Consider the following 56240-nt stretch of genomic DNA (forward strand, 5'->3'; position numbering starts at 1 on the left):
AATACTAACATATCTACTCATTTGTATATAATAATATAGAAATAGGTAGATTTCAACTAGCAGTTATTAACCCTCCTCATCGTGTCTAAATTATTATGTTTCGAGTATAGCGAATTTATTTAGGTAATGATTTGATGATTAAAAATATTCTAAAATTGAGGCGAAAAAAATGGAGCATCTTGTGCTCCATTTTTTATTGATCCTTAACTAAAGAACCAATATACAAATAATGAAATAATAAATACGCACATGACGTTCAACACCATGCCCACACTCATCATTTCACTTTGTTTAATTTGACCTGTACCAAATACAATCGCATTTGGTGGCGTTGCCACAGGTAACATAAAGGCACACGATGCACCAATACCAATAATCACCACTAAAATTTCTTTTGGAATACCCATTTGGTCTGCAATTGCAGCAAATACAGGAACCAATAACGCAGCAGACGCTGTATTACTGGTAAATTCAGTTAAGAAAATAATGAAGATGGTCACCGCAAAAATCACTACCAATGGCGAAGTATCACCAAAGGTATTGGCAAGGGTTTGACCCAATACCAAAGATGCGCCTGAATCTTTTAAGATCGCACTGAGGGTTAAACCACCACCGAACAGTAATAACACGCCCCAATCGGTATTTTCAGCTACTTGCTTCCAAGATGCAGTACCTAGCATGACTACCAAACATGCAGCAGCTAATGCAGTCCATGTATCGGGTTGGCTAATGCCGAAGGTTTCGCTAAGTTTTTTACCAAAAATCCACGCCACTGCAGTACATACGAATAAAATCATCGTTGCAACACGGGTTTTGGTCCAAGGAATTACTTCAGTTTCAAAATGAATTTTTTGATTTAAATTTGGACGCAATACCAAATATAAGCTGACCAACATTGCTGGTAGCAAAATCAGCATCATTGGTAAACCAATTTTCATCCAGTCAGCAAAGTCATAGTCTAACGCTTTGGCTGCAATAGCGTTTGGTGGCGAACCTACCAACGTACCCAAACCACCTAAACTGGCAGAGTAGGCAATCCCCAATAAAATGAAAACGAAGGTTTTACGCTCTTTAGTGGCATCGAGGTGTGATAACAAACCCAGCGCCAACGGTAACATCATCGCCGCCGTGGCTGTGTTGGAAATCCACATCGACAACGCAGCAGTGACAATAAAAATAGATAAAACCGAAATCCCCAAGTGACCGCCCGACATGGAAATAATCCACATCGCAATTTTACGATCCAGTTTCTGAATGTGCAGTGCAGTCGCTAAAGCAAAACCACCAAAGAACAGGAAAATAACAGGATCGGCAAAAGTCGCCAATGCCTTGCTGGTGCTAATTGGCTCAAGCACTTTGCTGGCATTTTCTACAGGCATGCCCAAAATTACGGCAAGCACCGGCACCAAAAGCGCGGTAATGGTAATGTGTACAGCTTCGGTGAGCCATAAAATACCAATAAAAAGCAACAGACTTAGACCCTTATTTGCATTTTCATCATAGGGCAAGACATTGTATAAACCGAAAGAGAGCAGGGCTGCAATTGCAACAATCACCCAGGTCTTGATCAGTTCTTTTCGCTTAATATTGGCTGGCACTTCTATATGGTTATTTTCCATAGAAGTTCACTCCGTCAAAAGGAATTAAAAGAAAAGAGGGAAGATTGGTCGATGCAAACGACCGAAGCAGTCTGAATAGACTGTTTTTTAAGCTGGTCTTAATTATAGGTGTAAATAATTATTTAAGCCAAAAAAAATCTAAATAATTTTCCATTTGTTATGTTTATTGGTCTGATTTATATCAATAAAGCAGGTGATGTTTGGATGATGAATAATCCTTGAGCAATCGCGTAAAGTGCCATAAAACCCAATAACGTAAATACAATCTGCTTAAATAATGTCTGGGAAATTTGTTTACGAATCAGACTGCCGATATACACCATCAGCATAGAGATGATGCAAATCAGGGCTAAAACTTTTAATTGTATGTGGCTAAACTGTTGAATTACTGGATATAAAACTGCCAATTGAATGAGTTTGGAAATAATAAAGTTTAAGTTGCTAATCACCACAATATCGGTTTTGCTGTGTTGAGTGCTGAGTAAATACATCATTAGAAATGGTGCCATGGCATTGGTCGCACCACCAATCACACCTGCCAGCAAACCAAAAATCAGCATATTTTTGAGTGAGGCAGAAATTTGCAAAGGACGTTGTCGAAATTGATCGGCCACGTACAATAAAATCAGTACGCCCATTGCCAATTTTAAATAACCTTCGTTCAGAATGAGCAGCAAACTGACGCCCAAATAGCTGCCAATCAGCGCACTGAAGATTAAACCCCAATATTTTTTGCAGTAGCCATATAAACTGCTGAATATAGATTGTGTGGCATCGCCCCGCAGCATGTAGATATTGAGAAGCAAACAGGGAATCAGAACCAAAGCAACCGCAGTACTGAGTGGATATAACATCGCCACCGCAGCCGTACTGAGCATAGGAAAACCAAAACCGCTCATGCCATGCAAAATTGCAGCAATCGCACAAAACATCAGAATAATGAAATCGGTTTTTTGCATGCGGGGGTTCACATTACTTTTTATTTGAAATTTAACTCAATGTAGCGGAGTTTTGCACTAAGTACAAATGGGTTGCATGGTTATGAGCAAAGCATATTTATTGGAAACTATTTTAACGACCAATAAAAAAGCAAGACCGAGGTCTTGCTTTTTGAACAGCGAAAAATACAGCTTAGAAGTGGTATTTGACCAATGCGCTGACATCGTTTTGATTGATGCCTGATTTATTACCGTATTTGTTGTTCCAAACAGAGTGTTCGATACCGACATATAAACGTGTATTTGGCGAAATGTGTTTGCCTGCATTCCATTTATATTGTGTAGTCCAGTTGAGTTCGCTAGCGTGGTCATCTTCTGCAGTAGACCAATCAAGGAAACCATCTACTAAAAAGTCTTCAGCACCGACTTTAAATGGAAGACCGTAAGCAAACGTCATTTGATAATCATCTTGAGAGATATCTTTATCATTATCTGCTTTGTAGAAGTTCAATTGCGCATATTTGAAATATGGAAGCTCAAGATCAAAACCAATACCGTATAGGTAATTGTTAAAGCCTTCGCCACCTTCCCAAGTGGTTGCAATTAAAACATCTTTAATTGGACCAAAGGCAAGTTTTTGACCAGAAACAGCGCCTAAGCTTAAGCGTGGTGATACTTCAAAGTAAGTGTCATTGCCATCTACATCATTGTTTGAACGGTCAGCAAAGGCAAAAAAATCACCATATTTAAAACCAGCAGCGTATTCAAAAGTTACAGTGCTTTGTTCAATCTCTTGATCGCCAGTTAAAAAAGGTGATTTGTAATTTTCACCGTATAAACCTGTCACGCTAAAATCTTGCCAAATCGGTGTAGCTTGCGTAAAAGTTGCAGCAGTGGAGATTGCGCACAGCGCAGCAATATGTGTAAGTTTCATAAAAATAGACCCCAATAAAAGCGTTTCAAGGATACAGATCGTTTAGCAAAAATAAAGCAAAATTCGATTATTGACGGGTCATTTTTGGGTGTTTTTTATCAGTTTTTGGGTTGAGTGTTTTTTAAACGATTTAAAACCAATGGTCAAAATGCAAAGGCGAATATTGCAGATGTAACTAAACCCTTTAAAAGCATCAAGTTTCTTATTGGCAATAGATTGAACAACATGGTGCTATCCAAATTGATCGCTTATTGAGCATCTAAGCTGAAATTGGTGATAAAAGGGTTATTCTTTTGCTGCTTTTCTATAAATATTGCTTGCATATTTTTCAGATAGGCCCGATATTCAAGGTATAGGGACACGGTTCTGCAGAATTAAAAGTGTTCATCATTCACGTAGGAGGAAGTGATTCCAAACTAAGTTGAAGATGTACTTTATGCTGTAAAAACAGCACATTATAAACACGCCAAAACATATATATAAAATTATGTGTAAGATTTTGGCACAACAAGATTCAGAAATAACGAACGCAAGAGGATGAAATCATGAACATTGAAATCCGTACCGATAAAAACATTCAAAACAGTGATCGATTAATTAGTTACGTTCGTGAAGAACTGAATAATGAATTCCAACGCCACAGTGAGCGTATTACCCATTTTTCAGTGCATTTTAGTGATGAAAATGGTGAAAAAGGCGGTGATGACGACATTCGTTGTATGATTGAAGCACGTCCAGCAGGTTTAAAACCAGTAGTTGTGAATCATCGTGGTCATAATATTGATACAGCCATTCACGGTGCGATTGACCGTTTAAAACGCAGCCTAGAACATGCGTTTGAGAAAAATGAAAATCCTCGTGGTGCTCGCCCAGAATTTGTAGATACAGATGTTGGTGGCGACGACGAATAAGGATCAGACAGATTCCAAGAGCCTCGCAAATTTTGCGGGGCTTTTTTGTGTTTGCATGCAGCCAATGCACTAAATTCACGATTTGCTGACATTTATCTCATACAAATGTCGCTTTATTGGGCATAATAGTTCTAAATTAAACATTGAATAAGAGAGCTCTCTGCATGTTAACTGCGCAACAACAAGTCTTGGTGCAAGCAATAGAAGAATTAGACCTTGCCCAAGTGCAACGCCTATTGGCAGACGGTTTAGACCCTAACTTTATGGATGCCGAAAAAGGCCCTGTAATTTCAATCTGGTCAGATGGTTTATTTCAATGGTGGGAAAAAGTCTGCGAAGCATATGAAGCAGGTCAGCCACTCACAGAGCAGCAAAAACAGCAAGATTTGCAAGTGCATTTAGATATTTTAGAGGCCTTGATTCAAGCCAAAGTGAATTTGCATTTATGGGATGCCGAAGAAATTTACGGCCCATTGTGGGATGCGGCTTCTGCAGCATGTGTTCCTGCGGTACAGCGTTTATTAGATGAAAAAGTCGATCCGAACAGCAAAGATGAAGATGGTTTAACGATTTTATCTTCAATTAGTGATTTATTGTTTGATTGTGATTTTGATGAAATTCAGTGGTCGGATGCTTTGCTAGAAGAACAGCAGACTTTAGAATTGTTGCGTCGTTATGGCGCAAAAATGAGCAAAGAATTGGCCTAAGAGCAGAGATAAAAATATGTCAGCATTAAAAACAGTTGGGTTAATCGTGGCGGCAGGCATCAGCATGCAGGTGAGCGCGGCAGATTTTGAGTTTGATCGTCCTGGTGCAGGAATGAGTACGGGTATTACACCTGTAGGGAAACTGGCTTGGGAACAGGCTTTGCCAAGTGCAACTTATCAAGAAAGTAACGATGCTTCGGGCGAAAAAGTTAAAACTACTCGCCTTAATGCTGACATGCTGTTACGTACAGGTTTGGCGCAAGATTTAGAGTTACAGCTGGGCTGGCAAGGGCCTGCATGGAGCAAAAGCAAAACTGCAGGTCAATCGGTTGAAGATGATGGTTTGGGTGATGTCAGCATTGGTTTAAAACAAGCCATTGACTTAAATGATGACAAACTTTCTATGGCCGTGTTGTTGCAAGCGCTAATTGCCACAGGCAATGATGGCTTTAGCGAAGAAGATGATATTTATAGCTTGGGTACGGCAGTCAGCTATCAATACAGTGAGCTGTTAAAAACAGGCATCAACATGCGTTACGATGTACAAAATAGCGATTGGGCGGTTACAGCAATTCCCAATATTCAGTATCGTTTAAGCGATCAATGGTCAGGTTTTTCAGAATTGGTCTATCGTAAAGCAGAAAGTCAGGACAATGAATATGGCTTAACTTCGGGGGTGATTTACGCACTGAATGAACGCACTCAGCTGGATGCCAGTGTCGGTGTAGATTTAGACGGTGCAGATAAAAGTTACCATGCAGGTTTAGGTATGGCGTTCTTGTTCTAAGCCATTTAAACCATTTAAAGCTTTAAAATACGTTGTATGTTGCAGCAGGCTAAACTCATCAAGCTTGCTGCAGATTCGTTTTCATCCTAATAAAGTTCATGCCGAGGCGAGCAGAACATGAAGCAGTCCTTATTTCAGACCTTTTGGCAAGCTGCTGTTGATCTAATGGCTGATATTTTTCGCTATATGAATAGGGGCTTATCTTGTCTGCTCGCAAGTCTACTTTTATTGTGTTCGCTAAGCCTACACGCAGAAGCACCTTTACTCCCACCCGAACAAGCCTTTCAGTTTAGCGTTGAATCGGTCAATCCCCAACAAGCCGAACTGCGTTGGAACATGCCTGAACAGTATTATTTGTATCAGCATCAATTTAAGGTTGAGCATGGACAGCAAATACTGGCTTTAGAGTTGCCTCCCGCAGAAGATGTTTATGATGAAAACTATGGACATACTCAGGTTTATTATCAACAAGTCAGTTTTAAAATTCCCACGCAGGCTGCACAGCGCTATCAAGTGAGTTGGCAAGGTTGTGCGCAAGATCGGCTTTGCTATCCACCACAGCGCATTGAATTTCAGACCGACAGCACTGGTTTGGTGATTTTAGACAATCAAAGCGCAGCACAAAAAAATCTGTGGGGTGGACACAGTAACCCAACCCAGAATGTGTTTTCGACAACACCTGCCAACTCCACGCTAGCATCCTCAACAAGTGTTGCGACAGCGCAACCCATCACTGCACAAGATCAAATGTGGTCAGAAAAACTGGCACAGAGTTCGTTTGCTTATGGCTTGCTACTGTTTTTTGGTTTAGGGGTTTTATTGGCCTTTACTCCATGTTCTTTGCCGATGTTGCCCATTTTGACCTCCTTGTTGGTGCGTGAACATAAAGGTGTCAAAGCGTGGACGATTACTCTGGTTTTTGTCTGTAGCATGGCAATGGTTTATGCCATATTGGGTTTAATTGCGTCATCCGCAGGTTTGAATTTTCAGCGTTGGTTACAACAACCTGCTACTTTAATTGCCTTTAGTTTACTGTTTGTGTTGTTTGCCTTAAATTTGTTTGGACTGTTTGAGATCAAGTTACCACGTGCTTGGGTCAATCGACTCGATCAGGCGCAATCTATGCAAAAAGGCGGCAATTTGGCAGGTGCTGCACTCATGGGCATGTTGTCGGCACTTTTGGTCGGCCCATGTATGACTGCGCCATTGGCAGGGGCGTTATTGTTTATTTCACAAACCCAAAGTCAGTTGCAGGGTGCGCTGCTGCTATTTACGCTCGGTTTTGGCATGGGTACGCCGTTATTATTGGCCAGTGTGCTTGGGGCAAAAGCTTTACCACGCGCAGGCTTGTGGATGCATCAAGTTAAAGTGCTGTTTGCCTTTATTATGTTGGCATTGGCGTTGTATTTTATTCGTCCGTTATTGGGTGAAGCATGGATACAATCGCTTAGTTTGGCACTTGGACTGGGTTTTGTCGGCTATGTGTTGCATCGTTTGAGTGGCTATCATGGTACGCTGCGGGCGATTTATCTGAGTGCGTTATTGGTGGTGGTGCCGTATCTGATTTATAACCAATATCAACACAGCCAGCGTTTTTGGCAGCAGGAAAACGATGCGGTTTTAGAATGGCACCGTGCAACGACTGCAACGGAATTACAACAGTTACTTGCCCAAGCTCCGAAAAATCAGCGCATGATTATAGATGTCTATGCCGATTGGTGTGTGGCGTGCCGTCCGATTGAGCAACAGGTATTGACATCTTCCACTGTAAAACAGGCACTTGCAGAATTTTATTTAATTAAACTCGATTTAAGCCATTACGATGCCAGTCATCAAGCTTTGCTGAATAAATGGGAAATTTTAGGGCCACCTACCTTTTTATTTTTGGATGCACAACAACAAGAAATTCGCAGTCTGCGTTTAACGGGTGCGTTTAACGAAAGCACCTTGTTAAATCAACTGCAGCAACTTCAAACCACACAGGAGTCATCGCCATGATGCAGCTGTATATTGCCAATAAAAATTATTCGAGCTGGTCGATGCGCCCGTGGTTGGTACTGAAGGCGTTTGATTTGGTTTTTGAAGAAATACAACTGAACTTTCCATGCGAGCGTGGTGAGGGCGATTTTAAACAACGTGTCCTAGAAATTAACCCCAATGGTAAAATGCCTGCCTTGTTAGATCAGGGCATGTTGATTTGGGATTCTCTCGCCATTTGTGAATACTTGGCAGAGCAATATCCTGAACAGGCACTTTGGCCGCGTGATGTACAGCAACGCGCTTGGGCGCGTAGCATCAGCGCAGAAATGCACAGTGGTTTTACCGATTTACGCAGTTTATGTGGCATGAATATTCGCGCCAATTTAGCAGAAGTGGGTACAAAATTATGGCAAGAACATTCGGGTTTAAGGCAGGATGTGGCACGCATTGAACACATTTGGTCGGCACGTCCTGCAGCAGATGGTTTCTTGTGTGGTGAATTTAGCATTGCCGATGCGTTTTATGCTCCTGTGGTGACGCGTTTTATGACTTATGCCTTGCCTGTAAGTGCCAACAGCCAACACTATATGCAGCGGGTGATGCAGCATCCTGCTATGCGCGCTTGGGTACACGCCGCATCACAAGAAGCAATGTGGGTCAATTATTTAGAGCCTTATCAAAAACCAGCAAAATGACTTGGAAAAAGCAGGATTAGGAAAAATACTGCGGAAGTTTTTGTGCGGTAAAGTGGTCTTTTTTGTTCCAAAAATAAAACATAGTGTCTTAGTTTTCCCAATTATTCTATTTACGCTGCACGATTAAAATAGCGTTATTAAATGAATACAAGATTGGAACATCCCCATGAAAATTTTACACATCGACTCGAGTATTTTAGGTGAAAACTCAGTTTCACGTCAGTTAAGCCAAGCGATTGTGCAACAATTGACTGCAAAAAATAGCAATGCACAGGTCGATTATTTAGATTTGGCACAACAGCCGATTCCGCACTTAACTGCCGAAATTTTAATGGGGCAGGATGCAGAACAAGCGGCTTTAGGTGAAAAAATCATCCAGCAATATATTGATGCCGATGTCGTGGTGGTGGGTGCAGCCATGTATAACTTTGGTTTGACTTCAACCTTAAAAGCATGGATTGACCGCATTAGCGTGGCGGGAAGAACCTTTAAATATACCGAGCAAGGGCCTGTAGGTTTGGCGGGTGAGAAAAAAGCCTATATCGCCAGCAGCCGTGGCGGTGTGTATGGTGATAATAGCCCTGCTGATTTTCAGGAAGATTTCTTGAAAACCATCTTCAACTTTACAGGGGTGAATGATGTAGAAATTATTCGCGCTGAAGGGGTGAGTATGTCGGAATTTAAAGACCAAGCTGTTGCCAATGCGATGCAAAAAATTCAGGCGATTTAACCCACTATTTCAATAAAAAAAGCTCAGTGCCTTGAGGGTGCTGAGCTTTTTTTATATAGATGGATCGGCTAAAAGGGTTGGTTAGCAAAGCCTTGTTATGGTTGAACTTAGCTCTGATCTTGCCGATGTGCAAACTCTGCTAAATCTGCCAATGCACGTTTGGCTTCTTCAAACCAGGGTGAAAACATTTGAAAATTGTGCCACATACCCGTGTAGAGTTTGTAATGCACTTCTACGCCTGCCTGTTCGGCTTTTTCTTTAAAACGTGTTGCATCATCCAGCAAAATTTCTTTAGAGCCAATTTGTACTAAAACTGGTGGTAATTCATGTAAATCATCAAACAATGGCGAAATTTGCGGGTCTGCCCGATCAAGTTCAGGCGGTACATAGTAATCAATGCCTGTTTCCAGCGTTTCAATTGACAGCAGGGCATCATGCTTGCTGTTATAACGCAAGGATTCACTGGTGAGGGTTAAATCTAAAAATGGTGACAGCAGCATTAAGCCACTCACTTGCGGCAATTGCTCATCACGTATTTTTAAAGCTAGCGCCAACGCTAAATTTGCACCGCAAGAATCTCCTGACAAAATAATATCTTTGGCGTGTATACCTTGCGCCAACAGACTTTGATAGACATCAAACACGGCTTCCAAAGCATGTGGAAAAGGATGCTCAGGTGCAAGCGGATAATCGACATGAATCACTTGCATTTGGGTGCGTGCCGCAACTTGACTCAAAAATGCTCGATGGGTATTTAACGAACCCAGAAAAAAAGCCCCGCCATGAATATGAAAAATGAGCTGTGTTGCAGCATTCTGTGGTTTTAATTCTTCGGCATGCAGACCTGCTAAACGCAGCGCGCGTACCTGCACCGACTTTTGCATGGGAAATAAACGGCACATTTGTTCTAGTGCAAAACGTACAGAATTGGGGGGTAAATTAAATTGGCTTGGTTTGCGAATGGTGGTTTTTAAAAACTGCTCTGTAATAATTTGTTTCCACATGGGGTTAATCTTCATGATTTTTCCATCTTGTTCTTTATTTGATCGGATATTTGTGTATTTACCAACATAATTTACAAGGGTACACTAAACGGTCACATTCAAAAATTGCAAATTTGTTGTGACTTTTTAATAATAAAGTTGTCTGATAGTAGACTAGGGAAACAAAACAATGAAAAAAATTGCACTTGCATTCGGGCTGTTAGGTTTAAGCGCTTTGGCCAATGCTGCAGATCCGCTTAACGGCACAGTTTGGAAAACAATTGACGACAAAACCAAACAACCCAAAGCCACGGTAAGATTTACTGAGCAAAAAAATGGAACTTTAACCGCAAGCATTCAGTCAATTTTAACGCCTGGTGAAGAAAATGCCTGTACAAAATGTGAAGGTCCGTATCACAACAAATCACTCAAAGGTTTGACCATTGTTCGCGGTCTGAAAAATACAGGCGGCACGAGCTACGATGGTGGTTCAATTCTTGACCCGCAAACAGGTAAAACCTACAAGCTAAAAGGTAAACTTGCCGATGGTGGTAAGAAACTGGAATTGCGTGGTTTCATTGGTGTAGCGGCATTGGGTCGTAACCAAACATGGATTCGTGCGAACTAAGCATGTATTCCACCTGTGCAGTTGAAATCATATTGCACAGGATATAAAAAAACCTGCTCCATGTGAGCAGGTTTTTTATTGGTATTTTTTAAATTTAACCTAAAGCACGATAAGCCGTTTCATCAAAACCTGCAATAAAGCCTGATTCAGTTTTTAAGACAGGACGTTTAATTAAACTGGTGTGGGTGCAAAGAGCCTCAATTAAGTTGGCTTCACTGGCCAAGGCAGCTTGCTGTTCTGCTTCACTGAGTTTGCGCCAAGTGGTGCCTTTTTTATTCAATACTACATCTTGCCCAAGCACATCTAACCAACTTTTGACAGTGTCGGCATCGATTCCTTGTTTTTTATAATCGTGAAACTCATAACTTAGCCCCAATTCATTGAGTAAATCGAAGGCTTTTTTCATTGAATTGCAGTTTTTAATACCATAAATTTTTAACATATTTTTTTCACGTTAATATCATCAGACTGATTATAGCCTAGCCCAAAACAGCGCTAAGTGCTAGAAACTTGCAGTGAACAATGATTGGCTGTTTAAATGGTATGTGTCATCAATACGTCATACCGATGTCACCAAATTGACACTTGATCGCTCTAAAATGGGACGCATAAACAGAAAAAAATGAAAAACTTGATAAGAACAGACTTTAGTGAAAATAAAAAATACAGTGAAGAACAACAGTAACAGCGCAAAACAGAAAATAAGATGATAAAAAGAGAAAACCCGCATTTAATCATCCTGATTATGCGGGTCTCATTTTAACGTCCATTGTTACATCCTTGAAACTAACCAAAACCAGTTAGTTTATTTTCCATCCTTCGGCTTCCAATCCTTTTGTGTCATCCTGACTGTCCCTTTGCCGTGATGCAATAATGCGCTGAATCGACTTGAAGATAAATACACAAAGTCGACAGATTATGTGCGAATTGAACCTCAGTTGAGTGAACAATTGTTCACTCATATAGGCTGTGAAATTTGTGTGAATAAGGGACTATTGACAATTCGTCTATGTTTGCGACGACGCATATTTTTAGCTGATATAAGGCATGGGACAGGAAATTTAGCCATTCTAAATGACTGGCACATAACGCAATAGCAGCAAAAAAATATGCTCGTCCTTCGCTGCGCCTTGCGCTGCAAACAAAGCAGTGCTTGTTTTTGCTCAGGCTGTGGCTAAAACTTTCTCAGATTGCGTTATGAAACTTGGCAATAGACCCACTATTCCCTGCGTTTCATGCCTGATCTGCTCAGTTTTAGCCTACAGCGCAAACCATTTATGAAATGTCAATAGACCCTAAATTTTATAATCAATAATCACGGGAGCATGGTCACTAAACCATTCTTCTTTATACACCCAAGCATTGACAGTGCGTGCTTTCCAGTCGGGTGAACAGGCATGATAATCAATCCGCCAACCAACGTTCTTGGCACGGGCTTGCCCGCGATTTGACCACCAAGAATACAACTCTGCTTCATGGCGTACTTCACGGAAGGTATCGACATAGCCCAAGTCATTATAAATATGATCTAACCATGCACGTTCATGCGGTAAGCAACCTGAAGACTTTTGGTTACCTGACCAGTTTTTAATATCAATGCGCTTATGCACAATGTTGTAATCGCCACAGACAATGATCGATTTATTGTCTTCACGCCACTGTTTTAGAATTTTTTGATACTCTTCTAAAAAGTGATCTTTCCGCATTTGGGCTTCTTCACCTGAAGAGCCAGAAGGCAAATACAGTGAACAGATGTAAATTGGGTGATCCAGTCCTACATCAAATTCAGCACTGATAAAGCGACCCTGAGAATCGGCCAATTCAAAGCCTAAACCATTTTGCACAGAAACAAAGGGCAAACGGCTATAAATAGCTGTCCCTGCGTAGCCTGCGCGTTCTGCAGGGAAAAGATGCGTGTGCCAGCCTTCTGGCTTAAATTTATCGGTCCATTGGGCGTGTGTGATGCGGCTTTCCTGCATGCAAATCACGTCTGCTTCAGACTTTTCCAACCATTCGAGTAAGCCTTTGCTTACCGATGAACGCAACCCATTGACGTTAATTGAAACCACTCGAAGAATTTTTTGATCACTCGGATAGCTACTCTTTGGTATCATGCTCAGGTCTTACCTCAATGTATTAATTTGGAGCACCTCATGACATCGCCAGCTCAATTTAACCCGCAAGCTTTTATCGAACTCGCCTTATCACGTGGTGTGCTTAAATTTGGTGAGTTTACTTTAAAATCGGGTCGTGTGAGTCCTTATTTTTTTAACGCAGGTTTGTTGAATGATGGCGAAGCTTTATCGCTATTGGCTTCGGGCTATGCAGATCAACTCATGCAATGCAAAAATGTAGATGTTATTTTCGGGCCTGCCTATAAAGGTATTCCATTTGTGGCAGCTACAGCAGTGGCTTTATCACAAAATCATGGCGTAAGTGTGCCGTGGGGGTTTAACCGTAAAGAAGCCAAAGATCATGGCGAAGGCGGTGTGTTGGTGGGTGCTGCGGTTGAGGGCAAAAAAGTTTGGATTATTGATGATGTGATTACTGCGGGTACGGCTATTCGTGAAGTGGTGACTATTTTGAAAAATGCAGGCGCACAAATTGCGGGCGTATTGGTGGCTTTAGACCGTCAAGAAAAAGGTCAGGGCGATTTGTCTGCTATTCAGGAAGTGCAAAAAGAGTTGGAAATTCCTGTGCATGCTTTAATTACCATGAAAGATTTAATGAATTATTTGGATGCTAAAGGTGAAAAAGATGCCTTGGCGAAAATGGAAGCGTACCGTGTGAAGTATGGGATTTAAGTCTTATCAATTCTCTTTAATGATAATATTGAGCGTTGATTAATAATTTAGCGCGGAACGTAACAAGTTTATAAAAAGCCCAGATCTGTAGGTTTGGGCTTTTTTTGTATGCAGTGGACTGAATTATGTGGAATAATTTTCGTGATGTGTTAAAGGTGTATGATGTCGATTTTAGAATAGCTTATTCTTAAAAATATTATGAGCGATGTCTTTCAATGAAAAATAAAGAATATATTAATCAGTATTTAGATAATACTTGTGATCTTGTCATTCAACACCTTAAAAATATAATGGTATTTCAAGCTAATATTCAAAAGTCTTGGGGATATCACTCCAGATTTATAGAGAGATTAGTTCATCCAGAAGATGAATTAATTTTTAAGGGATACTCTAATCCTGTTTTTCAAAATTTACCTGTGGGCTCTATTCCTGCAAGAAAAGAACACATCGTACCTATGTCTTATCTTTTCAATGGTTTATGGGGTTTAATAAAAACCGATCAATTATCAAATCAAGAATTATCAACGATTCTCAAACGAAATTTAGGCATAGCTTATATTACTCATGACGAGCAAAAAAAATTAGATTCCAAGACATGTGGCTTAAAAAACAAAATGCCTGATGGATGGTGTTTAAAAACAGGGGATCCATTAGATCGTTTAAAAGCTGCTGATATTGAACTTGTAGATGAGTTTGGGGCGCCCATACTATCTTTAATTTGACGGTGTCAGCACAATTATCATCTAAGAAAATATACTTAAATTTTCGATTTAACATAATCGTGGTCGTTATACGAAAGCCCCGCTTCATGGGTCGTTTGATTATCTTTTTAACCTAAAATCTCTTATCCAAAACCCACTCCAATTCCTCCTCACACTTCTTACACTCCAGCATCACCCCCAACTTTTCCTTGCGCCCTTGCTCTGTGATTACCCACGGGCGGTTTTGCCACGGTGGATTATGCCGCACATGCTGCCCATGACCGCAGGCCAAATCTGCGACCCAATCATTTTCTTCATCTAAATGAAAACCAATAATCGCTTGTTGCATCGCATACTCCTAAGTGCATGATGATCGTGGATAAAGCGTTACGAAAATTGCAGCAAAACCAAAGCCAAACTCCGCTATACTTTTGCTTATTCAATTCTTCAAAAGAGCACCGAAATATGCGCGTACTTGTTGTGATGGATCCCATCGAAAGTGTCAATTTGAAAAAAGACTCAACCATGGCGATGTTATGGGCGGCAAGCCGTCGTGGGCATACCTTGGGCTATGCATTACAGCAAGACTTATATATTGATCAGGGCAAGGCATTTGGTCTGATTGCATCGCTCAAAGTCTTTGAAGATTATAACCATTATTACGAATTGGGCGAAAAACGCAAAGAATCCTTAGCTGATTATGATGTCATTCTCATGCGTAAAGACCCGCCTTTTGACATGAATTTCGTTTATACCACATATATTTTAGAGCAAGCTGAACGCGAAGGCGCATGGATCATCAACAAGCCGCAAAGCCTGCGTGACTGTAATGAAAAGCTGTTTGCGACTCAATTCCCAGAACTACAAGTTCCGACATTGGTCACGTCACAACAAAGCCTGATTCGTGAATTTATTCAGCAACATGGTGATGTGATCGTTAAACCGCTCGATGGCATGGGCGGCATGGGAATTTTCCGTTTGTACCAAGATGGGGTCAATATTGGCTCAACCATTGAAATTCTGACCAACAACGGCACTCAGCCAATCATGGCGCAGCGCTATATTCCAGAAATTGTAGATGGTGATAAACGCATCCTCATGGTTAATGGTGAGCCTGTGCCTTATTGTTTGGCACGAATTCCACAAAATGGCGAAGTGCGTGGCAACTTAGCTGCAGGTGGTTTAGGCGAAGCACGTCCATTGACTGAAAATGACAAAGCCATTGCCGCCAAAGTCGGGCCATTTTTACGTGAAAAAGGCTTGGTTTTTGTCGGATTAGATGTGATTGGCAACTATGTCACTGAAATCAACGTGACCAGTCCAACGTGTATTCGTGAAATTGATGCACAGTTTGGTACATCCATTGCCGATGATTTATTTACCGTACTTGAAGCAGGTCGTCCCAACTAAGTTTGGGCTTTATGCTCACTGTATCAATACAAAAGCCGTTTTCTATTTGAAAGCGGCCTTGTTTTTAGAGACGTGGATACAAAAAACAACTTAAACACTTTGCAAAATAGATCAATCAAAGCAGGTAAAATTGAATAAAACTTAACATTTTCCGTAGATTAATAATAAAACTAGTTTAAACTTGAAAATCTGTAGAAAAAAACAATCAAGCACTTGGTGAAAAAAAGTAAATAACCTTTAAAGCCCATGCGTTTGTGATTACAATTGATAGCTTATACAAGATTTTTATTTGCCTTATTTTGAGTTGAAGAATTAAACCGTGACTGACGCACAGCAACAACAGCCTAAACATGTCATGATGATGGCCGCAGGTACAGGTGGACATGTTTTTCCCGCTTTGGCCGTCGCAAAACAATTACAGCAACAAGGGATTCAAGTGTCATGGTTGGCGACCCCAACGGGCATGGAAAATCGTCTGCTTAAAAATCATAATATCCCAATTTACCAAATTAATATTCAAGGTGTACGTGGCAACGGTTTGATCCGTAAACTGGCTGCACCATTTAAAATTTTAGGCGCAACGCTCAGTGCTGTGCGTTACATGAAGCAATTAAAAGTTGATGCTGTTGCAGGTTTTGGTGGTTATGTGGCAGGGCCAGGTGGCTTGGCAGCACGTGCTTTGGGTATTCCTGTGCTGATTCACGAACAAAATGCAGTTGCGGGTTTTACCAACACTCAATTGTCACGTGTGGCAAAAACCGTGTGTCAGGCTTTCCCAAATACCTTTCCAAACAGTAACAAAATTGTCACCACAGGCAACCCTGTTCGTGAAGAAATCACTGCGACCTTAAGCCCTGCATGGCGCTATCAGGAACGTGAAAAAGCAGGCTTGCCAATTCGTATTTTAATTGTGGGTGGTTCACTAGGTGCACAAGCCTTAAATGAATGTGTACCTGAAACGTTAAAGCAACTAAATGTCGCTTTAGATGTTTATCATCAATGTGGGCAAAACCATGCCGAAGCGACGCAGGCACGTTATGCACACAAGCCTGACCATTTACAGGTTGAGGTACAGCCTTTTATTGAAGATATGGCCAAAGCCTATAGTGATGCCGATTTAATTATTTGTCGTGCGGGCGCACTCACGGTAACCGAGGTCGCGACTGCAGGTGTTGCAGCAGTATTTGTACCATTGCCTAGTGCGGTGGATGATCACCAAACTGCCAATGCCAAGTTTTTAGCCGATCTTGGTGCAGCAAAAATCTGTCCGCAAGCGAGCATGACACCTGAAAGTTTAACAACATTATTAACCCCGTTAATGAATCGTCAATTGTTGTCTGAAATGGCGGTCAAAGCCCGTCAGCAGGCGCAGCCTGATGCAACTCAACACGTGGTTCGTCTTATTCAAGCATTGTTCGAGTAAAATATGTCTCCATCTACACCCGCTGATCAAGCGAAAAAATTAATCAAAGTGCCTGAAATGCGCCGTATCAAACACATTCATTTTGTGGGTATTGGTGGCGCGGGGATGTGTGGTATTGCCGAAGTCTTGAAAAACCAAGGCTATAAAGTGTCGGGTTCAGACATCAAAGCTTCAAAAACCACAGCGCAATTAGAAGAAAACGGCATCAAGGTTTATATTGGGCATGCGGCAGAGAATATTAAAGGCGCCAATGTGTTGGTGGTGTCTACTGCAATTGACCCAGAAAACCCAGAAATTAAAACAGCAATTGACACCCGTATTCCTGTGGTGCGTCGTGCTGAAATGCTGGGCGAGTTGATGCGTTACCGTCATGGTATTGCAGTCGCGGGTACACATGGTAAAACCACCACTACCAGTTTAATCACCTGTATGTTGGCCGAAGAAAACATGGATCCAACTTACGTGATTGGTGGTTTGCTAAACCGTACTGGGGTCAATGCAGCATTGGGTGCTAGCCGTTATATCGTGGCAGAAGCCGATGAATCTGATGCATCGTTCTTATTCCTAGAGCCAATGGCGGCTGTGGTGACCAATATTGATGCCGACCACATGGACACCTATGGTGGTAGTTTCGATACCTTAAAAGATACCTTTATTCAATTTTTGCACAAACTGCCATTCTACGGTTTGGCTGTGGTGTGTGGTGATGATGCCAATATTCGTGAAATCATGCCGCGTATCGGGCGCCCTGTATTGACCTATGGTTTTAATGAAGACAACGATATTCGTGCCGTTGATGTTGATCAAGACGGTATGCGCACACACTTTACTGTACTGCGTAAAGACCGCGAACCGTTACGCGTGACGGTGAATCAACCGGGGCTGCATAACGTATTGAATGCCTTGGCTGCAATTGGAATTGCCACCGATGAAGGCGTTTCTGATGGTGCAATTTGCCGTGCTTTAGAAGGCTTTAGCGGTGTCGGTCGTCGTTTCCAAGTACAAGGTGAGTTTGCGGTAGCAGACGGCAATGTGAAATTGGTAGATGACTACGGACATCACCCGAAAGAAGTGGAAGCCACCATTAAAGCTGCGCGTCAAAGTCATCCTGATCGCCGTTTGGTGATGTTGTTCCAGCCACACCGTTTTAGTCGCACCCGTGACTGTTTTGATGACTTTGTGGAAGTGTTGTCACAAGTCGATCAATTGTTATTGCTCGATGTTTATCCTGCGGGTGAAAAACCAATTGTTGGCGCAGATAGCCGTACTTTGGCACGCAGTATTCGTTTGCGTGGTCAGGTTGAGCCAATTTTGGTCGATCCAAATGACGGCAACCTACCGAATATTGTGAAACAAGTGTTACAGGCCAATGACTTGTTATTGACCCAAGGTGCAGGTAATGTGGGGGCGATTTCAATCGAGCTTGCACAAAACCATTTATATTTAAAATAATCACAACCTGTGATGTTTGAATTTGATCGACCAGTTTAAAGTTTAAGGATATAAACGTGTCAAATGCTTCAAAGTTCGGCAAAGTTGCCGTGTTATTGGGTGGAAAATCTGCTGAGCGTGAGGTTTCTCTAGACAGCGGTCAAGCAGTACTCGAAGCACTGCTACGTTCTGGGGTCAATGCAGAAGCATTTGATCCACAAACACGTAGCGTGACCGAATTGGTCAATTATGATCGTGCCTTTATTGTGTTACACGGGCGCGGTGGTGAAGATGGTCAAATTCAAGGTGTTTTGGAATGGTTGAATATTCCATACACGGGTACGGGCGTGCAAGGTTCAGCCATTGGCATGGACAAAGTGAAGACCAAGCAAATTTGGCAAGGTTCTGACTTGCCAACTGCGCCATATCGTATTGTTAGCAAAGATTCCAATATTGAAGACGTGGTTGCCGAATTGGGTTTACCACTCATCATCAAGCCTGTACATGAAGGTTCAAGTATTGGCATGAGCAAAGTCGAAAAAGTAGAAGACTTTGCCGATGCTGTAGCGAAAGCAACTGCACATGACACTATTGTTATGGCTGAAAAATGGATTACAGGACGTGAATTTACCATCGTGCTGTTAAATGGTCAGGCTTTACCGATTATTCGTTTAGAACCACCGAAAGATGTGGCGTTCTATGATTATGAAGCCAAATATCAACGTAATGATGTGCAATACGGTATTCCGTGTGGTTTAAGCACTGCCGAAGAGCAACAGTTACAAGCTTTGGCATTACGTGCCTTCCAAGCCGTGGGTGCAAGTGGCTGGGGTCGTATTGATGCCATGCAAGATGAGAACGGCAATTTCTGGCTATTGGAAGTGAATACCGTGCCGGGAATGACCAGCCACTCTTTAGTTCCGAAAGCGGCAAATGCAGTCGGCTATAGTTTTGATGAGCTGTGTGTGGCAATTTTGGCACAAACCCTTACAGGTGAAGCACACTAAATATGGCTCAACTTCCTGCATCCTTGCGCCGTAAACGGGCAGCGATTACCTCGATTCATGACAAACCGCCAACAGCCAAAGAAAAGCTGATTCATTTTGGCGGTTGGGTAATGCTGTGCGTTGCGGTGCTCGTGTTGGCAGTGGGTGCGTACGGGCTATACAAAGTCATGACCGATGCACAAATTGCCAAGCTAGATGTAGTGGGTACACGTTCAGATGCGGAACACCGCCAAGTGATGACGCATGTGAACCCTGTAATGACCAAGAACTATTTCACCTCTGACCTAGAGCAAATCCGCGATACCGCTTTGGAGTTGTCTTGGGTAGATCGAGTGGTGGTTTCACGTGCGTGGCCGAATGCTATTCGTGTGCGGGTTATGCCGCGTCATCCAATTGCACGTTGGGGGACAGGTCGTTTGCTCAGTGACAGCGGTGAAGTCTTTACCGAGGTCACGCCACAAAATAATCAACATTTACCGTTATTACACGGGCCAACGCATCAATCTAAAATGATGATGCGTCGTTATAATGAAATTAACCAATTATTCTTACCCGTCAACGATCGTTTAAAAGAACTATATTTAACAGAACGTATGACGTGGTTTATGCAGTTTGATTCAGGTCTACGTGTTATTGTAGATAAAGATCAAACCATGAGTAAGCTGCAGCGCTTGGGGCATCTTGCACAAAGTGATTTGAAACCTGTATGGTCTAAAATATCCGCCATCGATTTGCGTTATCGCAATGGTTTAGCCATTCAATGGAAAAACTCAATTCCGCCAAAAATTGCAAATGGTCACTTTGTTGTAACGATTGATGACACAAGCATTGCAGAGGGAATAAGAGCAAAGCCATAATATTGGGCTTTAAAAAAATAGAGGCATTAAGCCATAAATTAAACATACTGGTAATGGTAGTGAATAAATGAGTGAAGCTGTTCCCTCGGTTGTTGCGATTGACATTGGGACGCACAAAGTTTCAGTTTTGATTGCTAAGGTCCATGCGCCAGACAATATCCAAGTCATTGGTATGGCCACCGCACGTAATCGAGGCATGAGTAAAGGAAAAATTGTCAGTCTCGATAAAGTGATTACTGCAATTAAAAATGCCGTGCAAGAAGCAGAAGATATGGCGGAATGCCGTGTGCATTCGGCATGGATTTCTATTCCTAGTGCAGAGCTAAAAAGCTTTTATGCTTCAGGTCGCACACCTATTGAAAGTAGTGATCACACCATTACCACCAGTGAAGTGGTACGCGCCTTGGAATTGGCCAAAGCCAGTCACCTCACCTCAGACCATTATTTGGTGAGTGCAGTACCACTCGGTTTCGATTTAGATGATTCGGGTGAATGGGTACAAAACCCAATTCGTATGTCAGCACATAGCATGACGGGGCATTATCAATTGATGATGTTGCCTATTAGCACCATGCAGAATTTAGACCGTGCTTTAAAAGGTGCCAATATTGGTGTCGAAAAAATGGTGGTGTCAAATTTAGCCACTGCAGAAGCCAGTCTGCTTAAAGATGAAAAAGAATACGGTGTGTGTCTGGTAGATATTGGCGCAGGTACGACCAGTATTGCAGTTTATTTAGATGGACGTTTGGCCTTGGCACACACTTTGCAGCGTGGCGGTGAGCATGTCACCCGCGATATTGCAGCGGTGTTACAAACCACAACTGAAGAAGCTGAACGGATTAAGCTATTGTATGGCTGTGTAGATATGAAAGTGGTCAAACCTGATCACATGATTCAGATTCAGGGCATTGATGGGCCGCAAACCATTAGCCGTATTGAACTGGCGGAAATTATTATTGCGCGTTATGAAGAAATTTTTGCACAAATTCGTCAGGAACTCGAAAAGAGCGGTGCCATTCATGGTTTATATCATGGTGTGGTTTTGGCGGGTGATGCCTCACAAATTGAAGGCATGATCAGCTTGGTACGTCGTATGTTGGGTGTTTCGGCACACTTGGGGAATCATCCTTCACAAGTTTATGCCGATGAACCGCATCAGGCCGCCTTACGCCGTTCACAATATGCAACAGCTTCAGGCTTATTGCTTTATAGTCAAAACTATACTCAAGACACGATTGTAGAACATGAAGACCCTGAAACCTTATCGGTTTGGGGGCGTGTCGGACGGGCATGGTCTGGCTTGAACGAAAAGTTAAAATCTATTTTTTAGTTGAGTTTTTTGGGAATATTGTTAGGAAGTTGTACGGATCATCACTGGTACTTGACAAGCCAGAAGTTGAACAGCATTCTTAAAAATAATTTTTATGAAGATCAAGGCAGTATACGGGCTTAAGTGACTGCCAATAACGTATTAGGAAATCTAAAGGTCATGGCCTCATTTGAATTTATAGATGATCAAACCGATAGCAACGGTCAAGCCCGTTTCACTGTGTTTGGTGTGGGTGGTGCAGGTGGTAACGCTGTGCAGCACATGCTTGAGTCGGATATTCAGGGTGTAAAATTTGTTTGTGCCAATACGGACAAACAAGCATTGGATCGCATGAATTCGCAATTCAAAATCCAGCTAGGTGAGCAAAGCACACGTGGTTTAGGCGCGGGCGGTGATCCTCAAGTGGGTCAAACTGCAGCGGAAGAAAGCCGCGAGCTGATCTGTCAGCAACTTGAAGGCACAGACATGGTGTTTGTGACTGCAGGGATGGGCGGTGGTACAGGTACAGGTGCTGCGCCAGTTGTGGCTGAAATTGCCAAAGAAATGGGCATTTTGACTGTTGGTGTGGTGACTACGCCATTTAACTTTGAGGGTAAGCGTCGCTTACTTTCTGCGGAAAAAGGGATTGCGGCATTAGAACAGCATGTAGACTCTTTAATCATTATTCCAAACCAGCGTTTAATGAAAGTTTACCGCGACATTTCAATGAAAGATGCGTATAAAAAAGCCGATGACGTTTTGTTGAACGGTGTACGCAGTATTTTTGATTTGGTGGTACGTCCAGGTCACATCAACCTAGACTTTGCTGACTTGAAAACTGCGATGAGTACGCGCGGTTATGCGATGATGGGTGTTGGTTCAGGTCGTGGTGAAAACCGTGCGCGACAAGCGGCTGAACAAGCGATTCGTAGCCCATTGCTCGATAGCGTAACCATTGCCAATGCCAAAGGCTTGTTGATTAACGTAACGGGTGGTGATGATGTGACCTTCGGTGAAATCGAAGAGATCATGGACGTGATTCATCAACTTTCAGATACCGAACAAACCCAAGTATTCTACGGTACGGTATTTGATCCTGAAGCGCGTGACGAAATTAGCGTGACTGTTATTGCTACTGGTTTAGCGCGTAACACAGGCGATACACCAGAGCCTGCAAAACGCACCGTGACACAAACCACTTCTGCAGCACCAACAGCGGCAGTAGAAGAAGATGATGTGCCTGCAATTCAGCGTCAGCAGGCAGAAACTGCGCCTGCAATTAGTGCGACAACAACATCAGGCTCTGCGCGTCCAACGCCAATGAGTATTCAAGACTATTTGAAAAATCAGCAGCGTAAATAAGCCAAGATCCTCAATTTCATTGTGTGATCGGGAAAAGGCAGTTTTAAACTGCCTTTTTTGTTTTTTATCAATGGCTAAATATGCTAACGTATAGCGGTTTTAAAATTTAGATGAATTGAGAACATGCTGAAACAACGTACCCTACAACGTGTCGTCAAGGCGAGCGGTATTGGTCTGCACAGTGGTCAAAAAGTATTGATCAACTTTGTGCCGCATCATGCCGATGGGGGAATTGTGTTTCGTCGTATCGATTTAAATCCGCCTGTCGATATTCCAGCCGATGCCATGCTGATTCAAGAAGCATTTATGTGCTCGAATTTGGTTCAGGATAATGCCAAAGTTGGCACTATTGAGCATGTTATGAGTGCAATTGCAGGGTTGGGCATTGATAACTTGATTATTGAAGTGTCTGCCTCTGAAGTGCCCATTATGGACGGCAGTGCAGGGCCTTTTATTTATTTGTTGATGCAGGGTGGTTTAAAAGAACAGGATGCTGCGAAAAAGTTCATCAAAATTTTAAAACCTGTAGAAGCTTTAATTGACGATAAACGTGCGGTGTTCAGTCCGCATGAAGGTTTTCAGCTCAATTTCACCATCGACTTTGATCATCCTGCCTTTAAAAAAGAATATCAGTCTGCCACCATCGATTTTTCTACAGAAACCTTTGTCTATGAAGTCAGTGGCGCACGTACTTTTGGCTTTATGAAAGATTTGGACTATTTAAAAGCCAATAATTTGGCTTTGGGTGCGAGTTTAGATAATGCCATTGGGGTAGATGATACAGGCGTGGTCAATGAAGAAGGTTTGCGCTTCTCGGACGAGTTTGTACGGCATAAAATTTTAGATGCTGTGGGGGATTTGTACTTGCTTGGACATCAAATTATTGCCAAGTTTGATGGTTATAAATCAGGACATGCCTTAAATAATCAGTTATTACGCAATGTTCAGAGCGATCCAAGCAGTTATGAAATTGTAACATTTGATGACATAAATTCTTGCCCGATCACTTTTGTGCATGTGACATAAGTCATTGTCTTTTCTTACTACGTTATAATGTAACAACAATAATATGTGAATTTCATCACAAATTTGAGCACGAGTTTTTGGTGTTTTCTGCAAACAATTATTTTTTATTGCTTGCCAAACGTAACAAAGCTTGGCTAAGCTTAGGGTCGCTCACAAAGTCAGCAGCACCTCGTAACATATCTTGAGTTTCTGGACTAAGTGTTCTTAAAGGCTTTTCGCTTTTTGGGGGCGTTTGAGATTCAACTCTTAAACGAACTTGAATTTTTTGTATGTCTTTCAGTTCATGCAGTTGTGACAGTTGAGTAATGTATTGCTTTTGCAAATAAGCAAGTTGACTGACCATCGCTTGATTCGTTCCAGTAATGGTTAAGACACCTTGTTGATAACAAACCACCTGCCATTGCTCTGGTTGCGGCAGTAAAGGTTGAATAAGTTTGCCAAGTTTCTGCCATGCAGCAACTTGGGTTGAGAGAAACGTTAGGTTTCCTGTTTTTATGTGTTTTCTTGTTTGTTGAAAGAGATTCACAGGTTCGGACATACATCATTCCTTCATGTTTATGCCCTAATCTTATGCGCTCCTTTCAGTAGATATCAAGGAAGAGATCACAAGGAACTTCAAGTAAGAACAGTTAAGAGGTTTTTTTATGCATTCGCGCCGTATTTTATTAGCGTTTTCACTGGCAGCTTCGGCAGCATCTGTCGCATTTGCTGATTTAGTTGAGTTAGATTCTCAAAATTCATCGACTGATCGTATTGAGCAATTAACCCGCACCTTGTCACAAGGTTCTTATACAGAAACACAAGACATTGATGTTCCTGCACAAACGCAGATGACCGTTAAGCTTCGTGAAAAGACTACAGAATTAAACAATGCGTCTTTAGCAAAAAAATACGGTACCAATACCAGCACCCGTTTTGCTTCTTCAAATCCTTATGCTTGGTTAGTGTCACATCCATTACCAAATGCACGTATTAGCTCGAACTATGGCGGTCGTGTCATGAGTGGTCGTGCTGAAAACCATTCAGGCTTAGACCTTGCTGCACCAAGCGGTACACCAATTTATGCGACTGGCCCAGGTATTGTGACTAAGTCAGGTTGGGGCACAGGTTATGGTCAATATGTAGAAATTAACCATGGCAATGGTTATATCACGCGCTATGCACACGCTTCACGCTTAATCGCACGTGTAGGTGACCGCGTTGAAGCAGGTGAACATATTGCCAACGTAGGTTGTACAGGTCGTTGTACAGGTCCTCACTTACATTATGAAGTAGTGAAAGATGGTCAACGTAAGAACCCTTCTACCTATTTAGCAATGTTGCCGTAATGTTTTGGCTAGAAATTCATGCTCTAGCCACACTCACTGTAAACTACACGCGAACTACAAATTAAAACATGAAATTAAAGCGGCAAAGGTCGCTTTTCTTTATACTCACGTTTTAGCTTTTAGCGAAATCTAGTGAGACATTTCAGACATCAACTTATCACCTAAAAAAATAATAACACGCAGTATCTGCTTTATTGTATAAAAAACCGCCTAAATTGGCGGTTTTTTGTTATTTGCTGTAAGAAAGTGTCAATCACTATTTATTTTCTAAATAGTATGCAGGATACGCATTTAAGATTAGCCATATCTACTAAAGTCTAAATTATGATACATATAAAGCATACGATTAGGCTTAGGAATAGTGAATTATGGCGTTTTACGGTGATACGGACTCACAAGAAACCCAAGAATGGCAAGACGCCTTTGATGCTGTGTTACAACATATGGGTACTGAACGGGCAGCATTTTTACTCGAAAAACTGTACCAACGTGCAATTGCAAAGCATGTACCCATTCAGCGATTAAATACTCCTTACCTCAATACCATTTCAGTGGAAGAACAACCTGCCATGCCGGGCGATCAGGATATGGAGCGTCGTATTCGCGCCCTGATTCGCTGGAATGCGTTGGCAATGGTATTGCGTGCCAATAAAACAGGTGATGATTTAGGTGGTCACCTTGCAAGTTTCGCATCTTCAGCAACATTGTATGATGTTGGTTTTAACCATTTCTTCCGTGCCAATAGTGATCATTTTGGCGGTGATATGATCTACTACCAAGGTCACTGTGCACCCGGTATTTATGCCCGTTCATTTTTAGAAGGGCGTTTAACCGAAGATCAATTGAATAATTTCCGCCGTGAAGTGGGCGGTAACGGTTTACCTAGCTATCCACATCCTTATTTAATGCCTGACTATTGGCAGTTCCCAACGGTGTCGATGGGTCTGGGTCCAATCATGTCAATTTATCAGGCACATATTCAAAAATACTTAATGAACCGCGGTTTAATTAAAGAAGAAGACCGTAAAGTCTGGGCATATCTAGGCGATGGTGAAATGGATGAGCCAGAAAGTTTGGGTGCAATTTCACTGGCAGGTCGTGAAAAGCTAGATAACCTGATTTGGGTGGTGAACTGTAACTTACAGCGTTTAGATGGCCCTGTACGCGGTAACGGTAAAATCATTCAAGAACTTGAGTCGTTATTCCGTGGCGCAGGTTGGCGCGTGATTAAAGTGGTCTGGGGGCGTCATTGGGATGCTTTATTAGACAAAGACGACACAGGTGCATTAAGAGCCATTATGGAAGAAGCGGTGGATGGTGATTATCAGCGCTTGCAAGTGAAAGGTGGTGCATACGCTCGTGAGAAATTCTTTGGTAAATATCCTGAAGCCAAAGAATTGGTCAAAGATTTAAGCGATGAAGATATTGATAACCTGAACCGTGGTGGTCACGATCCGTACAAAGTATTTGCGGCGTATGCTGAAGCATGTAAGGCCAAAGGTCAGCCAACGGTCATTTTAGCCAAAACTGTCAAAGGTTATGGTTTGTCTGATGAAATTGAAGCGGTGAACAAAACCCACCAAATCAAAAAAATGCAGTTGGATTCTTTAAAATATGTACGTGACCGCTTCAACTTGCCATTTAGCGATGAGCAACTTGAAGAAGTGCCGTTCTATCGTCCAAGTGAAAATTCGCCTGAATTGAAATATATGAAAGCGCGTCGCGAAGCGTTGGGTGGTTATTTGCCTGCGCGTCGTAAAGACAGCGAAGCTTTACAAATTCCTGAATTATCAGTCTTCGATTCAGTCTTGGCAGGTTCAGGTGGCAAAGAACAATCGACCACTATGGTGATGGTGCGTTTGATTTCTGCCCTGCTCAAAGAAAAAGCCATTAAAGACCGTGTGGTACCCATTGTACCCGATGAAGCGCGTACTTTCGGTTTAGAAGGCATGTTCCGTCAACTGGGTATTTATGCCGCACATGGGCAAAAATACACCCCTGAAGACCAAGAACAATTGATGCATTATCGTGAAGCCAAAGACGGTCACATGCTGCAAGAAGGCATTAACGAAGCAGGTGCAATGAGTGCTTGGGCAGCTTTGGGTACCAGTTATTCGACCAATAACTTACCAATGATCCCAATGTATATGTATTACTCCATGTTTGGTTTCCAACGTATTGGGGATATTGCATGGGCGGCAGGTGATGCACAGGCGCAAGGTTTCTTGTTGGGTGCCACTGCAGGACGTACCACACTCAATGGTGAAGGCTTGCAACACCAAGATGGTCACTCGCATATTTTAGCCAATACTATTCCAAACTGTGTGTCCTATGACCCATGCTTTGGTTATGAGCTTGCCGTGATTGTGCATGATGGTTTGCAACGCATGTATGTCAATCAGGAGCGCGTGTTCTATTACCTCACCGTAATGAATGAAAACTACGAGCATCCTGAAATGCCACAAGGTGTGGAAGAAGGCATTAAGCGCGGCATGTATTTACTGCAGGAAGATGAAAAAGCCACGGTTCAATTGCTAGGTTCAGGTGTGATTTTGCGTGAAGTCATCAAAGCGGCGAAAATCTTGCGTGAAGAGTATCAAATCCACTCGAATGTCTACAGTGTGACCAGTTTTAATGAATTGGCGCGTGATGGTATGGCGTGTGAAGAATACAACCGTTTGCATCCATTGGCTGAAGAAAGCAAAGAGCCGTGGATCTCACAACAGTTACGTGGCAAAGATGGCATTGTCGTGTCTGCTACCGATCACATGCGCGCCTATAGCGAGCAAATTCGCGGTTACTTGCCAGACAATCGTCCATTTGTTGCCTTAGGTACCGATGGTTATGGTCGTTCCGATACCCGCGGTAACTTGCGTAGCTACTTTGGGGTCGATGCTGCACACATTGTGGTAGCCACCTTGAAAAAACTGGCTGATGAAGGCGAAGTCGATGCGCGTTTGGTCAAAGATGCAATCTCGACATTTGAGTTAGATACAGATCGTCCTGTCGCGTGGGCACCGCAAGCGGTTCCTGAAGTACAAGCGGTTGCTGACTACAAAGAGGAGCACTGATCATGCAAATTCAAACGCCTGATATTGGTGTCGATAAAGCCACTGTTGCAGATATTCTTGTTAAAGTTGGCGACACGATTGCAGTTGATGACAGCATTGTCCTGTTGGAATCAGACAAAGCTTCTGTTGAAGTACCCAGCACCGCTGCAGGGGTAGTGAAAAGTATTTTGGTACAACAAGGCGATGAAGTGACTGAAGGTGCGGTGCTGATTGAGCTAGAAACAGAAGCTCAAACCGCAGTTGCTACAGAAGTTGCTGCACCGCAAGCCGAAGTGGACGCGGCACCGAAGCAAGATGCTGAACCAGTGGTCGCTGCAGCACCAAGCTCAGCGACATCAAACACTGCGCAAGAAGTAGATGTACAAGTACCTGATATTGGCGTGGAAAAAGCCGTTGTTGGTGAAATTTTAGTACAAGTGGGCGATGCGATTGATGTGGATCAAAGCATTATTGTGGTGGAGTCGGACAAAGCTACAGTAGAAGTGCCAAGTACGGTGTCGGGTACAGTTACCGCTATCCAAATCAATACGGGTGATACCGTAAAAGAAGGTGTGGTGATTCTGAAAGTGAAAACCGCCGCTGCTGCAGTCACACAGGTGGAAACACCTCAAGTGGCATCAGCAGAAGCGGCTGCTGCAACAGCGAGCGCAGCAACTGCATCTGCACCACAAACAACAGCATCAGCACAGGTTGAAGTCGCAGTGCCTGATTTAGGGGTCGATAAAGCCACAGTGGCAGAAATTTTGGTACAAGTAGGTGATACAGTTGCCGCTGACCAAAGTTTGATTGTGGTGGAATCAGACAAGGCTACGGTAGAAGTGCCAAGTACTACTGCAGGCGTGATTCAAGCGATTCATGTAGAATTAGGACAAAGTGTTGCGCAGGGCAATGCCTTAGTGACGATAGTAACTGCAGGCGCAGTTGCACCAGCAGCAGTTGCGGCAGCGCAAGTTGCCTCTGCACCAAGTGCATCGCCAGCAGTCAGTGCTGCATCTACAGCACAAACCACAACGGTTGCAGCAAGTGCACATACGAATGTAGACAAATTGAGCAAGGCGCAACATGAAGCCAATGCAAAAGTGTATGCAGGCCCTGCTGTGCGTAAACTGGCACGTGAGTTGGGTGTCGTTTTAGCCGATGTAAACGCCACTGGCCCACATGCACGTGTACTCAAAGAAGACTTGAAGGCTTATGTTAAAGCGCGTCTTACTGCGCCGCAGACTGCTCCTGTCGCTGCTACAACACAGCAAGTTACAGGTTTGCCAAAGTTGCCTGATTTTAGTGCATTTGGTGGCGTGGAAGAAAAAGGTTTGACGCGCTTACAACAAGTGTCAATTCCGCAATTGTCCCTGAACAATTACATTCCACAAGTCACGCAATTTGATTTGGCCGATATTACTGAGCTAGAAGCGTGGCGCAGTGAATTGAAAGCTAACTTCAAAAAAGAAGGTGTTAGCTTGACCATTTTGGCGTTCATTGCCAAAGCTGTAGCGCATTTGCTGAAAGATGAACCGTATTTCGCTGCGCATTTGGCAGATGATCAAAAGTCTGTGCTGCTGCGTAAAGAAATCCACATGGGCATTGCCGTGGCAACCCCTGATGGTTTAACCGTGCCTGTGCTACGCAATCCAGATCAGAAATCGATTAAACAAATTGCGATCGAACTGGGCGAGTTGAGCCAAAAAGCGCGTGATAAAAAGTTGTCGCCTAAAGATTTACAAGGTGCAAACTTTACTATCACCAGTTTAGGTTCGATTGGTGGTACGGCATTTACGCCGTTAGTGAACTGGCCACAGGTTGCGATTTTGGGTATTTCACCAGCGACCATGCAGCCTGTCTGGAATGGTGAAGGTTTTGATCCGCGCTTGATGTTGCCGTTGTCATTGTCGTATGACCATCGGGTGATTAATGGTGCAGATGCAGCACGTTTTACCCATAAACTGACCCAGTTGTTGGCAGATATTCGTAGCTTGCTGCTCTAAATTCAGAAAAGCTTTATAAAACCCTGCTACGGCAGGGTTTTTTTGTCAGTGCCGTTACTCGGCTAAATTTGCTTAACCGCAGTATTCCGTTTAGAATAGCTTTACTTCATTGGGGAGTAGCCGCTTTTTACTAATTTCTGTTCAAACTGAATGCAGTAAAAAGGTGATGGTCAACATATTTGTTCCACAGAACATGGTCATCATAGCAAAGAACCAAGTCAGCTTTTTCAAGCTTTCTTTTGTTGGCAAGACCTTTGATTTATCACTCTGCAGATTTTGGCTAGCAGGAGGGATAGGTCATTGGTATGTGTGCTAGCCAGAGAAAAACATCATGTATGAATTCCTCATCTCGACTGCCATTGTCGCCTTAGCCGAAATGGGTGATAAAACCCAACTATTGGCTTTATTACTCGCGGCACGTTTTCGTAAACCTGCTCCAATCTTGGTTGCTATTTTACTGGCAACACTCATTAACCACGGACTTTCTGCAGTTTTAGGGCAGTGGATTACCACGGTACTTAGCCCAGAAATTTTATTGTGGATTTTATCTTTAGGTTTTATTGGCATGGCGATTTGGATGCTTATTCCAGACCAGCTAGATGATGAAACTGAAAGCATCAACAAGTGGCAAAAATACGGTGTATTTGGCGCGACCTTTGTATTGTTCTTTTTGGCAGAAATTGGCGATAAAACTCAAATTGCCACAGTGGCTTTAGCCGCACGTTATGACAGCGTGTTTTGGGTCATGCTTGGAACCACTTTGGGGATGATGCTGGCCAATGCACCTGCGGTATTTATTGGTAATAAATTAGCGACCCGATTGCCAATTTCTTTAATTCATAAAATTGGTGCACTGATTTTCCTAATTATTGGTGTGTCGACTTTGGCGCAACATTATTTATTCTAAATTATTCATTAAAATGCATAAATCCTGAGCAAACTGCTCGGGATTTATTTATGTGAATGGTACTGCAATTCACTGATATTTCAGATAATCTGAGCCATTTTATTTATTGTAACTTTCCATAAATAGCTATATGTTATTCAATGATAGAAAATCTATTTTTAAAATGAAAAAATTGGGGATTGGTTATGGCATTTGACCGTACAACATCGCAGGTCTTATTTGATAATGGGACACATAAATGTATTAGTTTTACCAGTTTGGTCAAAGGTGAAGGTGTTCAGGCCAACCAATTTCTGATCATTGATAATAACCGTGCCGCAGTGCTAGACCCAGGTGGCGACCTGACCTATGTACCACTGACCATGGAATTAAACAAATATACCCGTTTGACCAATCTTGACTATGTCATGGCATCGCACCAAGACCCAGACATCATCACTTCAATGCCGCGTTGGTTGGTCTATACCGAAGCAAAAATCGTAGCATCAAAATTGTGGGCGCGTTTCTTGCCGCACTTAAGCTCATCTTTTATGAGCGACCGTATGAAAGGCAACTGGTTAGATCGTTTGGTGGAACTGCCAGATGAAGGTCAGGCAATTCCTTTGGGCGAGTCTAAAATTATTGCTGTGCCTGCGCATTTCTTACACTCTGTTGGTAATTTCCAGTTTTATGATCCTATCGCCAAAATTTTATTTTCTGGTGATATGGGTGCGTCAATGGTGGAAGATGCTTCAATTCCATTGACTGATTTTGCTGCGCATATTCCTGCGATGAAAGGTTTCCATCAGCGCTATATGTGTTCCAATAAAGTGATTCGCCTCTGGGTGAATATGGTACGCACCATGGACGTTGAAATGATTGTGCCGCAACACGGTACGCCATTTGTGGGCAAAGAACAGGTGAACCAATTCCTAGACTGGATTGAAACATTGGAATGTGGCGTCGATTTGATGGATGAACACGTTTTTAGCTGCCCTGAATAAGCGACAAAAAAAGCTGAAAAAACTGTAAAAAAAACTTGAGTGCAAAAACAACTTTTTTTAAGATTTTCGCCCAAAAACGATTTTTTTGATGACGAGAACTTAACGAATGTTGTCTCAAGTACCTACAGCCGATGCCTGCTTAAGCTGCGGCGCGTGTTGCGCTTATTTCCGTGTTTCATTTTATTGGGCTGAAGGCATGAATATGCCTGAACACTACACGGAACCAGTAACAGCAGTCTATTCATGCATGTGTGGTACCAATCAGAGTCAGCCGCGTTGTGTCGCTTTAGAAGGTGAAGTTGGACAGCAAGTGAGCTGCGGGATTTATGAATTACGCAGCAGCTCTTGTAAAGAAGTGCAAATTGCCGATGATCAATGCAATAAAGCACGTCGTGCGCATAACATGATTCCATTTGTGCAAGTCGATCCAGCCATTTCTGTGAATGATGATGACTTCGATCAAGTGGTTTAATGGTGCTTTAAGTTGTTGATCGCAATCCAGATTGGAAAAGCAAAGCTGCGGCTTTGCTTTTTTTGTGGCTCAATTTTGGGTAGATAGCCAAATCATGATTCAGATTGAAGCGGCTTTATCTGCCTGAAAAATGAAACCTCGCAAGTTTTAAACTTGCGTGGCTAAAAAGCAAACTAGGAGTGAAAACCTCAATTTTTAGATGAAAATTACCGATTTTTTCATGCTGCATCCCCCAGAAGGGCAGAATAAAAAATATTTCTTAGAGAACAAATGAAATTTGTGCCCAGATTTGTTTATAATGGCTCACGGAAATTACCAGTGAGACTGTTATGCTGACCATCGTTCAAGAAGCGTTAACCTTCGATGATGTCTTATTACTCCCTGCCTATTCTACTGTTCTCCCAAAAGATGTCTCCTTAAAGACACGTTTTACGCGCGGCATTGACCTGAATATTCCTTTGGTTTCAGCAGCAATGGATACGGTGACTGAATCTCGTATGGCAATTGCGATGGCGCAAAACGGTGGTATTGGTATTTTGCATAAAAACATGGACATCGTTGCGCAAGCAGCCGAAGTGCGCCGTGTGAAAAAATTTGAAGCGGGTATGGTGAAAGACCCAATTACCGTAACGCCTGAAACTACAGTACGTGAATTGATTGCGCTGACTCAAGCCAACAATATTAGCGGTGTACCTGTGGTAAAAGATGGCAAAGTTGTCGGTATTGTGACAGGACGTGATACACGTTTTGAAACCAACCTTGAACAACCTGTCAGCAATATCATGACAGGTCAAGATCGTTTAGTGACAGTACGCGAAGACGAATCTAAAGAAAACATTCAAGCTTTATTGCAACAGCATCGTATTGAAAAAGTCTTGGTGGTAAATGACCAGCAGGAATTAAAAGGCTTAATTACGGTCACTGATTTCCGTAAAGCAGAATTATATCCAAACAGCTGTAAAGATGACTTAGGTCGTTTACGTGTGGGTGCTGCAGTGGGTACAGGCGCAGAAACGCCAAGCCGTGTAGAAGCATTGGTTGAAGCAGGTGTCGATGCGATTGTGGTTGATACTGCACACGGTCACTCTGCAGGTGTAATTGAGCGTGTACGTTGGGTAAAAGCCAACTATCCACAAGTTCAAGTAATTGGCGGTAACATTGCAACTGGCGATGCTGCTTTGGCATTGTTAGATGCAGGTGCAGACGCAGTGAAAGTGGGGATTGGCCCAGGTTCAATCTGTACCACACGTATTGTGGCAGGTATTGGTATGCCGCAAATCTCTGCAATTGACGCTGTTGCCAATGCATTGAAAGAACAGATTCCATTAATTGCCGATGGTGGTATTCGCTTCTCTGGTGATATGGCCAAAGCGATTGGTGCAGGTGCAAGTACCATTATGGTCGGTTCATTGCTTGCAGGTACTGAAGAAGCACCGGGCGAAGTTGAATTCTTCCAAGGTCGTTACTACAAAGCATACCGTGGTATGGGTTCATTGGGTGCAATGGCGGGTGCAACAGGTTCTGCAGACCGTTATTTCCAAGACTCGAAAGCAGGTGCAGAAAAACTTGTACCAGAAGGCATTGAAGGTCGTGTACCGTACAAAGGCCCAATGGGCAACATCGTGCATCAGATGATGGGTGGTTTACGTTCATCTATGGGTTATACAGGTTCTTCAACTATTGAAGATCTACGCCAAAATGCTAAATTCGTGAAAATTACTGCAGCAGGTATGCAGGAATCTCACGTGCATGATGTGACGATTACCAAAGAAGCGCCGAACTATCGCGTTGGTTAATATTTAGTATCGTTTTCAAATAAAAGCCGTCATCAATGTGACGGCTTTTTCATTTTTGGTGTAAAGTAACTCGCAGTAAAAAAGTGATGATAAAGATCACCCCTAAGAAGTGAGAACAATATGAGTTATTTTGGTACAGACGGCATTCGAGGGAAGTTTGGAGAGTTACCAATTACACCTGAATTTGCATTAAAACTAGGTTTTGCAGCAGGTAAAGTTTTAAAAAAGCACACCAAAAAAAATAAACCTATTGTGGTATTGGGTAAAGATACACGTCTTTCAGGCTATATTTTAGAAGCAGCATTACAGGCAGGTTTAAATGCCGCAGGTGTCTATGTGCATTTGCTCGGTCCATTGCCTACGCCTGCTATTGCGCACTTAACCCGTGCCCTGCATGCCAGTTTAGGCATTGTGATTTCAGCATCGCATAATCCATATTTTGATAACGGGATTAAATTTTTCTCGGGCGAAGGTAAAAAGCTACCAGATGCCTTGCAAGAAGAAATTAACCAAGAATTGCAGCAAGAATTAAAAATTGAAGATACGGCCAACTTGGGTAAAAGTGTTCGTGTTAAAGATGCCAATGGGCGTTACATCGAGTTTTGTAAATCGACCTTTCCATATCATTTAGATTTAAATGACCTCACCATTGTGGTCGATTGCGCCAATGGTGCGGCCTACAATGTTGGTCCTGCGGTATTCCGTGAATTAGGCGCGAAAGTGATTGCTATTCACAATGAGCCGAATGGTTTAAACATCAACGAAAATTGCGGCTCAACCCATCCTGAAAGTTTGCAAAAAGCAGTGCTTGAGCATCAGGCGGACTTGGGTGTTGCATTTGATGGTGATGCAGACCGTGTGATTTTGGTGGATAGTCAAGGCAAGCAAATTGATGGTGACCACATTTTATATATTCTTGCCACACAAGGCTCGAAAAAACCTGCAGGTATTGTTGGGACGTTAATGAGCAATATGGCGCTGGAATTGGCGTTAGAAAAAGCCCAAGTACCATTACTCCGTGCCAATGTCGGTGACCGTTACGTGCTACAAGGTCTGGAAGAAAATGGCTGGGTGATTGGTGGTGAGCCATCGGGGCATATTTTGACTTTGGACAAGAGCACCACAGGTGATGCAATTATTGCTGCCTTGCAAGTGTTAACGGTGATGGTCGAACAAAATAAAGCCCTACATGAATTGGTGGCAGATTTTAAACTGTTGCCAAATGTGCTGGAAAACGTGCGCTTAGCAAATATGTTTGATCCGTATACCGTTCCTGCCTTGGTGGAAGAGTTTGACCGTGCTACGGAACAGCTGAAAGGTCGTGGACGCTTATTGATTCGTAAATCGGGCACTGAACCTGTGATTCGTGTCATGGTGGAAGGTGATGATTTGGCTGAAGTGAAGGCAATGGCGAAAGATTTAGCAGATGCTGTACGTCGTCATGCCGTCTAAAGGGGGTAAATCGTGAGTGATTTAATTAAAGATTTAAGTGAGCTGCGTTTAAGTTACCAAAAAGGTGAATTGCTAGAAGCACAGGTCAGTGCCAATCCGCATATTCAGTTTTTGAATTGGTTTAACCATGCCTTAGAAGCCAAGCTGCATGAACCGTATGCGATGTCATTGGCGACTGCCAATGCGCAAGGTCGTCCGCATGTGCGTACTGTGTTGCTGCGTGGAGCCACCGAAGCAGGCTATGACTTTTATACCAATTATGACAGTCAAAAAGGGTTGGATTTAGCGGCCAATCCTTATGCTGAATTGTTATTTTACTGGCCTGAACTGGAACGTCAGATTCGTGTCAGCGGTTATGTCGAAAAAATTGATGAGCAAGAATCGACAGCGTATTATCACAAACGCCCACGTGACAACCAAATCGCTGCGCATATTAGCACTCCGCAAAGTGGTGTGATTGCCAGCCGTGAAGAACTACAGGCGCGTTTCCAAGACTTGCATGCCCAAGTGGGCGATCAATCTGAATTGCAAAAACCTATATTTTGGGGCGGTTACCGCTTGCAGCCTGATTATTACGAATTTTGGCAAGGCCGTCCGAACCGTTTGCATGACCGCTTAGCTTATGAAAAAATTGAAGGTGAGTGGAAACTACAACGCTTGATGCCTTAAATCACTGGAAAATATGTCAAAAATCCTAATAAAACAAAGACCTTTACTTACACGCCCTGAAAACTTTCAGGGCGTCTCTACATTTGTTGCCCAAATTTTAGCGCGCCGTGGCGTTACGTCTGAGCAGGAGCTAGAACTTAAACTGAAACACTTGCTTGCTCCAAGCATGAAGGGTCTTCCTGAAGCAATTCAGCTAATGGATCAGGCGATTGATCAGCAGAAAAAAATTGTAATTGTAGGCGATTACGATGCCGATGGCGCGACCAGCACCACACTTATGATTTTGGCACTGCGCGAAATGGGCGCACACGTGCAGTATTTAGTACCTGACCGTTTTAAATATGGTTATGGCTTAACCCCCGCCATTGCCGATTTGGCTTTTGAGCGTTATACGCCTGATTTATTGATTACGGTAGATAACGGGATTTCCAGTCATGCAGGGGTGGAACGTGCGCAAGCTTTGGGGATGCAGGTCATTATCACCGATCACCACCTTACCACGAAAGCTACTCCAAATGCAGAGGCGGTGGTCAATCCAAACCAATTGGGATGTGATTTCCCAAGTAAAGCTTTGGCGGGAGTGGGCGTGGCATTTTACGTTTTGGCGAACTTATCTAGTCAGCGTAAAAAACAAGGCAAATCTGCTGCAAATTTGACTCAATATTTAGATTTGGTGGCTTTGGGGACCTATGCCGATGTCGCTAGTCTGGATTATAACAACCGTATTTTGGTCGATGCAGGCTTAAAACGGATACAGCAGAATTTATGTCGTCCTGGGATTAGTGCATTGCTGGACTTGGCAGGACGAGAACCCGCACAGCTCAAAGCGCAGGATTTGGGTTTTGTCTTGGGGCCACGTATTAATGCCGCAGGGCGCATGGAAACCATGGATATTGGAATCGAGTGTTTACTGGCAACGGATATGCAAAGTGCCTATGCTTTAGCACGTCAGTTAAATGCTTTGAATCAGGAACGTCGTCAGGTTGAAGCACAAATTAAACAAGATGCGCTGGCAGAATTGGAAAAGTTGCAGTTAGATCAAAGCGATTTACCGCACGCTTTGATTATGTTTGAAGAACATTGGCATCAAGGCGTGATTGGAATTGTCGCAGGACGTTTAAAAGAGCAGTTCCATCGTCCTGCGATTGTATTTGCTGCCGATGAAGATGGTGAGCATATTAAAGGTTCGGCCCGTTCAATAGAAGGGATTCACATACGTGACACCATTGAATTGGTCGCAGAGCAATATCCACATTTGGTTAGTCATTTTGGTGGGCATGCAGCTGCGGCAGGTTTGACCATTAAAAAGGCGCACTTTGCAGAATTTAAACAGGTCTTTGAACAGATCATTGCGCAAATGGATGCAGATTTATTTCATGCTGTGCTGTGGACAGATGGTGAATTGCCGCAAGAGGCTTTTCATTTACACACGGTAGATTTACTGCAGCATTTGGCGCCGTGGGGACAAAAGTTTCCGCAGCCTGTGTTTGAAGGGAGGTTTAAAGTGGTCGATTTTAGATGGTTGAAGGACACCCATTTAAAATTGCGTTTGTCATTGGACAATGGGCAGGTTGTAGATGCGATTGCATTTGGTGCCAAAGATAAATTTGAATTTAACCCGATGCTGGATGATGTGCGTTTGATTTATGAATTAGAGCGCAATGTGTTTAATGGCAATGTGAGTTTACAGTTGCAGATTGTGCATTTGGAGCAATCTAAATAACAAAATCCGCTCAAATTTGAGCGGATTTTTTGCTTTTAATTTATGGAATTAGAAGCGATATTTAGCTGCGACACCAAAGCGGTTGTAGTCAGCATTACCAACTTCACCAAAGCCTACACGACCTTCCAAGCTGACTTGTGGTGTAAAGAATTTACGTGCACTCACACCAAACTCATCATTATCGTTGATATCGTTGCTGTAATAATCGACACCTACACTTAGCGTTTTATCAATGAAGTAATCTGCAGCAAGATTGTATTCATCGAGATCACCAAAAGCAGCACCTGCTTCAAGGTTGATGTCTTTACCATTCGAAAGTGTAGTTACGTATTTAGCACGTAAAGTCGGGTCTACACCATCATCATGGTCATTATCCCAACCTTTAAGACCTGCTGCGATTAACAAGCCTGGTGCTGGTAAATAACCCACTTCTGCACCATAGGTGGTTAAATCATTGTTTAGGTCATCATTGTCTTTCAAGTCATGACCGTTCACATTACCACTTAAGTAAAAGTCTGAGTTCGGTACAAAGTACTCTGCACCTACGCCATAAGTATGCGCTTCATTGTCGCCAACTTCGTCATATTGGTATTTGGCATTTACGTTGCTAGCACGATCAAGGAACGCTGCTTCTGCCAAAGGTGCATTACGGGTTTGTACAGGGTTAAAGTAATAAGTACCATCTACACCGAATGAACCGCTTGAACTGCCGTTGTCTGGATCAATCAGTCCTGCTGATGCACCAATTTCAGCCTGGTATGCGTTCGCAGTACCAGTGATAGCCAAAGCTGAAAGTAGGGCTGATGCGATTGCTAATTTTTTCATGGAAAGTACCCCTCTGAAATCTGGTTAACAGTTAAACTTTTTGTTACAACTTTCAGTCTAGGCGAAAAAAAATCAGCGTCAATCACAGGAAAGTTGCCGCTTTGTTACAAGCGTAAATTTGTGTAATATTTTGAGTTTAAGTGATTGAAATAAAAATGAAATAATTAAATGTTTTGTTTTATTAAAACTATGTGTATTTTGTGAATTTTGCTAAAATCGATCATTAAATCATCAAACTTGTTTCATCTTTGTTTTATTTTGGCGGGTTGAAGCAATTACCATACACCACTTTTTAAGCATGTTTTCAGCTGAATGTGTCAGGCAGAACATTAGCGCGTTAGATCAGCCATTAAGATAAACATCCGTGTTAATCGTGCATGCTATTTTAAGTCGGATATCATCAGGCTTTCACTTTAAAAGTTTAAAGCGATCTTTATTTTTAACCACATTTAGCATTCAACCTATAAAAGCTGAAAAGTTATGCTGGAATTTACAGCAGGGTAGAAATGCCAGAACAGGTCTGTGCTACAATTATCAGCTAATAAGCTTCATTGTTAATTGAGAGAATTTACGTGGAAATTAATCCTTATCTAAACCAATTAAAAGACTTGAACGAACGTAGTCAAACACTACGGGGGTATCTTTGACTACGATCTTAAAAAAGAGCGTTTAGAAGAGGTTCTCCGCGAGTTAGAAGATCCTGCAATCTGGAATGATCAAAGTCGTGCGCAAGCCATGGCCAAAGAAAAGGGCGAGCTTGAAAACGTGATTCATGTCCTAGAAGGTTTGGCGACCCAGTTAGAAGATGCCCAAGCCATGTTGGACTTAGCTGTTGAAGCCGATGATGAAGATTTATTGGTTGATGTGCAGTCTGAATTGACTTCTGCTGAAGAAGAACTGGCGAAGCTTGAATTCCGCCGTATGTTCAGTAATCCAATGGATCCAAATCCATGCTATGTCGAAATTCAGGCGGGTTCGGGTGGTACAGAAGCGCAAGACTGGGCATCGATGCTGTTGCGTATGTATATGCGCTGGATTGAACGTCACGGCTTTAAAGCAGAATTGATGGAAGAATCGGATGGTGATGTGGCAGGGATTAAATCTGCGACCATTCGCGTTGAAGGCGAATATGCCTATGGTTGGTTGCGTACCGAATCGGGTGTGCATCGTTTAGTGCGTAAATCGCCATTTGACTCAGGTAACCGTCGTCATACGTCATTTTCTGCAGTGTTCGTTTCACCAGAAGTGGATGACAATATTGAAATTGATATTAACCCTGCCGATGTCCGTACCGATACTTATCGTGCGTCAGGTGCAGGTGGTCAGCACATTAACAAAACTGACTCTGCGGTACGTTTAACCCACGCACCTACAGGTATTGTGGTGGCTTGTCAGAACCAACGTTCGCAACACGCCAACCGTGACCATGCGTGGAAACAATTACGTGCCAAGCTGTATGAATTGGAAATGAGTAAACGTAATGAGGCGGCTCAAGCACTTGAAGACTCGAAGTCTGATATTGGTTGGGGCAGCCAAATTCGTTCTTATGTATTGGATGATTCACGTATTAAAGACTTACGTACAGGCGTGGAAACTTCAAATACAGGTGCGGTTTTAGATGGTGATTTAGACAAGTTTATTGAAGCCAGTTTAAAGCAGGGTCTATAAGTTACGGTCTGTAAGATCCTAATGAGCCTGCCCAATTCAGTGAAGTTGCTTAAAAAATTTATATAAATCGTAAAAAATCGATATTAATATCGAAAAAATACGATATATTAAGGACAGCTGCTGAATTGGGCTTATATTTACGAATATGTGTCTGAGTGATGGATGTCGATTTAATTTTTAAAGCCTTAGCCAATCCTACCCGTCGGCAAATTTTAGAATGGTTAAAAGCACCAGAACAATTTTTGTCGATCGATGAGTGTGGCGACTTTAAGCGTGGTGTATGTGCAGGACACATCGAGCGTTTGGGCAACGTGTCGCAATCGACCATGTCAAATCATTTATCGGTACTGCAACAGGCAGGTCTTATTCGTGCAGAAAAATACGGACAATGGTCATATTTTTCTCGTAATGAAGCACTCATTCAGCAATACGTCGAATATTTGAAACACTCACTTTAACTGTGAGATTAGAGGCAAAAATGGCTGAATTAGACTCTCCTTTAGTTTTGGGTGATCTGCATCTAAAAAACCGTGTGGTGATGGCACCTTTAACCCGTAGCCGCGCGAGCGATGACCGTGTTCCAACGCCAATGATGGCGGAATATTATGCACAGCGTGCTAGCGCAGGTTTGATTCTTTCAGAAGCAACGGTAATTTCTGAAGAAGCCAATGGTTATTTAAATACCCCAGGATTGTTTACCGATGCTCAAGTGCAGGGTTGGAAACTCGTTACCGATGCCGTGCATGCCAAAGGTGGTTTGATTGTGGCGCAACTGTGGCATGTAGGTCGTGTTTCACATCCAGATTTACTCAATGGTGCAACACCAGTATCGGCAAGTGCGGTACAACAAGCAGGTTATGTCAGTTTGTTGCGTCCTAAACGTGAATATGTGTTGCCACGTGCCTTAGAAATTGCAGAAATCCACACCATTACCGAGCAATATAAACAAGCCGCCATCCGTGCCAAAGAAGCAGGATTTGATGGGGTAGAGTTGCATGCAGCCAATGGTTATTTGATTGATCAATTCCTGCAAAGCAAAACCAACCAACGTGACGATGAATACGGTGGTTCGGTTGAAAATCGTGCGCGTTTCTTGTTAGAAGTGATGGACGCCTTAATTGAAGTCTGGGGCGCAGGTCGAGTCGGTGTGCATTTAGCACCACGTGGCGATGAGCACGACATGGGAGATGATGATCCACGTGAAACCTTTGGCTATGTCATGCAGCAATTGGGGCAGCGTAAAATCGCCTTTTTCTTTACCCGCGAATATTTAGCCGAAGACAGCATTTCCCAAGAAATGAAAGTACGTTCAGGCGGTGTGCCATATATCGCGAACATGCGTTTAAGTCGTGCTGATGCCGTGGAATTATTGGCTTCGGGCAAGGCCGATGCGGTGTCATTTGGTAAGGCGTATATTGCCAATCCAGACTTGTATGAGCGTTTATTGGCAGATGTACCTTTAAACGAACTCAAGCTGGAAAACATGATTGGTACAGCCGTTGCAGAAGGCTATATCGATTATCCAACTTTGGCGGAAACACAACACGCTGTAGAATAAAAGCCAGTATAGCGCCACATGCAATTAACATGCGCGTGTGGCTCTGTTATATTTTGCCGATAATCTTTCTTTGGGGCGCATCTTTTGGCTACTCCATTTTGGTATAACGCAGCCTTGGCGCTGTTAAAACCGATTTATCAGTCACGTATTCGTAAACGTGCCGAACATCCTGAGCAATTACAACAAGAACTGCTTGAGCGTTTTGGCCCATTTCAGCCCGCTAAAAATTTACATGCCATTTGGTTTCATGTGGTGTCGGTGGGGGAAACTAATGCCGCACAACCTTTAATTGAACATTATTTAAAAGTGGGACATCCCGTTTTAGTCACCAATACCACCAAAACGGGGCAGGCACGCGCCAAATCATTATTTTTAAAAGCACCGTATTTAGATTTATTTCAAGCCGTGTATTTACCTGCCGATCAGGTGCATTTAATTCGTGAGTTTTATCAGAAATATCAGCCTAAATTATTGGCACTGGTCGAAACAGAGTTATGGCCAAACTTGATTGATCAGGCGCAGCATTTTCAAGTCCCGTGTTTGTTGATTAATGCGCGGCTTTCGGAAAAATCGGCCAAAGGCTATGCCAAAGTTAAAGGATTGACTCGTGGCATGTTGCAAAATTTGCAGCAACTTTTGGCGCAAGACTCTGCCACACAGCAGCGTTTTATCGCATTGGGGATGCCTGCCGAGCGTACAAACGTGGTGGGTAATATTAAATTTGATATTACTGCGCCAGAAGATTTTGTAGAGCAAGCCGCGCAGTTGCAACAGACATGGCAATTGGCACATCGCAAAATTATTACCCTTGCCAGTACCCATGCGCCTGAAGAACAGCAATTATTGACTGCACTGAAACCTTATTTTGCAGAACATCCTGAATTGTTATGTATTGTTGTGCCGCGCCATCCAGAGCGTTTTGATGAAGTGGCTGTGCAGGTGAAAAAACTGCAACTCAATATGCAGCGCCGTAGTTTGGCTGAAGCGATTCAACCCGAAACACAAGTGTATTTAGCCGATAGCATGGGTGAAATGTGGTTGTGGTACGCCTTAAGTCAGGCCTGTTATGTCGGTGGTTCGCTGAATGAACCTGGCGGTGGGCATAATATTTTAGAGCCTTTGGCCTTAAATGTCGCCACGGTATTGGGCAAAAATTATTTTAACTTTCAAAGTATTGTGGATGAGTTTGTTGCAGCAGAAGCCGTGTATGTGGTCGAAGATGCTGAACAAGCTGTAAATACGTTAACGCAATTGTTGTTTGAACCTGCGTTACGTGCACAGCTGAATCAAAATGCTCAAGTGATTATGTATAAAAATCGTGGCTCTTTAACTGAGCATATTCACGTGATGAATCAGTATCTTTAAATATGAATATCGTTTTGCTTGACCCGCGACAGACCACAAATGAAGTGTGGTCTATTAGCACCCAGCGGCAAGTGCAGCATTTGCATACGCATGTTGGTGTGCAAGTCGGTGACACCTTGAAAGTCGGGATTCGTGGTGGCAAGCGTTATTTGACCGAAGTGGTGGAAGTCAGCGAGCAGCGAATTCAAGTCAAAGCCCTGCATGAAGAAGCTGTCCCAAAAAAACTGCCTGTGACCCTGATTGTGGCTTTGCCGCGCCCCAAAGTATTGCGTCGTTTAATTATGGATAGCGTGACGTTAGGTGTGGAAAAAATTATTTTACTGCACAGCTATCGGGTTGATAAAAGCTATTGGCAAACGCCATTTTTGCAGCAGCTCGATCAATATGTAACTTTGGGCTTGGAACAAGCAGGCGATACCATTGCACCTGAGATCCAACTTTATAAACGCTTTAAACCCTTTGTGGAAGATGTTTTGCCCGGTTTGATTTCTGCCGATTGTTCTGCTTATGTGGCGCATCCTTATACCGATCAAGCTATGCCACATGCCATCCAACATCCATGCAGTATTGTGATTGGCCCAGAAGGTGGATTTATTCCCTACGAAATTGATTTGCTCGAAAAAAACGGCTGCCAAGCACGACACTTGGGCAACCGTATTATTCGGACTGAAACCGTGATTGCCTATGTATTAGGGCGTTTGTTTGGCTCGGTTTGAATCTTCTTCAAGCAATGCCGTTTCACCTCGATACACTTTCACTTCCTGTACTGGGTAAGGAATGGAAATGTGATGCTCGGCAAAGGCCGCAATGACACGCTCCTGCACCTCACTAATGGAAGCCGATGTGGTGGTTTCGGTGGTATTGACCCACCAGCGCACATTTAAATTGATGGAAAAATCGGCCAATGCAGTGACATTCACACTAAAGGCAGGCTGACTTAAAATTTTGATGTCGCGGTCTAAAATGGCCAAAATAATATCTTTGGCTTTTTGTACGTCATCTTCATAACCAATACCGACCACAAACTCGCAACGACGACGGGTATAAGCCGTATTGACCGTCACGGCACTGGTATAGACCGTGGCATTTGGAATCACGATGCGACGCCCATCGGGAGAGCGCAAAAAGGTTGCACGAATCTGAATATCTTCCACCGTGCCTTCCATATTATTGACGATGATGTCATCACCAATTTTAAAAGGCTCACCAATCAAAATCAGTACACCCGACAATAAGTTCTGAAAGATATCCTTAAAGGCAAAACCAATCGCCACTGAGCCTAATCCCAAAGCACTCATGAGTTGACTTGGGGTAAAGCCAGGAATGGCAATTACCATCGCAATCAGAAAACCAAAGAAAATAATTGCGGAACTACCGACCCGATTCAGCACCAAAACCAGATTTTGTCGGGTATAGGAACGATTGTTTAGGGTCTTGCGGACAAACCATTTAAACACACGGGCAAGCAGCCAAAACAGAATCAGCACCACGGCTGCAATCATTAAATACGGCACACGCTCCCAAAATCCTTCCATAATTTTGTCGATGGTGGAGTAGGCGTCATTGTACTTGGCCGTATGATTGATCACGGTTTGCGTAGTTTTTTCAGTGGCTTCCTGCAACAGCTGGCTGGTGTTTTCAGAAACTTCACTGAGTGAGGGTTTGGATTCTGCCACGATAATTCCGAATTCAAAATGAAGTGACTATTTTGCCTGAAAAACTCAATTTGGTTAATGAAGCAATGCTTACTTGCGAGTATTTTAGACAACTTGGAGAGAAGTGATGAGCGTACTATTTTTTGGTGCTTAAAATGCTAGTTGTATGTGGTTTTATCTGTAAGACAGGGTCGTTGGCATGGATGATTGGCTGCGTAAAAAAATGTTAATACTCGCGATTATTGGACGATATTTTCTTTAAAAATAATGCAATGCGCAGTACAGTGGAATGTAAACCTGAAAAGTATGAATGCAAGGACATGGCATTCGATCAACGATTTGGCATGCTCTTGTTTGTATAAAATTTATGCGACTAAAGCCGAATGGTGAGCCATAAAAAAGAAAGTTCATACTGTAAATGTGCAGAAATAATAATCAATAACGTGGCATACATCTCGTGAGAGATGCAAGAACATCAAGGAAGTAGCAGATGAAAGACGTATATCCTGTTCCAGATGAATTTAAAAAGACTGCCCGCACCACTGAGGCAGAATATTTTCAACGCTATCAACAATCTATAGATGACCCTGATACTTATTGGGCAGAGCAAGCCCGACGCTTAGATTGGATTAAACCTTTTACTCAAGTCAAAAATACCAACTTTGACCCCGAGCATTTTAAAATTGAATGGTTTGCCGATGGGCAACTGAATGTCAGTGCCAATTGCTTAGACCGTCATTTAAAAGAACATCCGCATAAACCTGCAATTATTTGGGAAGGAGATCATCCTTCTCGACATAAAGTGGTTTCTTTTGCTTCTTTGCATGATGAAACCTGCCGTTTTGCCAACGTACTGAAAAAGAACGGGGTGCAAAAAGGAGATCGGGTGGTGCTGTACATGCCGATGGTTTCCGAAGCTGCGATTGCCATGCTGGCCTGCGCGCGGATTGGTGCAGTGCATTGTGTGGTTTTTGGTGGTTTTTCTCCCGATGCTTTGGCTAGCCGAATTGAAGATTGTCAGGCCAAATTAATTGTCACTGCCGACTCGGCCATGCGTGGTGGTAAGCCAATTTATTTAAAAGCTAATGTCGATGCTGCCCTAAAAGTAGCAGGTACTGACTGTGTGCAAAATGTGATTGTGGTGCATCGTACAGGCAATCCGATTGAGATGCTGCCCGAACGCGACTTGTGGTATCACATGGAAATTATGTCGGTGAATGATATCTGCCCACCTGAGCCAATGAATGCAGAAGATCCACTATTTATTTTATATACCTCAGGTTCTACTGGAAAACCCAAAGGCGTTTTGCATACTACAGGGGGTTATTTGACCTATGTGAATAGCACGTTTAGGGAGGTTTTTGACCTGAAACAGGATGATGTGTTTTGGTGTACCGCTGATGTAGGCTGGATTACAGGACATTCCTATGTTTTGTATGGTCCCTTATCTAATGGTACATCCACTGTGATGTTTGAAGGAGTACCGAACTATCCGAGTTGGGGGCGCACAGGGCATATTGTTGATAAACACAACATCACCATTTTATACACTGCGCCAACTGCCATTCGCGCCATGATGCGAGAGGGAGATCATTTCGTACGTGAAAGTGACCGTAGTAGTTTGCGTTTATTGGGTTCGGTAGGTGAGCCAATTAATCCTGAAGCATGGAATTGGTATTACAACGTAGTAGGCGAAGGACGTTGCCCAATTGTAGATACATGGTGGCAAACCGAAACAGGGGGCATATTAATTTCAGCATTGCCGGGCGCAACTCCGCTGAAACCCGGTTCGGCAACACGCCCTTTATTTGGGGTACAACCTGCAATTGTTGATGCCGAAGGTCATGAACTGGAAGGAGCGACCGAAGGCAATTTAATTATGAAAGATTCATGGCCGGGTCAGATGCGTGGTATTTGGGGTGATCCTGCACGTTTTATTGAAGCGTATTTTTCGACTTATCCTGGGGCATATTTTACGGGAGATGGTGCGCGCCGTGATGAAGATGGCTATTATTGGATTACGGGGCGTGTGGATGATGTCCTGAATATTTCAGGGCACCGTTTAGGGACTGCAGAAATTGAAAGTGCCTTGGTGGCGCATGAAGCTGTGGCTGAAGCGGCCGTGGTGGGCATGCCTCATGAAATTAAAGGACAGGGGATTTGTACCTTTGTAACCTTACAAGTTGGTACACCCGAGTCAGAAGAATTGCGTGAAGAATTAATCAACTGGGTACGCAAAATTTTGGGGCCTGTGGCAACACCTGATGCGCTGCATTGGGCACCTGCTTTACCCAAAACCCGTTCAGGTAAAATCATGCGCCGTATTTTGCGCAAAATTGCAGCGAATGAATTGGATAGTTTAGGAGATACATCTACTTTGGCTGAGCCGCAAGTGGTGGAGCAATTGATTGCAACGGTGTATGGGGAGCGGTAGGTTAAGGTTGTGGTGACCGTATAAAAAAGTTAGCTCGGGTTTAACGTTTTTCACTTTTATTATTTTTCAATGAAGTAAGGTGATTGTTTACATCATCTTACTTTGTACGACAATTTGTGTCGTCCTGCTCAGTGGTTTTGTTGGGAGATAAAAAAATTACTGTAGAATAAATAACCATCATACAAATGATGTGGAATGGCATGAATATTCTAGGGTTACAGGCCAAGTATCGGCGTTTATATAATGAAAACTCAATTTGGAAATTATTAAGAGCAGATAACGCACCCCATATTTTAGCGTTCATTGTTGACTTATTTGCAGAACAAAATGAAGTGTCTTATGGCCGTGCAAGAAATGTCTTGGATGAGTTGATCAAATCTAGTCGTGAGCAGGGTATTTGGCAGACAGAAAATAATGCAGCGCATTATTTAAATCATTGGATTCATTCGGGCTGGCTCAGAGAAATAGATGGAAAACTGAGTAAAACGGATATTAGCGAAACCGTATTACGTTTTTGTCAGGGCTTGGATGAGCGAGCAACCCATACCACAGCATCACATTTAAGAATTGTGCAGGATGCGGTTCGTGATTTTGTGGTCGCATTGAGTGAAAATATTGAAGAACGAGTGGAGTTGCTCGAACAAAAAAAATTAGTGATTCAAAATGAAATAGATGCTTTGTTGGCGGGTGTTGTTACACAATTAGAAGAATCAGAACAAAAAGAAAGAATACGAGAAATTTATCAACTTGCTTCCATTCTTACAGGCGATTTTAGACGGGTCGAAGATGAGATTCGTCTACGAGATAAAGAGTTGCGTCTAGATATGATTAGTGGTGCTTATTCACGTGGAGAAGTATTGCTGAGCTTAATGGAAAAAGAGCAGTTGCTTGCCCAAAGTGATGCAGGCAGTGCTTTTGATGGGTTTTGTCAATTACTTCAGGATCAAGATCGTTCTACTGAGTTTAGAGAGCAGTTACGCAGTATTTTGAATCATCCTATTGCACAACAATTAAGCGAATCTCAACGTAAATATTTAGGTCAGTTAATGCGTGAGTTAGGACGCGAAAGTAGCCGAGTTTTCCAAGTCCGACGTCGTACAGAAGAAGGTTTGAGAGCTTATATTGAAAGTGGTGCAGCATTGGAAAACCGTTTGATTGATCAGTTGTTGTCGGAATTAGAAAAAAATGCAGTGGCATTGTTGGAATCGGAGTGTGATTTAAAAACAGAAGTACAAGTGGATTTAGCCGTGGGTTCCATCCAGCTGAATTCGCCTGAAAGTCTTGCTTTAAAAAGTCCCACAGAACATATGGATACACGTGAGGTCGAAGAGCAACAAAACAAGACTGAACCTAGTGATCAGATGCTGAAGTACTTAGACAATGTACGGGTTCGTGCTGTTGCTGAAAAAGTATATCAAACGCTCGCACAGAAAGGGGTGATGAGTATTGCCCACTTAACACATGAACATCCTTTACAAGCGGGGCTTGAAGAACTTGTTGCTTATTTGCGTATAGCAAAAGCCATTAAAGCACCACAAATGCAGCATACCGAGCAAGTTGAACTTAAGGATCGTTCAGGTGTGCATTTGCAGGCCAGTATTCCAGTGTATTACTTGAGTGCAGATTTATTTCCCAAAAATATAGATGAGCTGGCACTTTAAGGAGATCGAGATGCAATCAGAAAATAAGATACAACAGCATGACAACTTCTTTGAAATGGTACGCAGACCATCTTCAAATTCAGAGAAAAATATAGAAATCCAAGCTAATCAGCCTGTAGAAGATTCGTTTCCTACAACTGGGGCAGAGGAACAACATGCAGATAATCAAACAGAGATGGAGCATGCTCAGGATCGTGATACAGATGCGCTTATGCCACATGCAGCCCGACGCGTATTGGTCTATCTCATGCGTCAAGGGGTTATTCTTGCAGCAGAAAACTTAAAACTTTTTGATTTATTGTGCCGATATGAAGCGGAAATTCGTAGACATTTGGCAGAGGTTTATATCCAGTTGGTTTTGGATGCCAAGAAAGGTGTAGCTTATATCATCAATCTTGAAAGTATTGAGGATGAACAGGAAGATGAGAACCAGCCTTTAGATGATTTTCCTGTACTGATACGAAAACGAACTTTGACTGTATATGACACCTTAATTTTACTTATTTTGCGGAAGTATTATCAGGAGCGGGAAACTGCGGGTGAGCAAAAAATTATTATTGATGTTGAGCGAATCCAGAGCAGTTTAATTCCATTTATTCCTTTAACGAATCATGACAGCAAAGATCGTAAAAAGCTAAATGCAGCATTAGAAAAATTTATTGAGAAAAAAGTATTAACGGGACTGCGTGGTGAAGAAGGGCGTTATGAAATTACGCCAATTATCCGCTATGTCGTGAATGCCGAGTTTTTACAAAGTTTATTATCTGAATATCAACAATTAGCAGCAAAGGCCAAGTTGCAGCAATCCGAACAAGAATATGGAGAATCATCATGCAAGAAATGACCCTCTCAACTTTATTTGCACAAGGCCAAATTCGCTTGTCAGAAATTTCAGTATTTAACTGGGGCTCCTTCCATAACTTGCATACCGCACGTATTGATCCTGAAGGGACACTTATTACGGGAGATAATGGTGCAGGTAAATCTACCTTTATTGATGGTTTAATGGCATTGTTACAACCTGCAAGTAAAGCTAGTTTTAACGTAGCAGCTGCGCAGGGCGATCGCTCAGACCGTACATTACTCTCTTATATGCGTGGTAGTTTTGGTTCAGAACATGATGGGGCTGGAACGCGAGTAAAAAATAAACGTGAAAAAGCAGTGACAACAGCATTAAGAGCGCTATATACCGCTGATGACGGTTCGATGATTACTTTAATTGGATTGTTTTGGGTTGGACAAGGTCAACATTCGCTGAGTGAAGTGAATCGTTTATATATGATTGCAAGTCGTAATGTGCAACTGACTGAAGTGTTAGAAAAATTTGCAGACGGTAATACTCGCCAGCTAAAACAACATTTTAATCCTAAAACAGATGCACGCGTGCATTATTTTGATAGCAAATTTGAAGACTATCAGGAGATGTATCGTAAATATTTATTTATGGATAATAAAAATGCACCTGCGTTGTTATCACGTGCTTTAGGCTTAAAGAAAATTGATGATTTGACTAAATTAATTCGCGAGTTGGTTTTAGAACCAAGCCAGGTTCGTGCTTTGGCACAGACTGCAGTAAATGAGTTTGCTGACTTAGAGGCAAACTATAAGCATTTGGTAGATGCGCGTGAACAAGTCCTACATTTACAGAAATTACCTGAGTTAGCTGTTCAAATAACAGCGTTAACTCTGCAACTGAATAATCTACAGCTCGAAAAACAAGCTTTTCCTGCATATTTAGGTGAATTGTATGTTCAGTTTTGGACTGAAAAAATACATCAGCTGGAGCAAGAGATACAGCGATTACATACGCAGTTTAAGCAATTAGAACAACAAGAACATGATGCGGAAAAACGACAAGAGCGCTGCCATGAAGACTATTTACAAGTAGGCGGTAATCGGATTGAAAACTTACAAAAAGAGCTAGAACTGATACAGCGTCAGTTAAAGCAATTAACCATAGAGGCATCGCGCTATCAGGAAGATGCTCAGCAATTACAATTGCAAGATGATTTAACCGAGCAAAATTTAATTGATAACCAAAAAATAGCCCATGAGCAGCTTCTAAATATTGGGCAAGAGAAAACCCAACGACAAGATGAGTTTGCTCAAGTCAGTAGCAAATACGCACAAACGCAACAGCAACTGAAAGAAACTCAAAGCGATATTCAGGAAATAGAAACCAGACCTAATAGTAATATTCATGATGTACATTTATTGCGTTTAAGAGATGAGCTTAGACAGCACTTAGATTTTGATGAACATGAATTAATGTTTATTGGTGAGCTCATTGATGTAAAAGAGGCTGAAAAAAGCTGGCAAGGCGCAATTGAACGAGCATTAGGTGGTTTAAAAACAACGTTATTGGTGCCGAAAGATCGTTATTCGATGGTCACTCAATGGGTGAATGCGCGTCATAATAAAACCCATGTGCGTTTACAGGTGATCCATCTTGATGCTACAGAAAGTGTGTATTTTAAAGAAAATGGTTTTCTGCGGAAATTGGTTTGGCGAGAGCATCCATATCGTGATTGGTTAAAACAACATCTGCTTCGCTTTGATCTGCAATGTGTGGCAGATACAACAATCATGAATACAACGCCTTTTTCTATGACACAACAGGGCTTAATTCATCGTGAGCAAGGTCGTTTTGAGAAAAAAGATCAACAGCGGATTGATGATCGAAAAATTTGGTGTTTGGGATTTTCCAATACTTCACGTTTAAATTTATTAAAGCATGAAGCGAAACAACTTGAGGTACAGTTGGAACAGTATGCCTTGAGTGTTGCACAATCGCGTAAGGTGTTAGATCAGGTAACACAGCATAAGAGTTTGTGGGAGCGAATGTTACGTTACCAATGGGATATGATAAATATTCCTTATTGGACAGAGCGCCAGCAACAGACCAACAATGACTTGCAACATTTACAGCGGGCAGATACCAATATTGAACAAGCTCGACAACGTTGGGAGCTTGCAAAAGAGGAATTAAAACAACTACAGGAACAGAAAGGACAGTTACAACACACTTGGGGGAAACTCAAACAGAAATTCAGTGATGCAGAAAAACAACAACAACAAGCGCAAAAGGCAGCAAACCAAGGTGTCCCAGAACAAGCCAGAGAACTGTTGCTACAGCGTATAGGAGAAACACCTCGGTTGGAGGATGCTTATCTTACTGCTGTGGAAAAAGAGCTAGAGCGTTTAATTGAACATACCAGCAACCAAAATACCTCAGCAAAAAATAGCGCAACGTACATTATTGGTCAGTTTCGTGGCAAGGATAAATGGTCACATATTGCATTACAACGTGAATGGGCAGTTGGTTTGGCCGCATTGGATGATTGCGTTGCCTATTTTCATGAACTAGAAAAGGAAGGTTTGCCTGCCTTAGTTGAACAGTTTGAACAGCGTCTGCAAAAACATACCATGCAGTCTTTAAGTGTGATTCAGAATCGCTTTGAGGCAGATAGAGAAGAAATTACTGACCGTATTGCCATAATTAATCAGGTTTTACGGCGTACAGAATTTAAGTCTGGCAGCTATCTAAGACTAGGATACAAAAAGGAAAAGTATCCACACGTCATAGATTTTGAGCAAAAACTAAAATGGGTCGTATCTAGTATTAATAGTATTGAATATGAACAACGTTTTAAAAAGTTAGCTGAATTAATTTCTATTTTAGAAAAAGCGAGTAACTCGGTTACAGCGCATACTTTTGAAAGCCAGCGTTTACTTGATCCTCGTCATCAAATGTCTTTCTATGCAGAAGAAGTCGATTTGGCTACAGAAGAAATACGAGATGTTTTGGAGTCATCGAGTGGTAAATCTGGTGGAGAAAAAGAATCTTTTGCTGGAACCATTGTGGCAGCGAGTTTGGCTTATGTATTAACACCAGACGGCTATGATTATCCAATCTACAGTACAGTGTTTTTAGATGAAGCTTTTTCAAACACAGCTGAAGCGGTTAGTCGTCGAGTACTCAAAGTATTTAAGGCGTTGAAAATTCATGTTAATTTAATCACACCTTATAAAAACTTGAATTTAGCGCGTGAGTCAGCACGTTCTTTATTAATTGCCGAGCGTGATATTGAGAAACATGAAAGTCATTTATGTGAAATTACTTGGCAGGAAATTGATGAAAAAATGGCGCAAAAACAACAGCAACTGCATAGAGAGGCACAACAGTTTGGGGTGCAGTTAGATGCCTAAAATTGAGAAGTGGGGATTACTTCCAAATACCGTTTTGGGTATTTTGCATAAAAAAGAATGGGAAAATCGTCGAAATTTAAAGCAGCGGTTGTTAAATCAACGTCCTTTTCCAATCGAAATTTCACTGAAAGTGCCCACAGACCAACAAGCTAGAGATAACTTGGGGCATTTTCATGCTTTTTTTAAAGCGTGGACAGATTTTGCTTATCCTGAACTGGTTGAATGGCAAGAACGGCAGTATCGACAACTTTCAGAACAACGTGTTCCAGTAAAGTTACGAATTTTTTCTTTACAGCAGCTTACTGAGCTTTTAGGAACAGAGCAACAACTTGAAAACTGGTTGGATAAAATATCCAGCTTTTTGAAGCAGTCTTTTGTGCATGATCGTCATCAGCACCGTTTATTTCAAACTTTAATTCATCATTTAGAGCAGATAGAACGCTATAGCCAACAAGAATGGCAATGGTTGATTCAGCTGATTGAACAGCTGAAACCGAATATGGGGGCAGGGCTTTATTTAAGGGCCTTGCCATTAAGCGCTGTAAACACGAAGTTTCTTGAGCAGAACTTATTGCTGACGGAGGCAATTTGCAATGTACTTTATGATGATGAGATCGTACTGGCTGGAGGGTTGTTGGCATGGCTAGATTGCTTAGATAGCCCCAAAGGTTGGTTGACGATCAAACCCGTCTGCCCAAATGTGCAGGAAAAATTGGGAGGACTCCCCGTTTTTCAATTGTCTACAGAGGTGCTAGATCAATTTGAGTTACCTGCGGAACGAATAATTGTAGTTGAAAATATTCAGTCAGGTTTAGCGTGCCCTTACTTGGAAAATAGTATTGTGGTTTGTGGTGGGGGTAAAAATATTACATGGATGAAGGCCAAGTGGTTACAGTATAAACAGGTTTTTTATTGGGGAGATATCGACTCTGAAGGTTTAAATATTTTAAGTATGGTTCGGCAAAAAATTCCACACGTGATTGCTTTAATGATGGATGAAGCCACAGTGTTACAGTTCCAAAATCATATGGTGGATGAACCAGACTCTATTTTTAGTGAGCCACAATATCTCACTGCTGACGAGTTAAAATTATTTCATGATTTGCGTGCACAGACATTTAAAAATAGGCGTTTAGAGCAAGAGCGCATTTCGGTTGATTGGGTGCATCGTTATTTAGAGTTACTTTGAAAATTAATTTGATTGATAATAAGGGGTGTAATGTTTAAACCATCTAGGCGATGGCAAACGCTCTTTTGAGCGTACAGCCGCTAAAGTTGCACTTCTAAACCATCTAGGCGATGGCAAACGATTTTCCAGTTGAAATTTCAGATCAAATTTTCTTCTAAACCATCTGGGCGATGGCAAACTACGGGCAACACAGAGTTAATGGCTGCGGCATCTTCTAAACCATCTAGGCGATGGCAAACATTGAAGATATGAGTGCGCCACAACCGATAATCTTCTAAACCATCTGGGCGATGGCAAACCTGTGGCAAGCAATACGGCTTCAACCGTGGTACTTCTAAACCATCTGGGCGATGGCAAACATGTTGTTGAAGCTGTGTTTTCCTGCGGTGTGCTTCTAAACCATCTGGGCGATGGCAAACCCAACCGACTTTAATGATTTATACATGCTTGACTTCTAAACCATCTGGGCGATGGCAAACAACTTTTTCAGGATTATCGTCGAAAGCAAATACTTCTAAACCATCTGGGCGATGGCAAACAACTTTTTCAGGATTATCGTCGAAAGCAAATACTTCTAAACCATCTGGGCGATGGCAAACTTAATGAAGTTACGAAAGCCAATTGATTGAGTCTTCTAAACCATCTGGGCGATGGCAAACGTGACGTACAGACGCAAATTTTAGTAGCTAAACTTCTAAACCATCTGGGCGATGGCAAACTTTAGAGCGACCATCACCAATGAGTTTGTGTACTTCTAAACCATCTGGGCGATGGCAAACAGATCGAGGCTCAATTTCAATGAACCGTACCGGGTTTGTCGGAGACTTTTTTATTTAAGTTAGGCCACCTGACCTAACGGGTTAATCTTATCATAGTACATTGCTTCAAACTCAAAAGGCGATACATAACCCAGTGCACTGTGTACACGCTCTTTATTGAACCAATCTACCCAGTTTAGTGTCGCAAGTTGTACATCCGCTAAACCTTGCCAATCCGCTTTTAAATATTCAATCACCTCTGTTTTGTATAAGCCATTCACCGTTTCAGCCAA

General features: G+C 42.5%; 48 protein-coding genes, 1 CRISPR repeat array and 1 riboswitch. Of the genes, 37 read left to right on the top strand and 11 right to left on the bottom strand.

Going from position 1 to position 56240, the window contains the following annotated elements; all coding sequences use genetic code 11:
- Positions 1-203 precede the first annotated feature (203 nt).
- From CF596_RS06735 to CF596_RS06745, 3 genes are all read right to left on the bottom strand, one after another.
- Positions 204-1619: a DASS family sodium-coupled anion symporter gene (locus CF596_RS06735; RefSeq protein ID WP_096901624.1), complete on the bottom strand. Its 1416-nt coding sequence runs from the start codon at positions 1617-1619 to the stop codon at positions 204-206.
- Positions 1620-1795: 176 nt separating this feature from the next.
- Positions 1796-2578 carry a sulfite exporter TauE/SafE family protein gene (locus CF596_RS06740; RefSeq protein ID WP_096901625.1) on the bottom strand — a complete coding sequence of 261 codons (783 nt, stop codon included), beginning with the start codon at positions 2576-2578 and terminating at the stop codon, positions 1796-1798.
- Between the two features lie 172 nt (positions 2579-2750).
- Positions 2751-3491: an outer membrane protein OmpK gene (locus tag CF596_RS06745; RefSeq protein ID WP_096901626.1), complete on the bottom strand. Its 741-nt coding sequence runs from the start codon at positions 3489-3491 to the stop codon at positions 2751-2753.
- A 545-nt stretch (positions 3492-4036) separates the two neighbouring features.
- Between CF596_RS06745 and CF596_RS06750 the strand changes: the two genes are divergently transcribed.
- From CF596_RS06750 to CF596_RS06775, 6 genes are all read left to right on the top strand, one after another.
- Positions 4037-4402, top strand: coding sequence for an HPF/RaiA family ribosome-associated protein (locus CF596_RS06750; RefSeq protein ID WP_004974190.1), 366 nt, complete (start codon positions 4037-4039; stop codon positions 4400-4402).
- Between the two features lie 164 nt (positions 4403-4566).
- Positions 4567-5109, top strand: a complete 543-nt coding sequence (locus CF596_RS06755; protein WP_096901627.1) for an ankyrin repeat domain-containing protein — start codon at positions 4567-4569, stop codon at positions 5107-5109.
- A gap of 16 nt (positions 5110-5125) precedes the next feature.
- Entirely contained in the window at positions 5126-5896 is a 771-nt protein-coding gene (locus CF596_RS06760; protein WP_096901628.1) for a transporter, read from the top strand.
- 165 nt (positions 5897-6061) lie between these two features.
- Positions 6062-7894: a protein-disulfide reductase DsbD gene (gene dsbD / locus CF596_RS06765; protein WP_171324892.1), complete on the top strand. Its 1833-nt coding sequence runs from the start codon at positions 6062-6064 to the stop codon at positions 7892-7894.
- Positions 7891-8571 (top strand): glutathione S-transferase family protein, encoded by a 681-nt coding sequence (locus CF596_RS06770; protein ID WP_096901631.1) that lies wholly within the window; start codon positions 7891-7893, stop codon positions 8569-8571. The genes dsbD and CF596_RS06770 overlap by 4 nt, the downstream gene beginning before the upstream one ends.
- Before the next feature lie 166 nt (positions 8572-8737).
- Positions 8738-9301 (top strand): NAD(P)H-dependent oxidoreductase, encoded by a 564-nt coding sequence (locus tag CF596_RS06775; RefSeq protein WP_096901633.1) that lies wholly within the window; start codon positions 8738-8740, stop codon positions 9299-9301.
- A gap of 107 nt (positions 9302-9408) precedes the next feature.
- Here CF596_RS06775 and CF596_RS06780 read toward each other — a convergent pair whose 3' ends face one another.
- Positions 9409-10320 (bottom strand): alpha/beta hydrolase, encoded by a 912-nt coding sequence (locus CF596_RS06780; protein WP_004974206.1) that lies wholly within the window; start codon positions 10318-10320, stop codon positions 9409-9411.
- Between the two features lie 154 nt (positions 10321-10474).
- Between CF596_RS06780 and CF596_RS06785 the strand changes: the two genes are divergently transcribed.
- Positions 10475-10912: a DUF2147 domain-containing protein gene (locus CF596_RS06785; RefSeq protein WP_004974208.1), complete on the top strand. Its 438-nt coding sequence runs from the start codon at positions 10475-10477 to the stop codon at positions 10910-10912.
- Between the two features lie 94 nt (positions 10913-11006).
- Here the strand turns inward: CF596_RS06785 and CF596_RS06790 are convergent, their stop codons facing one another.
- Both CF596_RS06790 and CF596_RS06795 read right to left on the bottom strand, forming a co-directional pair.
- Positions 11007-11354: a Spx/MgsR family RNA polymerase-binding regulatory protein gene (locus tag CF596_RS06790; RefSeq protein WP_096901634.1), complete on the bottom strand. Its 348-nt coding sequence runs from the start codon at positions 11352-11354 to the stop codon at positions 11007-11009.
- A gap of 853 nt (positions 11355-12207) precedes the next feature.
- Positions 12208-13026, bottom strand: a complete 819-nt coding sequence (locus tag CF596_RS06795; protein WP_096901635.1) for an exodeoxyribonuclease III — start codon at positions 13024-13026, stop codon at positions 12208-12210.
- 39 nt (positions 13027-13065) lie between these two features.
- On the opposite strand from CF596_RS06795, the gene pyrE reads away from it, so the two are divergent.
- Together pyrE and CF596_RS06805 are read left to right on the top strand one after the other, a co-directional pair.
- Positions 13066-13716, top strand: coding sequence for an orotate phosphoribosyltransferase (pyrE, locus tag CF596_RS06800; RefSeq protein ID WP_096901637.1), 651 nt, complete (start codon positions 13066-13068; stop codon positions 13714-13716).
- 215 nt (positions 13717-13931) lie between these two features.
- Positions 13932-14438 (top strand): hypothetical protein, encoded by a 507-nt coding sequence (locus tag CF596_RS06805; protein ID WP_096901639.1) that lies wholly within the window; start codon positions 13932-13934, stop codon positions 14436-14438.
- A 112-nt stretch (positions 14439-14550) separates the two neighbouring features.
- On the opposite strand, the gene CF596_RS06810 is transcribed toward CF596_RS06805, so the two are convergent.
- On the bottom strand, positions 14551-14766 hold the full coding sequence (locus CF596_RS06810; protein WP_096901642.1) for a DUF3565 domain-containing protein: 216 nt from the start codon (positions 14764-14766) through the stop codon (positions 14551-14553).
- 116 nt (positions 14767-14882) lie between these two features.
- Between CF596_RS06810 and gshB the strand changes: the two genes are divergently transcribed.
- The 8 genes from gshB (at position 14883) to lpxC (ending at position 24242) form a co-directional block, all read left to right on the top strand.
- Positions 14883-15827 carry a glutathione synthase gene (gene gshB, locus CF596_RS06815; RefSeq protein ID WP_004974228.1) on the top strand — a complete coding sequence of 315 codons (945 nt, stop codon included), beginning with the start codon at positions 14883-14885 and terminating at the stop codon, positions 15825-15827.
- Positions 15828-16146: 319 nt separating this feature from the next.
- Positions 16147-17250 carry an undecaprenyldiphospho-muramoylpentapeptide beta-N-acetylglucosaminyltransferase gene (murG, locus tag CF596_RS06820; RefSeq protein ID WP_096901644.1) on the top strand — a complete coding sequence of 368 codons (1104 nt, stop codon included), beginning with the start codon at positions 16147-16149 and terminating at the stop codon, positions 17248-17250.
- 3 nt (positions 17251-17253) lie between these two features.
- The gene (murC, locus tag CF596_RS06825) at positions 17254-18702 is read left to right on the top strand and encodes a UDP-N-acetylmuramate--L-alanine ligase (RefSeq protein ID WP_096901645.1); all 1449 of its coding nucleotides are present in this window, start codon (positions 17254-17256) and stop codon (positions 18700-18702) included.
- A 56-nt stretch (positions 18703-18758) separates the two neighbouring features.
- Positions 18759-19688, top strand: a complete 930-nt coding sequence (locus tag CF596_RS06830; RefSeq protein WP_096901647.1) for a D-alanine--D-alanine ligase — start codon at positions 18759-18761, stop codon at positions 19686-19688.
- A 2-nt stretch (positions 19689-19690) separates the two neighbouring features.
- Positions 19691-20545, top strand: coding sequence for a cell division protein FtsQ/DivIB (locus tag CF596_RS06835; protein WP_004974235.1), 855 nt, complete (start codon positions 19691-19693; stop codon positions 20543-20545).
- Positions 20546-20612: 67 nt separating this feature from the next.
- Positions 20613-21875, top strand: a complete 1263-nt coding sequence (ftsA, locus tag CF596_RS06840; RefSeq protein WP_096901650.1) for a cell division protein FtsA — start codon at positions 20613-20615, stop codon at positions 21873-21875.
- Between the two features lie 159 nt (positions 21876-22034).
- Positions 22035-23216 (top strand): cell division protein FtsZ, encoded by a 1182-nt coding sequence (gene ftsZ / locus CF596_RS06845; protein WP_004974238.1) that lies wholly within the window; start codon positions 22035-22037, stop codon positions 23214-23216.
- A gap of 123 nt (positions 23217-23339) precedes the next feature.
- A complete protein-coding gene (gene lpxC, locus CF596_RS06850) occupies positions 23340-24242 on the top strand; it encodes a UDP-3-O-acyl-N-acetylglucosamine deacetylase (protein ID WP_004974240.1) in 903 nt (300 codons plus the stop codon).
- Between the two features lie 97 nt (positions 24243-24339).
- Here lpxC and CF596_RS06855 read toward each other — a convergent pair whose 3' ends face one another.
- Complete coding sequence (locus CF596_RS06855; protein WP_004974242.1) at positions 24340-24780, bottom strand: DciA family protein; 441 nt, start codon at positions 24778-24780, stop codon at positions 24340-24342.
- A 106-nt stretch (positions 24781-24886) separates the two neighbouring features.
- Between CF596_RS06855 and CF596_RS06860 the strand changes: the two genes are divergently transcribed.
- The 10 genes from CF596_RS06860 to recJ all read left to right on the top strand — a co-directional run bounded on the left by CF596_RS06860 (position 24887) and on the right by recJ (position 38625).
- The gene (locus tag CF596_RS06860; RefSeq protein WP_096901653.1) at positions 24887-25570 is read left to right on the top strand and encodes a M23 family metallopeptidase; all 684 of its coding nucleotides are present in this window, start codon (positions 24887-24889) and stop codon (positions 25568-25570) included.
- 368 nt (positions 25571-25938) lie between these two features.
- Positions 25939-28641 carry a pyruvate dehydrogenase (acetyl-transferring), homodimeric type gene (gene aceE / locus CF596_RS06865; protein WP_096901655.1) on the top strand — a complete coding sequence of 901 codons (2703 nt, stop codon included), beginning with the start codon at positions 25939-25941 and terminating at the stop codon, positions 28639-28641.
- A gap of 2 nt (positions 28642-28643) precedes the next feature.
- Entirely contained in the window at positions 28644-30623 is a 1980-nt protein-coding gene (locus CF596_RS06870; protein WP_096901656.1) for a 2-oxo acid dehydrogenase subunit E2, read from the top strand.
- Between the two features lie 99 nt (positions 30624-30722).
- A riboswitch (yybP-ykoY riboswitch) is annotated at positions 30723-30882 on the top strand.
- A gap of 72 nt (positions 30883-30954) precedes the next feature.
- A complete protein-coding gene (locus CF596_RS06875) occupies positions 30955-31530 on the top strand; it encodes a TMEM165/GDT1 family protein (protein ID WP_096901659.1) in 576 nt (191 codons plus the stop codon).
- Between the two features lie 185 nt (positions 31531-31715).
- Positions 31716-32513, top strand: a complete 798-nt coding sequence (locus CF596_RS06880; protein WP_004974253.1) for an MBL fold metallo-hydrolase — start codon at positions 31716-31718, stop codon at positions 32511-32513.
- Positions 32514-32619: 106 nt separating this feature from the next.
- Positions 32620-32985, top strand: coding sequence for a YkgJ family cysteine cluster protein (locus tag CF596_RS06885; protein ID WP_004974255.1), 366 nt, complete (start codon positions 32620-32622; stop codon positions 32983-32985).
- Positions 32986-33314: 329 nt separating this feature from the next.
- On the top strand, positions 33315-34781 hold the full coding sequence (gene guaB / locus CF596_RS06890) for an IMP dehydrogenase (RefSeq protein ID WP_004974257.1): 1467 nt from the start codon (positions 33315-33317) through the stop codon (positions 34779-34781).
- A 120-nt stretch (positions 34782-34901) separates the two neighbouring features.
- Positions 34902-36233: a phosphoglucosamine mutase gene (glmM, locus tag CF596_RS06895; protein WP_096901661.1), complete on the top strand. Its 1332-nt coding sequence runs from the start codon at positions 34902-34904 to the stop codon at positions 36231-36233.
- Between the two features lie 12 nt (positions 36234-36245).
- Positions 36246-36902, top strand: a complete 657-nt coding sequence (pdxH, locus tag CF596_RS06900; protein WP_096901662.1) for a pyridoxamine 5'-phosphate oxidase — start codon at positions 36246-36248, stop codon at positions 36900-36902.
- Positions 36903-36915: 13 nt separating this feature from the next.
- Positions 36916-38625, top strand: a complete 1710-nt coding sequence (recJ, locus tag CF596_RS06905; RefSeq protein WP_096901663.1) for a single-stranded-DNA-specific exonuclease RecJ — start codon at positions 36916-36918, stop codon at positions 38623-38625.
- Positions 38626-38673: 48 nt separating this feature from the next.
- Here the strand turns inward: recJ and CF596_RS06910 are convergent, their stop codons facing one another.
- Positions 38674-39450 carry a putative porin gene (locus CF596_RS06910; RefSeq protein ID WP_096901666.1) on the bottom strand — a complete coding sequence of 259 codons (777 nt, stop codon included), beginning with the start codon at positions 39448-39450 and terminating at the stop codon, positions 38674-38676.
- A gap of 572 nt (positions 39451-40022) precedes the next feature.
- Here CF596_RS06910 and prfB point away from each other — a divergent pair.
- The 5 genes from prfB to CF596_RS06935 all read left to right on the top strand — a co-directional run bounded on the left by prfB (position 40023) and on the right by CF596_RS06935 (position 44757).
- Positions 40023-41118, top strand: a protein-coding gene (prfB, locus tag CF596_RS06915) for a peptide chain release factor 2 (protein WP_096901669.1) whose coding sequence is annotated in 2 segments (ribosomal slippage) — positions 40023-40094 and positions 40096-41118 — 1095 coding nt in all. Because the reading frame shifts where the segments join, the coding sequence is not laid out codon by codon here.
- Between the two features lie 158 nt (positions 41119-41276).
- A complete protein-coding gene (locus CF596_RS06920; RefSeq protein WP_016658749.1) occupies positions 41277-41576 on the top strand; it encodes a helix-turn-helix domain-containing protein in 300 nt (99 codons plus the stop codon).
- Between the two features lie 20 nt (positions 41577-41596).
- Entirely contained in the window at positions 41597-42676 is a 1080-nt protein-coding gene (locus tag CF596_RS06925; RefSeq protein ID WP_096901672.1) for an alkene reductase, read from the top strand.
- 84 nt (positions 42677-42760) lie between these two features.
- Positions 42761-44041, top strand: coding sequence for a 3-deoxy-D-manno-octulosonic acid transferase (locus CF596_RS06930; protein ID WP_096901674.1), 1281 nt, complete (start codon positions 42761-42763; stop codon positions 44039-44041).
- Positions 44042-44043: 2 nt separating this feature from the next.
- On the top strand, positions 44044-44757 hold the full coding sequence (locus CF596_RS06935; RefSeq protein ID WP_096901677.1) for a 16S rRNA (uracil(1498)-N(3))-methyltransferase: 714 nt from the start codon (positions 44044-44046) through the stop codon (positions 44755-44757).
- Here CF596_RS06935 and CF596_RS06940 read toward each other — a convergent pair.
- A complete protein-coding gene (locus tag CF596_RS06940) occupies positions 44731-45717 on the bottom strand; it encodes a mechanosensitive ion channel family protein (protein ID WP_096901680.1) in 987 nt (328 codons plus the stop codon). The genes CF596_RS06935 and CF596_RS06940 overlap by 27 nt on opposite strands.
- A 469-nt stretch (positions 45718-46186) precedes the next feature.
- On the opposite strand from CF596_RS06940, the gene acs reads away from it, so the two are divergent.
- From acs to CF596_RS06965, 5 genes are all read left to right on the top strand, one after another.
- A complete protein-coding gene (acs, locus tag CF596_RS06945) occupies positions 46187-48130 on the top strand; it encodes an acetate--CoA ligase (protein ID WP_096901682.1) in 1944 nt (647 codons plus the stop codon).
- Between the two features lie 200 nt (positions 48131-48330).
- A complete protein-coding gene (locus CF596_RS06950) occupies positions 48331-49791 on the top strand; it encodes a DUF3375 domain-containing protein (protein WP_096901684.1) in 1461 nt (486 codons plus the stop codon).
- A 10-nt stretch (positions 49792-49801) separates the two neighbouring features.
- Positions 49802-50635 carry a DUF4194 domain-containing protein gene (locus CF596_RS06955; protein WP_096901687.1) on the top strand — a complete coding sequence of 278 codons (834 nt, stop codon included), beginning with the start codon at positions 49802-49804 and terminating at the stop codon, positions 50633-50635.
- Positions 50623-54000 carry an ATP-binding protein gene (locus CF596_RS06960; protein ID WP_096901689.1) on the top strand — a complete coding sequence of 1126 codons (3378 nt, stop codon included), beginning with the start codon at positions 50623-50625 and terminating at the stop codon, positions 53998-54000. The genes CF596_RS06955 and CF596_RS06960 overlap by 13 nt, the downstream gene beginning before the upstream one ends.
- Positions 53993-55189 carry a DUF3322 and DUF2220 domain-containing protein gene (locus CF596_RS06965; protein ID WP_004974289.1) on the top strand — a complete coding sequence of 399 codons (1197 nt, stop codon included), beginning with the start codon at positions 53993-53995 and terminating at the stop codon, positions 55187-55189. Before CF596_RS06960 ends, CF596_RS06965 begins: the two co-directional genes overlap by 8 nt.
- Before the next feature lie 31 nt (positions 55190-55220).
- Positions 55221-55968: direct repeats of the CRISPR family, unit length 28 nt; unit sequence CTTCTAAACCATCTGGGCGATGGCAAAC.
- A 59-nt stretch (positions 55969-56027) separates the two neighbouring features.
- Here the strand turns inward: CF596_RS06965 and CF596_RS06970 are convergent.
- The coding region (locus CF596_RS06970; protein WP_143228675.1) for an integrase core domain-containing protein at positions 56028-56240 on the bottom strand (213 nt) is incomplete at its 5' end.

Source organism: Acinetobacter sp. YT-02 (assembly GCF_002412355.1).
Classification (GTDB): domain Bacteria; phylum Pseudomonadota; class Gammaproteobacteria; order Pseudomonadales; family Moraxellaceae; genus Acinetobacter; species Acinetobacter towneri.

Bases quoted from the DNA above. Each gene is read 5' to 3' on its own strand.
- CF596_RS06735 (WP_096901624.1), bottom strand. From the start codon at position 1,619: ATGGAAAATAACCATATAGAAGTGCCAGCCAATATTAAGCGAAAAGAA.
- CF596_RS06740 (WP_096901625.1), bottom strand. From the start codon at position 2,578: ATGCAAAAAACCGATTTCATTATTCTGATGTTTTGTGCGATTGCTGCA.
- CF596_RS06745 (WP_096901626.1), bottom strand. From the start codon at position 3,491: ATGAAACTTACACATATTGCTGCGCTGTGCGCAATCTCCACTGCTGCA.
- CF596_RS06750 (WP_004974190.1), top strand. From the start codon at position 4,037: ATGAACATTGAAATCCGTACCGATAAAAACATTCAAAACAGTGATCGA.
- CF596_RS06755 (WP_096901627.1), top strand. From the start codon at position 4,567: ATGTTAACTGCGCAACAACAAGTCTTGGTGCAAGCAATAGAAGAATTA.
- CF596_RS06760 (WP_096901628.1), top strand. From the start codon at position 5,126: ATGTCAGCATTAAAAACAGTTGGGTTAATCGTGGCGGCAGGCATCAGC.
- dsbD (WP_171324892.1), top strand. From the start codon at position 6,062: ATGGCTGATATTTTTCGCTATATGAATAGGGGCTTATCTTGTCTGCTC.
- CF596_RS06770 (WP_096901631.1), top strand. From the start codon at position 7,891: ATGATGCAGCTGTATATTGCCAATAAAAATTATTCGAGCTGGTCGATG.
- CF596_RS06775 (WP_096901633.1), top strand. From the start codon at position 8,738: ATGAAAATTTTACACATCGACTCGAGTATTTTAGGTGAAAACTCAGTT.
- CF596_RS06780 (WP_004974206.1), bottom strand. From the start codon at position 10,320: ATGAAGATTAACCCCATGTGGAAACAAATTATTACAGAGCAGTTTTTA.
- CF596_RS06785 (WP_004974208.1), top strand. From the start codon at position 10,475: ATGAAAAAAATTGCACTTGCATTCGGGCTGTTAGGTTTAAGCGCTTTG.
- CF596_RS06790 (WP_096901634.1), bottom strand. From the start codon at position 11,354: ATGTTAAAAATTTATGGTATTAAAAACTGCAATTCAATGAAAAAAGCC.
- CF596_RS06795 (WP_096901635.1), bottom strand. From the start codon at position 13,026: ATGATACCAAAGAGTAGCTATCCGAGTGATCAAAAAATTCTTCGAGTG.
- pyrE (WP_096901637.1), top strand. From the start codon at position 13,066: ATGACATCGCCAGCTCAATTTAACCCGCAAGCTTTTATCGAACTCGCC.
- CF596_RS06805 (WP_096901639.1), top strand. From the start codon at position 13,932: ATGAAAAATAAAGAATATATTAATCAGTATTTAGATAATACTTGTGAT.
- CF596_RS06810 (WP_096901642.1), bottom strand. From the start codon at position 14,766: ATGCAACAAGCGATTATTGGTTTTCATTTAGATGAAGAAAATGATTGG.
- gshB (WP_004974228.1), top strand. From the start codon at position 14,883: ATGCGCGTACTTGTTGTGATGGATCCCATCGAAAGTGTCAATTTGAAA.
- murC (WP_096901645.1), top strand. From the start codon at position 17,254: ATGTCTCCATCTACACCCGCTGATCAAGCGAAAAAATTAATCAAAGTG.
- CF596_RS06835 (WP_004974235.1), top strand. From the start codon at position 19,691: ATGGCTCAACTTCCTGCATCCTTGCGCCGTAAACGGGCAGCGATTACC.
- ftsA (WP_096901650.1), top strand. From the start codon at position 20,613: ATGAGTGAAGCTGTTCCCTCGGTTGTTGCGATTGACATTGGGACGCAC.
- ftsZ (WP_004974238.1), top strand. From the start codon at position 22,035: ATGGCCTCATTTGAATTTATAGATGATCAAACCGATAGCAACGGTCAA.
- lpxC (WP_004974240.1), top strand. From the start codon at position 23,340: ATGCTGAAACAACGTACCCTACAACGTGTCGTCAAGGCGAGCGGTATT.
- CF596_RS06855 (WP_004974242.1), bottom strand. From the start codon at position 24,780: ATGTCCGAACCTGTGAATCTCTTTCAACAAACAAGAAAACACATAAAA.
- CF596_RS06860 (WP_096901653.1), top strand. From the start codon at position 24,887: ATGCATTCGCGCCGTATTTTATTAGCGTTTTCACTGGCAGCTTCGGCA.
- aceE (WP_096901655.1), top strand. From the start codon at position 25,939: ATGGCGTTTTACGGTGATACGGACTCACAAGAAACCCAAGAATGGCAA.
- CF596_RS06870 (WP_096901656.1), top strand. From the start codon at position 28,644: ATGCAAATTCAAACGCCTGATATTGGTGTCGATAAAGCCACTGTTGCA.
- CF596_RS06875 (WP_096901659.1), top strand. From the start codon at position 30,955: ATGTATGAATTCCTCATCTCGACTGCCATTGTCGCCTTAGCCGAAATG.
- CF596_RS06880 (WP_004974253.1), top strand. From the start codon at position 31,716: ATGGCATTTGACCGTACAACATCGCAGGTCTTATTTGATAATGGGACA.
- CF596_RS06885 (WP_004974255.1), top strand. From the start codon at position 32,620: ATGTTGTCTCAAGTACCTACAGCCGATGCCTGCTTAAGCTGCGGCGCG.
- guaB (WP_004974257.1), top strand. From the start codon at position 33,315: ATGCTGACCATCGTTCAAGAAGCGTTAACCTTCGATGATGTCTTATTA.
- glmM (WP_096901661.1), top strand. From the start codon at position 34,902: ATGAGTTATTTTGGTACAGACGGCATTCGAGGGAAGTTTGGAGAGTTA.
- recJ (WP_096901663.1), top strand. From the start codon at position 36,916: ATGTCAAAAATCCTAATAAAACAAAGACCTTTACTTACACGCCCTGAA.
- CF596_RS06910 (WP_096901666.1), bottom strand. From the start codon at position 39,450: ATGAAAAAATTAGCAATCGCATCAGCCCTACTTTCAGCTTTGGCTATC.
- CF596_RS06920 (WP_016658749.1), top strand. From the start codon at position 41,277: ATGGATGTCGATTTAATTTTTAAAGCCTTAGCCAATCCTACCCGTCGG.
- CF596_RS06925 (WP_096901672.1), top strand. From the start codon at position 41,597: ATGGCTGAATTAGACTCTCCTTTAGTTTTGGGTGATCTGCATCTAAAA.
- CF596_RS06935 (WP_096901677.1), top strand. From the start codon at position 44,044: ATGAATATCGTTTTGCTTGACCCGCGACAGACCACAAATGAAGTGTGG.
- acs (WP_096901682.1), top strand. From the start codon at position 46,187: ATGAAAGACGTATATCCTGTTCCAGATGAATTTAAAAAGACTGCCCGC.
- CF596_RS06950 (WP_096901684.1), top strand. From the start codon at position 48,331: ATGAATATTCTAGGGTTACAGGCCAAGTATCGGCGTTTATATAATGAA.
- CF596_RS06955 (WP_096901687.1), top strand. From the start codon at position 49,802: ATGCAATCAGAAAATAAGATACAACAGCATGACAACTTCTTTGAAATG.
- CF596_RS06960 (WP_096901689.1), top strand. From the start codon at position 50,623: ATGCAAGAAATGACCCTCTCAACTTTATTTGCACAAGGCCAAATTCGC.
- CF596_RS06965 (WP_004974289.1), top strand. From the start codon at position 53,993: ATGCCTAAAATTGAGAAGTGGGGATTACTTCCAAATACCGTTTTGGGT.